General features: G+C 61.2%; 55 protein-coding genes (2 of these 55 only partly in view). 25 read left to right on the top strand and 30 right to left on the bottom strand.

From position 1 onward, the window contains the following. A protein-coding gene (locus tag FHT77_RS03065; RefSeq protein ID WP_183752385.1) for an IclR family transcriptional regulator crosses the window boundary here: on the bottom strand, positions 1-130 show its 5' portion. The gene continues 665 nt to the left of window position 1, outside the view; the window shows 130 of its 795 coding nt (coding positions 1-130); its start codon is at positions 128-130; its stop codon lies off the left edge, out of view. A gap of 112 nt (positions 131-242) precedes the next feature. Between FHT77_RS03065 and FHT77_RS03070 the strand changes: the two genes are divergently transcribed. From FHT77_RS03070 to FHT77_RS03090, 5 genes are all read left to right on the top strand, one after another. Beyond that, entirely contained in the window at positions 243-1,004 is a 762-nt protein-coding gene (locus FHT77_RS03070) for an SDR family oxidoreductase (protein ID WP_210280798.1), read from the top strand. Next, positions 1,004-1,921: a 2-dehydro-3-deoxygalactonokinase gene (locus tag FHT77_RS03075; protein WP_183752389.1), complete on the top strand. Its 918-nt coding sequence runs from the start codon at positions 1,004-1,006 to the stop codon at positions 1,919-1,921. The genes FHT77_RS03070 and FHT77_RS03075 overlap by 1 nt, the downstream gene beginning before the upstream one ends. A gap of 15 nt (positions 1,922-1,936) precedes the next feature. Then, on the top strand, positions 1,937-2,569 hold the full coding sequence (locus FHT77_RS03080; protein WP_183752391.1) for a 2-dehydro-3-deoxy-6-phosphogalactonate aldolase: 633 nt from the start codon (positions 1,937-1,939) through the stop codon (positions 2,567-2,569). A gap of 5 nt (positions 2,570-2,574) precedes the next feature. Next, positions 2,575-3,462: an SMP-30/gluconolactonase/LRE family protein gene (locus FHT77_RS03085; RefSeq protein ID WP_183752394.1), complete on the top strand. Its 888-nt coding sequence runs from the start codon at positions 2,575-2,577 to the stop codon at positions 3,460-3,462. 252 nt (positions 3,463-3,714) lie between these two features. Then, positions 3,715-4,332, top strand: a complete 618-nt coding sequence (locus tag FHT77_RS03090) for a PRC-barrel domain-containing protein (protein ID WP_183752396.1) — start codon at positions 3,715-3,717, stop codon at positions 4,330-4,332. 59 nt (positions 4,333-4,391) lie between these two features. On the opposite strand, the gene FHT77_RS03095 is transcribed toward FHT77_RS03090, so the two are convergent. Next, positions 4,392-5,693: a putative bifunctional diguanylate cyclase/phosphodiesterase gene (locus tag FHT77_RS03095; RefSeq protein ID WP_246712550.1), complete on the bottom strand. Its 1,302-nt coding sequence runs from the start codon at positions 5,691-5,693 to the stop codon at positions 4,392-4,394. A gap of 176 nt (positions 5,694-5,869) precedes the next feature. Continuing rightward, positions 5,870-7,591, bottom strand: coding sequence for a response regulator (locus tag FHT77_RS03100; RefSeq protein ID WP_183752400.1), 1,722 nt, complete (start codon positions 7,589-7,591; stop codon positions 5,870-5,872). Positions 7,592-7,768: 177 nt separating this feature from the next. Between FHT77_RS03100 and mutL the strand changes: the two genes are divergently transcribed. Together mutL and FHT77_RS03110 are read left to right on the top strand one after the other, a co-directional pair. Further along, positions 7,769-9,583: a DNA mismatch repair endonuclease MutL gene (gene mutL, locus FHT77_RS03105; RefSeq protein WP_183752402.1), complete on the top strand. Its 1,815-nt coding sequence runs from the start codon at positions 7,769-7,771 to the stop codon at positions 9,581-9,583. 69 nt (positions 9,584-9,652) lie between these two features. Next, positions 9,653-9,883, top strand: coding sequence for a DUF2093 domain-containing protein (locus FHT77_RS03110; RefSeq protein ID WP_007530431.1), 231 nt, complete (start codon positions 9,653-9,655; stop codon positions 9,881-9,883). A gap of 43 nt (positions 9,884-9,926) precedes the next feature. On the opposite strand, the gene lpxK is transcribed toward FHT77_RS03110, so the two are convergent. From lpxK to FHT77_RS03140, 6 genes are all read right to left on the bottom strand, one after another. Next, a complete protein-coding gene (lpxK, locus tag FHT77_RS03115; protein WP_183752405.1) occupies positions 9,927-10,967 on the bottom strand; it encodes a tetraacyldisaccharide 4'-kinase in 1,041 nt (346 codons plus the stop codon). Positions 10,968-11,073: 106 nt separating this feature from the next. Then, entirely contained in the window at positions 11,074-11,787 is a 714-nt protein-coding gene (locus tag FHT77_RS03120) for an HAD family hydrolase (protein ID WP_183752407.1), read from the bottom strand. A gap of 14 nt (positions 11,788-11,801) precedes the next feature. After that, positions 11,802-13,121, bottom strand: a complete 1,320-nt coding sequence (waaA, locus tag FHT77_RS03125) for a lipid IV(A) 3-deoxy-D-manno-octulosonic acid transferase (protein ID WP_183752409.1) — start codon at positions 13,119-13,121, stop codon at positions 11,802-11,804. A 141-nt stretch (positions 13,122-13,262) separates the two neighbouring features. Beyond that, on the bottom strand, positions 13,263-13,508 hold the full coding sequence (locus FHT77_RS03130) for a DUF4170 domain-containing protein (protein ID WP_113571286.1): 246 nt from the start codon (positions 13,506-13,508) through the stop codon (positions 13,263-13,265). A 61-nt stretch (positions 13,509-13,569) separates the two neighbouring features. Next, complete coding sequence (locus FHT77_RS03135; protein WP_183752411.1) at positions 13,570-14,379, bottom strand: 3'(2'),5'-bisphosphate nucleotidase CysQ; 810 nt, start codon at positions 14,377-14,379, stop codon at positions 13,570-13,572. A 17-nt stretch (positions 14,380-14,396) separates the two neighbouring features. Continuing rightward, positions 14,397-15,743: a TldD/PmbA family protein gene (locus FHT77_RS03140; protein WP_183752413.1), complete on the bottom strand. Its 1,347-nt coding sequence runs from the start codon at positions 15,741-15,743 to the stop codon at positions 14,397-14,399. A gap of 119 nt (positions 15,744-15,862) precedes the next feature. On the opposite strand from FHT77_RS03140, the gene FHT77_RS03145 reads away from it, so the two are divergent. After that, positions 15,863-17,671, top strand: coding sequence for a monovalent cation:proton antiporter-2 (CPA2) family protein (locus FHT77_RS03145; protein WP_183752415.1), 1,809 nt, complete (start codon positions 15,863-15,865; stop codon positions 17,669-17,671). Positions 17,672-18,829: 1,158 nt separating this feature from the next. After that, positions 18,830-18,979 (top strand): hypothetical protein, encoded by a 150-nt coding sequence (locus FHT77_RS03150; protein ID WP_183752417.1) that lies wholly within the window; start codon positions 18,830-18,832, stop codon positions 18,977-18,979. Positions 18,980-18,994: 15 nt separating this feature from the next. Here the strand turns inward: FHT77_RS03150 and FHT77_RS03155 are convergent, their stop codons facing one another. The 3 genes from FHT77_RS03155 to FHT77_RS03165 are packed head-to-tail and all read right to left on the bottom strand — an operon-like array spanning position 18,995 to position 22,462. Beyond that, positions 18,995-19,891, bottom strand: a complete 897-nt coding sequence (locus FHT77_RS03155; protein ID WP_183752419.1) for a patatin-like phospholipase family protein — start codon at positions 19,889-19,891, stop codon at positions 18,995-18,997. Between the two features lie 23 nt (positions 19,892-19,914). Continuing rightward, positions 19,915-20,475 (bottom strand): 16S rRNA (guanine(966)-N(2))-methyltransferase RsmD, encoded by a 561-nt coding sequence (rsmD, locus tag FHT77_RS03160; RefSeq protein ID WP_183752421.1) that lies wholly within the window; start codon positions 20,473-20,475, stop codon positions 19,915-19,917. After that, on the bottom strand, positions 20,456-22,462 hold the full coding sequence (locus FHT77_RS03165; RefSeq protein ID WP_183752423.1) for a pseudouridine synthase: 2,007 nt from the start codon (positions 22,460-22,462) through the stop codon (positions 20,456-20,458). Before FHT77_RS03165 ends, rsmD begins: the two co-directional genes overlap by 20 nt. A gap of 90 nt (positions 22,463-22,552) precedes the next feature. Between FHT77_RS03165 and FHT77_RS03170 the strand changes: the two genes are divergently transcribed. Both FHT77_RS03170 and FHT77_RS03175 read left to right on the top strand, forming a co-directional pair. Continuing rightward, positions 22,553-22,990 carry a nucleoside deaminase gene (locus FHT77_RS03170; protein WP_183753863.1) on the top strand — a complete coding sequence of 146 codons (438 nt, stop codon included), beginning with the start codon at positions 22,553-22,555 and terminating at the stop codon, positions 22,988-22,990. Next, entirely contained in the window at positions 22,987-23,178 is a 192-nt protein-coding gene (locus FHT77_RS03175) for a hypothetical protein (RefSeq protein WP_183752425.1), read from the top strand. The genes FHT77_RS03170 and FHT77_RS03175 overlap by 4 nt, the downstream gene beginning before the upstream one ends. A 4-nt stretch (positions 23,179-23,182) precedes the next feature. Here FHT77_RS03175 and FHT77_RS03180 read toward each other — a convergent pair whose 3' ends face one another. From FHT77_RS03180 to chrA, 7 genes are all read right to left on the bottom strand, one after another. Continuing rightward, a complete protein-coding gene (locus tag FHT77_RS03180) occupies positions 23,183-23,809 on the bottom strand; it encodes a hypothetical protein (protein WP_183752427.1) in 627 nt (208 codons plus the stop codon). 133 nt (positions 23,810-23,942) lie between these two features. Then, the gene (gene ileS, locus FHT77_RS03185; protein ID WP_183752429.1) at positions 23,943-26,867 is read right to left on the bottom strand and encodes an isoleucine--tRNA ligase; all 2,925 of its coding nucleotides are present in this window, start codon (positions 26,865-26,867) and stop codon (positions 23,943-23,945) included. A 282-nt stretch (positions 26,868-27,149) separates the two neighbouring features. Next, the gene (mctP, locus tag FHT77_RS03190) at positions 27,150-28,625 is read right to left on the bottom strand and encodes a monocarboxylate uptake permease MctP (RefSeq protein ID WP_183752431.1); all 1,476 of its coding nucleotides are present in this window, start codon (positions 28,623-28,625) and stop codon (positions 27,150-27,152) included. Next, positions 28,615-28,812, bottom strand: a complete 198-nt coding sequence (locus FHT77_RS03195) for a DUF3311 domain-containing protein (RefSeq protein ID WP_114711644.1) — start codon at positions 28,810-28,812, stop codon at positions 28,615-28,617. Before FHT77_RS03195 ends, mctP begins: the two co-directional genes overlap by 11 nt. A 133-nt stretch (positions 28,813-28,945) precedes the next feature. Next, positions 28,946-29,929 carry a bifunctional riboflavin kinase/FAD synthetase gene (locus FHT77_RS03200; RefSeq protein WP_183752433.1) on the bottom strand — a complete coding sequence of 328 codons (984 nt, stop codon included), beginning with the start codon at positions 29,927-29,929 and terminating at the stop codon, positions 28,946-28,948. Positions 29,930-29,956: 27 nt separating this feature from the next. After that, the gene (locus FHT77_RS03205; protein ID WP_183752434.1) at positions 29,957-30,805 is read right to left on the bottom strand and encodes a TIGR01459 family HAD-type hydrolase; all 849 of its coding nucleotides are present in this window, start codon (positions 30,803-30,805) and stop codon (positions 29,957-29,959) included. Between the two features lie 101 nt (positions 30,806-30,906). Further along, the gene (gene chrA, locus FHT77_RS03210) at positions 30,907-32,316 is read right to left on the bottom strand and encodes a chromate efflux transporter (RefSeq protein WP_183752437.1); all 1,410 of its coding nucleotides are present in this window, start codon (positions 32,314-32,316) and stop codon (positions 30,907-30,909) included. A gap of 324 nt (positions 32,317-32,640) precedes the next feature. On the opposite strand from chrA, the gene groES reads away from it, so the two are divergent. The 3 genes from groES (at position 32,641) to FHT77_RS03225 (ending at position 35,804) form a co-directional block, all read left to right on the top strand. Further along, entirely contained in the window at positions 32,641-32,937 is a 297-nt protein-coding gene (groES, locus tag FHT77_RS03215; RefSeq protein ID WP_004675403.1) for a co-chaperone GroES, read from the top strand. Between the two features lie 72 nt (positions 32,938-33,009). Next, positions 33,010-34,650 (top strand): chaperonin GroEL, encoded by a 1,641-nt coding sequence (gene groL, locus FHT77_RS03220; protein WP_183752439.1) that lies wholly within the window; start codon positions 33,010-33,012, stop codon positions 34,648-34,650. Between the two features lie 707 nt (positions 34,651-35,357). Next, the gene (locus tag FHT77_RS03225) at positions 35,358-35,804 is read left to right on the top strand and encodes a hypothetical protein (RefSeq protein ID WP_183753865.1); all 447 of its coding nucleotides are present in this window, start codon (positions 35,358-35,360) and stop codon (positions 35,802-35,804) included. A 63-nt stretch (positions 35,805-35,867) separates the two neighbouring features. On the opposite strand, the gene FHT77_RS03230 is transcribed toward FHT77_RS03225, so the two are convergent. Next, a complete protein-coding gene (locus FHT77_RS03230; RefSeq protein ID WP_183752441.1) occupies positions 35,868-36,578 on the bottom strand; it encodes a glutathione binding-like protein in 711 nt (236 codons plus the stop codon). A 219-nt stretch (positions 36,579-36,797) separates the two neighbouring features. Between FHT77_RS03230 and FHT77_RS03235 the strand changes: the two genes are divergently transcribed. After that, entirely contained in the window at positions 36,798-37,241 is a 444-nt protein-coding gene (locus tag FHT77_RS03235; RefSeq protein ID WP_183752443.1) for a DoxX family protein, read from the top strand. 79 nt (positions 37,242-37,320) lie between these two features. Here FHT77_RS03235 and hisG read toward each other — a convergent pair whose 3' ends face one another. The 3 genes from hisG to hisS are packed head-to-tail and all read right to left on the bottom strand — an operon-like array spanning position 37,321 to position 40,650. Further along, positions 37,321-38,016, bottom strand: a complete 696-nt coding sequence (gene hisG, locus FHT77_RS03240; protein WP_183752445.1) for an ATP phosphoribosyltransferase — start codon at positions 38,014-38,016, stop codon at positions 37,321-37,323. After that, positions 38,016-39,134: an ATP phosphoribosyltransferase regulatory subunit gene (locus FHT77_RS03245; RefSeq protein WP_183752447.1), complete on the bottom strand. Its 1,119-nt coding sequence runs from the start codon at positions 39,132-39,134 to the stop codon at positions 38,016-38,018. The genes hisG and FHT77_RS03245 overlap by 1 nt, the downstream gene beginning before the upstream one ends. A 1-nt stretch (position 39,135) precedes the next feature. Continuing rightward, entirely contained in the window at positions 39,136-40,650 is a 1,515-nt protein-coding gene (hisS, locus tag FHT77_RS03250; protein WP_183752450.1) for a histidine--tRNA ligase, read from the bottom strand. 138 nt (positions 40,651-40,788) lie between these two features. Here hisS and FHT77_RS03255 point away from each other — a divergent pair, with 138 nt between their 5' ends. From FHT77_RS03255 to FHT77_RS03280, 6 genes are all read left to right on the top strand, one after another. Continuing rightward, positions 40,789-41,547 carry a hypothetical protein gene (locus FHT77_RS03255; protein WP_183752452.1) on the top strand — a complete coding sequence of 253 codons (759 nt, stop codon included), beginning with the start codon at positions 40,789-40,791 and terminating at the stop codon, positions 41,545-41,547. 162 nt (positions 41,548-41,709) lie between these two features. After that, positions 41,710-42,585, top strand: coding sequence for an amino acid ABC transporter substrate-binding protein (locus FHT77_RS03260; protein ID WP_246719633.1), 876 nt, complete (start codon positions 41,710-41,712; stop codon positions 42,583-42,585). Positions 42,586-42,792: 207 nt separating this feature from the next. After that, positions 42,793-43,767: a ketopantoate reductase family protein gene (locus FHT77_RS03265; RefSeq protein ID WP_183752456.1), complete on the top strand. Its 975-nt coding sequence runs from the start codon at positions 42,793-42,795 to the stop codon at positions 43,765-43,767. Further along, positions 43,742-44,479 (top strand): class I SAM-dependent methyltransferase, encoded by a 738-nt coding sequence (locus FHT77_RS03270; protein WP_183752458.1) that lies wholly within the window; start codon positions 43,742-43,744, stop codon positions 44,477-44,479. Before FHT77_RS03265 ends, FHT77_RS03270 begins: the two co-directional genes overlap by 26 nt. Before the next feature lie 188 nt (positions 44,480-44,667). Further along, positions 44,668-45,033 carry a hypothetical protein gene (locus tag FHT77_RS03275; protein WP_246719635.1) on the top strand — a complete coding sequence of 122 codons (366 nt, stop codon included), beginning with the start codon at positions 44,668-44,670 and terminating at the stop codon, positions 45,031-45,033. A gap of 71 nt (positions 45,034-45,104) precedes the next feature. Then, positions 45,105-45,464, top strand: a complete 360-nt coding sequence (locus tag FHT77_RS03280) for a DUF305 domain-containing protein (RefSeq protein WP_183752460.1) — start codon at positions 45,105-45,107, stop codon at positions 45,462-45,464. 53 nt (positions 45,465-45,517) lie between these two features. Here FHT77_RS03280 and FHT77_RS03285 read toward each other — a convergent pair whose 3' ends face one another. Further along, positions 45,518-46,567 (bottom strand): aldo/keto reductase, encoded by a 1,050-nt coding sequence (locus tag FHT77_RS03285; RefSeq protein ID WP_183752462.1) that lies wholly within the window; start codon positions 46,565-46,567, stop codon positions 45,518-45,520. Between the two features lie 233 nt (positions 46,568-46,800). Between FHT77_RS03285 and FHT77_RS03290 the strand changes: the two genes are divergently transcribed. After that, a complete protein-coding gene (locus tag FHT77_RS03290) occupies positions 46,801-47,505 on the top strand; it encodes an HAD family hydrolase (RefSeq protein ID WP_016552882.1) in 705 nt (234 codons plus the stop codon). 7 nt (positions 47,506-47,512) lie between these two features. On the opposite strand, the gene FHT77_RS03295 is transcribed toward FHT77_RS03290, so the two are convergent. Together FHT77_RS03295 and FHT77_RS03300 are read right to left on the bottom strand one after the other, a co-directional pair. After that, positions 47,513-47,989, bottom strand: coding sequence for a hypothetical protein (locus tag FHT77_RS03295; RefSeq protein ID WP_183752464.1), 477 nt, complete (start codon positions 47,987-47,989; stop codon positions 47,513-47,515). Then, the gene (locus tag FHT77_RS03300) at positions 47,986-48,615 is read right to left on the bottom strand and encodes a DNA-3-methyladenine glycosylase I (RefSeq protein WP_183752466.1); all 630 of its coding nucleotides are present in this window, start codon (positions 48,613-48,615) and stop codon (positions 47,986-47,988) included. Before FHT77_RS03300 ends, FHT77_RS03295 begins: the two co-directional genes overlap by 4 nt. A 209-nt stretch (positions 48,616-48,824) precedes the next feature. Here FHT77_RS03300 and FHT77_RS03305 point away from each other — a divergent pair, with 209 nt between their 5' ends. After that, positions 48,825-49,568, top strand: a complete 744-nt coding sequence (locus FHT77_RS03305) for a L,D-transpeptidase (RefSeq protein ID WP_183752468.1) — start codon at positions 48,825-48,827, stop codon at positions 49,566-49,568. Between the two features lie 135 nt (positions 49,569-49,703). Further along, a complete protein-coding gene (locus FHT77_RS03310) occupies positions 49,704-50,384 on the top strand; it encodes a L,D-transpeptidase (RefSeq protein WP_183752470.1) in 681 nt (226 codons plus the stop codon). Between the two features lie 31 nt (positions 50,385-50,415). Here the strand turns inward: FHT77_RS03310 and FHT77_RS03315 are convergent, their stop codons facing one another. Genes FHT77_RS03315 through FHT77_RS03330 form a run of 4 tightly spaced genes read right to left on the bottom strand, consistent with a single transcriptional unit; the run spans position 50,416 to position 54,853 of the window. Then, complete coding sequence (locus FHT77_RS03315) at positions 50,416-50,856, bottom strand: hypothetical protein (RefSeq protein WP_183752473.1); 441 nt, start codon at positions 50,854-50,856, stop codon at positions 50,416-50,418. 36 nt (positions 50,857-50,892) lie between these two features. Continuing rightward, positions 50,893-52,206: a glycolate oxidase subunit GlcF gene (gene glcF, locus FHT77_RS03320; protein WP_183752475.1), complete on the bottom strand. Its 1,314-nt coding sequence runs from the start codon at positions 52,204-52,206 to the stop codon at positions 50,893-50,895. A 5-nt stretch (positions 52,207-52,211) separates the two neighbouring features. Further along, the gene (gene glcE, locus FHT77_RS03325; protein WP_183752482.1) at positions 52,212-53,417 is read right to left on the bottom strand and encodes a glycolate oxidase subunit GlcE; all 1,206 of its coding nucleotides are present in this window, start codon (positions 53,415-53,417) and stop codon (positions 52,212-52,214) included. Continuing rightward, positions 53,414-54,853 carry an FAD-linked oxidase C-terminal domain-containing protein gene (locus FHT77_RS03330; RefSeq protein WP_183752491.1) on the bottom strand — a complete coding sequence of 480 codons (1,440 nt, stop codon included), beginning with the start codon at positions 54,851-54,853 and terminating at the stop codon, positions 53,414-53,416. The genes glcE and FHT77_RS03330 overlap by 4 nt, the downstream gene beginning before the upstream one ends. Positions 54,854-54,987: 134 nt before the next feature. On the opposite strand from FHT77_RS03330, the gene FHT77_RS03335 reads away from it, so the two are divergent. Next, on the top strand, positions 54,988-55,444 hold the 5' portion of the coding sequence (locus tag FHT77_RS03335; protein WP_183752493.1) for a LysR family transcriptional regulator. 440 nt of this gene lie beyond the right edge of the window; the window shows 457 of its 897 coding nt (coding positions 1-457); the start codon lies at positions 54,988-54,990; its stop codon lies off the right edge, out of view.

Raw genomic sequence — 55,444 nt, forward strand, 5'->3', positions numbered from 1 at the left:
CTGAAAGCGCCAATATGTCCGTGAAGCGCATGGGACCGTCGGCATGGGTCACCACGTCGAGAAGGACCATCAGCTTGCCAAGGGTGCCGGTGTCGCGCCGCCCGAGCCCATTCTCTTTTGCCGCACTCATCGTTGCCCCAAATACCTTGACAGAGAGGCCAAGCTAGTCGGATAATTCCACATAGTCAAATTAAGTTCCAAATAACAGAACAGAATAGCGTCGGGAGGACGTAGTGACGGCTATGCTTGCGCAGTTTCCTGAATTCAGGGATCGAAGCGTGCTGATTACCGGAGGCGGGTCCGGCATCGGGGCAGCGATTGTCGAGGGGTTCGCCCGGCAAGGGGCCAAGGTTTCGTTCATTGACGTCGCCGAGGCGGAAAGCCATGACCTCGTCGAACGGCTGTCGCACGACACCCTTCACCCAGTTCGCTTCCACAAGGCGGATTTGCGTGACGTTGCTGAGATCCGCAGGACGGTCGATGAGGTCGTCGCTCACTCCGGCCCAATCAGCGTTCTCGTCAACAATGCCGCGCGCGACGACCGGCACGATTTCGAGGCCGTGACCGAGGAATACTGGGACGACAACCAGGCGACCAACCTGCGCCATGTCTTCTTCACGACCCAGGCCGTTGCGCCCTCGATGCGCGAAGCAGGCGGCGGTGCGGTCATCAACATGTCGTCGATTGCTTTTCTGCTCAACATGCCGGAATTTCCCGCCTATTCGACGGCGAAAGCCGGCGTGATCGGGCTGACAAAGAGCCTGGCCGGCAAGCTCGGGCCTGACAACATCCGCGTCAATTGCATTCTGCCGGGCATGATCGTGACGGATCGTCAGATGAAACTCTGGCTCACCGAGGAAGGCATTGCGCGGACGGTGCATCGCCAGTGCATCAAGAAGGTTCTGCACGCCGACGCGATCGTCGGACCGTGCCTGTTTCTGGCGTCAAGCTGCGCGGCAGCAATCAGCGCACAATCTCTTATTGTCGATGGAGGCATTTTCTGATGACGGATCCCGCTTATGTCGCGGTGGATTGGGGAACAAGCAGTTTTCGGCTCTGGCTGATCGCCAAGGATGGCAGCATCCTGGGCGAAAGCCGCAGCAATGAGGGCATGACGACTGCTGCAAAAACCGGGTTTGCCGAGGTTCTGGCCTCGCATCTGGCCAAGGTGAGTGCGCCGGAAAATCTTCCGGTCATCATCTGCGGCATGGCAGGTGCAAAGCAGGGATGGGTCGAGGCGGGCTATATCGACGTCCCCACATCATTGTCCTCAATTCTGACGGGCGCAGTCGCTGTGCCCGGCCAACGCCGTGATGTCCGTATCCTTCCAGGGCTTGCCCAGAGAGATCAGGCAAGGCCCGACGTCATGCGCGGAGAGGAAACGCAGCTTCTCGGCGCGCTTGGTCCGGCAAGCACCGGATCACAGGCAGTGTGCATGCCGGGCACGCATTCAAAGTGGGTCCACGTAAGGGATGGGCGGGTTACCAGCTTCTCCAGCTTCATGACCGGTGAGCTTTTCGACGCGATCTCCAAGCACACGATCCTGTCGCACGCCGTCGCCGGGGCCGATCAGTCGCCGGCAGACGAGGTCGCCTTCGAAAGAGCGATCAAGGCTGCCTATGAGCAGCCGGCAACGGCGACCAACCTCTTCTTTACGGCGCGCTCCGGCCAGCTGCTGCATGGTTTGAGCGCTGCCGCAGCACAGGCCAAGATCTCCGGAACGCTGATCGGGCTGGAAATCGCCGGCGCCATGACAAATGCGGGAGCCGGCGTCAACATCACGCTCGTCGCCGCAGGCCGGCTGCAAGGCCTTTATGAAGCGGCCTTCAAGGCACTATCTCTGTCCTATAAGACCATTGACGCTGATACGGCTGTCCGTGGCGGCCTTGCTGCCGCCGCCAAAGCCATTTGGCCGAATTAAGAAAGCACCAAAGCAATGAACCGTATCCCCTTCCCCACGATGAAGCGTCCACTGATCGCCATTCTACGCGGCATCAAACCCGAAGAAACCGAAAGCGTGGTCGGCGCGCTGATCGAAAACGGGTTGACCGCCATCGAGATCCCGCTGAACTCGCCGGAACCCTTCAAGTCGATCGAGATCGCAGCGAAGATGGCGCCGGCCGATTGCCTGATCGGCGCCGGCACCGTGCTGACGACCGAGGCCGTCGACAGCCTTCATTCCGCCGGTGGCAAGCTGCTTGTCACCCCGAACGTTGAGCCCGAAGTGATCATCCTTGCCCGAAATTATGGGATGGTCACCATGCCGGGTGTCTTCACGCCGACGGAAGCGCTGGCGGCAGCCCGTGCAGGCGCGACTGGCTTGAAATTCTTCCCCGCGAGCGTGCTCGGCCCTGCCGGCATCACGGCGATTCGCGCAATTCTGCCGCCGGAGCTGGTGATCGCGGCCGTTGGCGGCGTTTCAGACAAGAATTTCTCCGAGTACACCAAGGCTGGCATTCATGCGTTCGGCCTCGGCACCAGCCTCTACAAGCCCGGAATGACCGCGGCGGAGGTTGCCGAGCGTGCGAAGGCGACCATTTACGCCTATGACGCAGCGGTAGGAGCTTAAGGCGTATGACGGAAATTCACGAGTTCGCAGGCAAGACCCTTTGCAGCACCAACTCCGTGCTGGGTGAAGGCCCCACCTACGACCCGGACACGAACACGGTCTGGTGGTTCAATATCATTGGCAAGGAGTTGCACGAACTGAACCTCTCCACCGAGGAGAAGAAAGTGCACGCACTGCCGATGATGGCGAGCGTGCTCGCTCGCATAGATGCTGGGCGGCAGTTGCTGGCCACCGAACAGGGTCTTTTCATTCGTGATACCAAGAGCGGCAATCTCACCTTTTATGCGGCCCTCGAAAACGACAATCCGGAAAACCGCTCGAACGACGGCCGTACACATCCTTCCGGTGCATTATGGATCGGCACGATGAGCAAGCGAGCGGAAAACCGTGCAGGCGCCATCTATCACGTGGCCGGTGGTCGCGTGACCAGGATCTTCGACGGCATCAGCATTCCGAATTCAATCTGCTTTTCGCCGGACGGCACGATTGGCTACTTCACCGACACGCGCCTCAGCCGCCTGATGAGGGTGATGGTTGATCCGCAGACGGGTCTGCCGACCGGGGAGCCGATTGTGCTGGTGGATACTATGGATGAGCCGGGTGGACTCGACGGTTCGGTCGTCGACGCCGACGGATACATTTGGAATGCGCGGTGGGGTGCGGGCGCCGTTGATCGATACAGCCCGGATGGACTGCGCATCTCCCGCTACAAGGTACCCGCCGCCCAGCCCTCCTGTCCCGCTTTCATCGGGAAGAATGGGGATCGGCTTGCCGTCACGACGGCATGGGAGGGACTGGATGACGACGCGCGGTCCATGCAACCGCAGGCCGGTTCGCTGCTCGAGCTAGAGGTCACGGTGAAGGGGATTTTTGACCCCGCTTACGCGATGTAACGCGACACGCGTCGAAGTCACCAGGGCGTCCTCCGCGGGCGCCCTTTTTGTTTTCGATTCATTTGATCGCTGAGATGCCTGTAGCATTTTCGCTAAAAGTTCCGCAAAATTAGCAATTTTTGCGCGATTTTTTTCGGGAACCAATAGAAATGCCATTCATTTCAAAAGGGAGCCGGCCGGTGGCCACCGCCTGCGCAAGCTGGCGGGACACGGGCTAGAGATCACTATTTGAACTGAAAAGGTAGGTTCGAAATGACACGCAAACTCCTCACAACCGTTGCCGCTGGTGCCTTGTTTGCCACGGCTTTCGCACCGGCGGCATTCTCGCAGAGCTCGACCCAGCCGGCTGATCCGAGCGCCCCGACAACGCAGGCAGCGCCGAGCGATCCGACTGCTCCGCCGAAGGTCCCGGATGTCACAGCTCCGGCGCCGGCAGGTGACGCGGCTCAGGCGCCAGCACCGGCCGCCACGACCGACACTGCGCAAGCGGGCGGCGGGTACCTGACCGAGCAGGCCGCCGACCAGATTAGCGCCAACACCTATATCGGCCAGTCGGTCTATAACGGTCAAAACGAGAGCATCGGTAACGTCAACGACCTCATCATGAAGAAGGACGGCGGTCTGGTTGCCGCAATCATTGGCGTCGGCGGCTTCCTTGGTATCGGCGAGAAGAATGTGGCCGTTCCGATGGATAAGATCACGGTCGCTCAAAACACGCAGGACGGTAGCGTCAAGCTGACGACCTCCGAAACGGCGGAATCGCTGAAGGCGGCTCCTGAATTCAAGACGCTGCAGATGCAGTCCGCGGAGAAGGCTCCGGCCCCGGGTGCAACGGACACCACGGCCACGGGCTCGACAACGAACAAGTAAGAATACTGCGCAGTGAGTACAGCGTAACCGATGGCGTCCGACGGGGCGCCATCGGCGTTTCAGGCGCTGACGCGATCAGCCGTATCGTAATAGTTTTCGTGCAGGAAGCGGAGCGTCGCGATACTGTCGGCCGGCTTGCCGAAGTGATAGCCCTGGCCCATGCCGCAACCAAGCGAACGCAACTTGACGGCTTCCGAATAGTCCTCGATCCCTTCGGCGACCACTTCAAGGTCGAGACCCTCGCACATGGCAAGGATCGCCTTGATGATGTGCTCGGATGCACGGTCGGAATTGATGCGCGAGACGAAGGCGCGATCGATCTTGATCTTGTCGAACATGAAGTCGCGCAGGCGACCAAGGCTCGACTGGCCGGTTCCGAAATCATCCAACGAAATGCGGACGCCGGCCTGGCGCAGGTCGGCGATAATGCGGTTTGCCGTATCGGCTGAGCCCATCACGGCGGTCTCGGTGATCTCCAGTTCCAGCCGGTGCGGATCGAAACCAACCCGGCCAAGGATCGACAGGACGCTGCTGCTCGTGCCCGGATCCATCAGCTGCGCAGAGGAAAGGTTGAAGGAGAGGAAGAGTTCGCGTGGCCAGGAAAGGGCGGCTTCCGCGGCCTTGCGCAGCAATGCCTCTGATAGTGCGTCGATGAAACCGCGTTCTTCCGCGAGCGGAACGAAGACGCCTGGCGATACGAAGCCCAGATCAGGATCGTTCCAGCGCGCCAAGGCTTCAAAGCCGACGACCTGGCTGTTGGAGAGCGCAACGATCGGCTGAAAATGCACATCGATCGCGTCGGAGATGATGGCATTGCGCAGCGCCTGCTCCAACTGCGTCGCGCGCTTCATTTCCTGGACGATCTCGCGGGAATAGACGGTGATCTGGCCACGGCCGCGGCGCTTGGAGCGATAAAGCGCCGTCTCTGCGCTCTTCAGCAACTCCTCGAACTCCTCGCCGGCAAAGGGGTAAATCGCAAAGCCGAAGGATGCCGAAAGCCGAACATTGCGGTCGCCGAGATCATAGGGTGCCGACAGCACCTCGCGGATCATCTGGCCGAATTTCTCGGCGCTGGCCCGCTCGAACACCAGCGGCAGCACAAAGGCAAATTCGTCGCCGTCGTGACGCGTGACCAGCGCGCCATCGGGAATGCAGGCTTTCAGCCGATGGGCGACCTGGCAGAGAATTTCGTCGCCCGCCGATGCGCCGAAGAGATCGTTGATCGGCTTGAAGGAATCGAGGTTCGCGATGCCGATCGTGAAGGGCGCGGGATCGCTGGCGCGTTCCGCAGAAATCTGGGCAACCCGATCACGCATACGGTAGCGGTTACCGAGCCCGGTCAGCGGGTCGGTATAGGCCATGGTCTGAAGCTCATTCTGACTTACGGGCACCAGAGGCATTTCAGCCGACATCATCACTCAGACCCAGACTACACACGCTGGAAGGATGGCGGGCAAGTCTTAAGAATTCGATAGTGGAACGGCCGCATTGAAACCGTGTTCCGTCCCCACATTTAGGGAGTTGACGAGCTTTGTCGTCAGATGGCGACCTGCCGCACATCCTCGGCAAGATACTTCTGAAAGATCCCCTGAAGAATGTCGGGGCTTACCGGCTTCATGATCACGTCGTCCATCCCGGCCTTTGCACATTCGGCGCGGTCGCGCTCGAAAGCCTGGGTAAGAACACCGACGATCGGCGTTCTCGAACTGCCGCCTTCTTCTGTCTGACGGATCAGCCGCGCCGCCTCGAAACCGTTGAAGCCCGGCAGCGAGATGTCCATCAGGATGATTTTCGGCCGGTGCTCGGTCCACAGGCGAACCGCCTCGTCGCCGCTTGGGGCAATCAGGTAGCGGTAGCCGAGACCCTCGAGGATCTGCGAAAAGACGATCTGGTTGATGTCGTTGTCTTCCGCAACGAGCACGTCAAGCGCATTTACTTCCTCGACGGTAGTGAACTCCCAATCGGTGTCGATGCCTTCGGCGAGCTGGCCGCGATTGCTGCGATTGAAATGCCGGGCGATCTGGAAGGTGAGCTCGTTGGCGAGCTGGAAGCCGTCCATGACGAGCACCGGAATGCCATACTGTTCGGCGAGCTCCAGACAACGCATCCCCAGCTGGTTGTCGATCACCAGCAGGTCGAGCGAGATGCCGGACGAGCTCGCGATTTCCAAGAAGTGCTCCTGTTCGTCCTCGCCACGCACCGAGCACGCCTCGAAGCCGTATTTCGCAAGCGTGCGCAAGGCTGCGGCTTCAGCCACGACATCCGACGTCACCACCAGGATCTTGCGGCCGGAGAAGTTCTCCGGAACGATCGCTTCCATGGCCGCCGGTTCGCGCCGCTCGCCGCTGCCATTCATCGGAACATAGGCGCGTCGATAGGAATTCTTGCTCGATGTCATGACGCTCGATGCGAACCTGAACTCATCGAGATCGGCGCCGTCTCGCGGCAGGTCCTGCATGGTCGAGACGAGGAAATAGCGCCCCGGCTTGCCGATGCGGTGCTTGCGCGTAACGATGTCGCGTTCCACGCCGTCGCGCGAGACCTGCCGCTGGCGGGAAATCGACATTTCACCGGTGTCCAGAACATGGCGGTCGCTTTCTTCGAAACGCTGGGCGACCTCCTCGGAGAACAGGTCGCTGCTCTTGCGACCGAGCACCTCGTCGACCGTCGTCTGATACTTTTCGCAGAATGCGATGTTGACCGCGACGTAGTTGAGATTGCGGTCCTTGACGAAGAGCGGAAACGGCAGGTTGTCGAGAATATCCTCGGTCAGCTGCACACGCTCGAGATCGGAGCGCCACTGTTCCTCCCGCTTCTTGTCTTCGGAGATGTCCTGGATAACGCAGACGCCGTAGCCGCTTGCAAGGCGCCGCTTGCCGAACCGAATCCAGCGGTCCGTGCCGTGCCGCTCAACGGCCTCGAACCGCTCGCGCCAGTGCGAGGCGATCTTCTGGGACAACCAGTCCTCACGGCTCAGCGATCCCTGCTTGCCGCTCGACTGCGTACGGATACCGGTGTCGTAGATCGCACCCAGGAAGTCTCGCAACCGCGTTCCCGGCTTCAGCACGGCCGCCGATACCGGAAAGAAATCGAGCACCTGACGGCTCGCGAAGATCATTTGGTCGGTCTTGTCGTAGACGATGAAAGCCGCGCCGAGGCTCTCGCAAACCGCGTCAAACAGAGCCGTCTGCAGGCTGATATCAGCCGGCATTTCGTTACTCACGGATGATGCGTCCGCCTTTTCGGAGCCGGCACTCATTCTTACGCGTCCCACATCTGTCCGATTGAAACCCACTCCTCGGAAGCAAGTTGCAAAATGGCAGCTTTGTCTTAAGGCGCGCTTAACGTTAAGCAGCCCGAATTGGAGCGTGCAGAACAGCATCCGGCCAGCGCTTTCACCCTTCCCTCTGTGCCGCGAATCCAAGAGAATAGGCGCATGGCCATCAGACAGCTTTCAGAAACACTCATCAACCAAATCGCCGCCGGCGAGGTCATCGAGCGGCCGGCGAGCGCTGCCAAGGAGTTGATCGAGAACGCCCTCGACGCAGGCGCCACGCGCATCGAGGTGGCAACGTCGGGCGGCGGCAAGGGCCTGTTGCGGGTTTCGGACAATGGCTCCGGCATGGATGTTGCCGACCTTGAGCTTGCCGTGCGGCGGCATTGCACCTCCAAGATCTCCGATACGCTTGACGACATCCGTACCCTCGGTTTTCGCGGCGAGGCGCTGCCATCGATCGGCTCGGTCGCCCGGCTCAGCATTTCCAGCCGGCGGCGGGACAGTGCCGGCGGCAACGAGATTGCCATTGAAGGTGGCAAGGTCGCGTATCTGCGTCCATCGCCTGGCAATCCGGGCACGATCGTCGAGGTTCGCGATCTCTTCTTTGCGACGCCGGCCCGCCTGAAATTCCTGAAGACCGAAAAGGCCGAGGCTGCGGCGATCACTGAGGTCGTCAAGCGTATGGCAATCGCCTTTCCGGGCGTGCGCTTCGTGCTTTCCGGAACGGACCGCACGACGTTGGAATTACCGGCGACAGGTGATGACCATCTGGCGCGCATGGCACAGATCCTCGGCAAGGACTTCCGCGACAACGCCATAGAAATCGACGCCGAGCGCGAAGGCATATCGCTCACCGGCTTCACCGGTGTGCCGACCTTCAACCGCGGCAACTCGGCCCATCAATACGCCTTCGTCAACGGGCGTCCGGTGCAGGACAAGCTCATCCTGTCCGCGATCCGCGGCGCCTATGCCGAAACGATCCCCACGGGCCGGTATCCTGTTGCGGTGTTGTCGATCCGGCTTGATCCAGCACTTGTCGATGTCAACGTGCATCCCGCAAAATCAGACGTGCGCTTTCGCGACCCGCAACTGGTGCGCGGCCTGATCGTCGGCGCCGTGCGCGAAGCGCTGGCGCGCGACGGTAGCCGTGCAGCGACGACCGGTGCGGACGGGATGCTGCGCTCTTTCCGGCCCGGCTTCCAGCCGGGCGCGCAGCGGCCGCAACAGCCCTGGTCGGCGGCGACATCGCCCTCGCGCCCCTTCTATCAGCCCGCGACCAGCGCCTTCGGCGAACGTCCGCAGGCTTCCTTCGACGGCCTCGTGACGCCAACGGCACGCAGCGACACCGCGCCGACCGCGAGAACGCTGGTCGCGCCGGAGGAACCACCGCTGCGCTATCCGCTGGGTGCCGCCCGGGCGCAGATCCACGAAAACTACATCGTGGCGCAGACGGATGACGGCCTCGTCATCGTCGATCAGCACGCGGCGCATGAACGGTTGGTGTTCGAGGCGATGCGCAAGGCGCTGCACTCAAAGCGGCTTGCCTCGCAGGTTCTCCTCATCCCCGAAATCGTCGATCTGCCCGAAGAGGATTGCGATCGGCTGATGCAGTTTGCGACGGAGTTCGGCGAACTCGGATTGGCGATAGAACGCTTCGGCCCCGGAGCCATCGCCGTGCGCGAAACGCCCGCCATGCTCGGCGAGGTGGACGCCGTGGGACTTGTGCGGCAGTTGGCTGACGAGATAGCCGAATGGGATACCGCGTCCGGTCTGTCGGCGAAGCTCGAATATGTGGCCGCGACGATGGCCTGCCATGGATCCGTGCGTTCCGGACGTCGATTGCGCCCGGAGGAAATGAACGCACTATTGCGCCAGATGGAAGTCACACCCGGCTCCGGGCAGTGCAATCATGGACGTCCGACCTATATCGAGCTCAAGCTCTCGGATATCGAGCGATTGTTCGGCCGCAGTTGAAAAAGCTGGAAATGGCCGCGGCGGCGCGTTATGGCAGGGCCTGTTACAGCCTGTAAGGAAACGGAGCGCATGAACTTGTTCGAAGGAAATGGAAACCGCGAAGCGCAAATACGCTATCTCGATGCGGATTTTCAGATCCTGTCGCCGGGATCCTATGTTGTCTGCGCGATTACCGGCAAACAAATCCCGCTCGATGAGTTGCGCTACTGGAGTGTTGCGCGCCAGGAGCCATACGCCGATGCCGTGGCTTCGCTGGAGGCAGACAAGCGTGCTGGCGTTTTGCCCAACCAGAAGCGTTAACCGCAGGCGCAACACGCGACCGCGGTCGCGCCTGCCGCGCCTCTTAGGCCTTGCGGCCTTCCTTTAGGCGCCGGTCTCTACAGGTGTTGATCGCGCGGTCGATTATGAGCCCCGGTGCCAGCGCATCCGCAAAGGCCATTTCCACCTCGATCACCCGGCATTTGGCGGCAAGCTCCTCTGCTTTGCCATGATGTCCGGCGAGACGGACGAAATCCTTGGACGTCGTGACGATCTGAAGACCTTCGCGCTCTGCCGTCGAGAGGATGTCGTCGACCTCGTCATCAGTCAGATGCTCATGATCACCAAACGAGCGGCGAACCGCGACGTGCGCGCCGACAGATTCGACCGTGCGGAAGAATTTCGACGGGTCAGCAATCCCCGCAAAGGCCAGTACGTTCCGGCCGGACAGTTCGGTGCTATCGCACACTTTCAGCGAAGCGGTGAAATAGGGCTTGGCAGCGCGTGCAGCGATCCGGACAATGTTGTCGGCTGCCTCTCCGGCGCCGACCTTCAAAAGCGCGGTGGCATAGCGCAGTTGTTGACGGATGGGAGCGCGCACGGGACCGCCCGGAACGGTATGACCGTTGCCTAGGCCGCGCGTGGCATCGATGACCAACAGCGCGTAGTCGATCGCCAACCGTGCGCTCTGGAAGCCATCATCCATGATGATCAGGTCGACACCTTCCTTGACAAGGCGCTGGGCACCTTCGACGCGGCGCCGGGAAATCACCGTCAAGGCTTCGCGGGCGAGGAGCAGAGGCTCGTCACCGACGGCAAGCGCACGGTGATGGGCCGGATCGACAACCGTCGTGACATCAAGCGAGCCGCCATAGCCACGGCTGAGGAAGCCGGGCTTCAGGCCCTTTGCCTTTGCCGCACGGGCGATCGTCAGTGCCGTCGGCGTCTTGCCGGCACCCCCAACGGTGAAATTACCGACGCAGATAACCGGCACCGGGACCGAGGTGCGCTTCGCATTGGCCATGCGATAGCCAGCGATACGCCCATACAGAAAGGAAATCGGATAGAGCGTCCAGGCACGCCAATCGGCTTTCGACCACCAAAACGGCGGCGCTTCGGATACCATTCTTCCCGTCCTGCCCTTTGGACGCCGAGCATCATGCTGGCGGATCTTGTCCTTAACCGGGCGAAAAGAGAGGGCAATTTTCAAGAAAAAGCAAGCCCTTGGTCAATCAGGCAAGCTGAAGGTCGGGCAGCAGCCGCTCCAGCTCGGTGATGTCGTTCAGGCAGTAGTCGGATGCGGCGGCTAGCGATTCTCGCGATCCGGTACCGGTCAGCACGGCCACGGTGATGCCGGCCTTGGCGTTGCGGCCCATGTGCAGGTCGTGGTTGTTGTCGCCGACAACGGCGACTTCAGAGGGATCGAGGCCCGTCGCGGCACAGAAACCAAGGACCATCCCCGGCTCCGGCTTGGTGCCGAAGCCGCTGTCGTATCCGGCCACATAGTCGATGAAGGGCACAAAGCCAAAGCGCAGGGCGGTCTGTCTGATCGAGCGCTCGTTGTCGCTCGAGGCAACGCCGAGCCGAAAGCCACGGGAATGCAGGCGACTGAAGAAGGCTGCGAGATCGGTGACCGCAACGGAAAACTCGGCGGCATGAGAAAAGAGCTCATCCAACTTGATCGTCAGCTCGATCACGTCGAGCTTCGAGCCGGCCGCGATCAGTCCTTCCGAGATCTGGCGCGTGTTGCCGGCCGCGAGCAGGCTATCGGGAACAATGTGGCCCGTAACTGGATCCATACCACAGGCCAGAAGCAGCCGGTCGGCCAGTTCGACATCGCCTTCTGCGGCGATCCGTGCCAGCTCGCGATTCACCGGCAGCCAGCTCTCGTCGTAGTCCAGCAGCGTACCATCCTTGTCGAAGAGGATTCCCTTGATCGCCTTCATGTCCGCTCCCGCACTCAGCGTTGTACAGCTGCCTTCGGCAGCAGCCTCGCCTTCACCGTCAGCGGATTGATATAGGGCTCCAGGCCTTTGACCGTTGCCGTCAGCGCACCGCGCATTTCTTGCACGGCGCCGACCCCGGCCTCGATCATCTTGCGACGCGCCTCGTCGTTGGTGAGCAAATAGTGGACGCCCTTGGCGAGCATCTCGGTATCGCGCACCATGCGTGCGCTGCCACGGCGCGCCAGCTTCTGATAGGCTTCACGAAAATTCTGCACGTTGCTGCCGGACAGGACCGCGCAGCCCAGCATCGCCGGCTCCAACGGATTTTGGCCACCCTCGGCAAACAACGAGCGACCGACGAAGGCAACCTCGGTCAGGCGCAGGTACAGACCCATTTCGCCGATGGTATCTCCGAGGAACACATCGACGTCAGGAGAAAGCGCATCGCCGCGGGTCCGGCGGGCCACCTTGAGGCCAAGGCTGACGAGCTCGGCTTCGACCTCGTCAGCCCGTTCCGGATGGCGCGGGACGATGATCGTCAATTGCCCGTTTCGTTCTCTGAGAACACGATGAACGACGCCCGCCGCCTTTTCCTCCCCGTCAAAGGTGGAGATTGCCGCCCAGGTCTTGCGTTCGCCGAGCTGCTTCTTGTAACCGGCGAACACGGCAGCATCATAAGGCGGAGCGTCGGTATCCACCTTGAGGTTCCCCGACATCATGACGTGGCGCGCGCCCAGATCCCGGAAGCGCTCGGCATCGACATCCGACTGGGCAATGACCAGCGCCAGGTTCTCAAACAGAGCCTCGGCAAGCGCCGGACGCCGGCTCCATCGTGCGAAGGAGCGGTCGGACATGCGGGCGTTGACGAGGATCTGCGGAATGCGGCGGCGTCCGAGTTCCATCATCGTCGCCGGCCAGATTTCGGATTCGGCAATCAGCGCGCAGTCAGGTTGCCAGTATTCGAGGAAGCGGCTGACGGCCGGCTTCAGGTCGAGCGGCACATATTGGTGGATCGCCTCTTCACCAAGACGCTCCGCGGCAAGCTTGGCGGAGGTCATCGTCCCCGTCGTCAGAATGACGTGAATGTCGCGACGGCGAATTTCGCGGATCAGCGGGATGACGGCATTGGTTTCGCCGACGCTCGCAGCATGGAACCAGACCAGCGGTCCAGCCGGACGGTCGGCACTGGCATAGCCAGTGCGTTCCAAACGGCGCGCACGATCTTCCTTGCCCTTCGCCGCCCGATAGGCAAGGTATCCGCCGACGAACGGTGTCAGTAACGTTCCCGTTGCCTGATAGGCGCCCAGCGCAAATCGCGCCATGCGACCGCTCATCTGCCAATTCTCCGATCACAAATGATCGACATAAACCCATTCCCAATTATTGTTGCGGCCGCAATGGCCGATCAGTTTGTCCAGAATGCGTCAGGCAGCAGTCGGTCGGTTCGCGGCCTTTGGACCGCGACCGCGGGAGGGTTACTGCGCGGACTTGCTTTCCGGGTCGAGCAAGCGATGCATGTGGACGATGAAATAGCGCATATGCGCGTTATCCACAGTCGACTGCGCCTTTGCCTTCCAGGCCGTCAGGGCCGTGGCATAGTCCGGAAAAATGCCGACGATATCGAGGTCCTTCAGGTCCCTGAACTGAACATCGTCCAAGCTTTCCAGTTCGCCGCCGAATACGAGATGCAAGAGCTGCTTTTTGCCGCCGGATTCCGTCATTTTCTTCTCTTTCTGCTCTAATCTCCTCCGCCGCATCATCTGAGGGATTTTGACGGAAACGTCAACTGCCTCGTCGTTCACCAATCCCGGTCAGGAGGTCGGCGAGCCGCGGCGCGGCTGCGGCACAAAGTTCGTCGTGGCTGACTCTCGTCCGGTTATAGAGCGGTGCGCCGCCGTGGAGATCGACCAGGTGGCCGCCGGCGCGCTCGAGTATCAAGTCGGCCGCGGCGAGATCCCAATCGTGCGAATTGTGTTTGATGAAGGTGCCTTCAATCCGACCTTCTGCAACCATGGCAATGCGATAAGCCAGCGACGGTACGTACTTGACGCGCTCAATGCGATGCTTGAGGCGCTCGGGGAACGTCGCCAGGACATCTTCGGCGATGGCAAAGCGCCCGGGCGTATCGACGCTTGCTGTCGATACCGTGATCGGCCTGCCGTTCTTCAAAGCCACGCCGCCTGCGATAGCCTCGTAAAGCTCGTCCAAGGCGGGAGCGTAGAGAACGCCGGCAACGGGCCGCCCGTGGCGCACCACCGCGACACTGACGCACCATAGATCCAGGCCGGCCAAGAACGCGCGCGTGCCGTCGATCGGATCAATAATGAACAGTGTCTCCCTCGACAGGCGCTCGGCGTCGTCGTCGGTCTCTTCGGACAGCCAACCATAGTCGGGCCTAGCAACGCGGAGAAGCGATTCAAGCTTTTGGTTGGCGGCGAAGTCGGCAGCACTGACGGGTGATCGCCCCTCGTTCTTCCACCAGACTTCAGGCGATTGATTGAAATAGCCAAGTGCGACACGACCGGCTTGCCTGGCGGCATCGGCGATCAATTCCAGATCGCTCCGCCAGAGGGCTGTGTCCACGTCAGTCATGTCGGCAATCCAATCCATCAGCGCCCGGCGAGCGTCATTCCTTCGATCGCAAGCGTCGGAGCGGCGACACTGTACTTGCGGTCGATGTCATTTGCAGGTGTCACCCGCATGAACATGTCCTTCAGGTTCGAAGCGATCGTCACTTCGGAGACGGCAAAGGTCAGCTCGCCATTCTCGATCCAGAAGCCGGTCGCCCCGCGGCTATATTCGCCGGTTATCATGTTGACGCCCTGACCGATCAGCTCAGTCACATAGAAGCCATTGCCAACGCTGCGGATCAGATCTTCCGGCGAGATGTCGCCCGGCTCGAGCGCAAGATTCGTCGCCGATGGCGTCACAGAATTTCCGCCACGCACGCCGCGCCCGTTGGTCTCCATGCCGATCTCGCGGCCGGTCGAGGTCGAGAGAAACCAGTGCTTGAGGATGCCGTCCTCGATCATCAAGAGCCGCTCGCCGGAGATGCCCTCGCCATCGAAGGGTCGGGACGACGGGCCGCGGACGATCAGCGGATCATCGGAAATCGTGAGCCCCGACTTCAAGACCTGCTGGCCCATCTTGTCGCGCAGAAAGCTGGTCTTGCGCGCAACGGAAGCGCCATTGATCGCCCCGGCGATGTGCCCGACGAAGCCGCGGGCGACGCGGGGATCAAAAACGACGGTGATGTCCTTGCCGGTATCCACCTGCCGCGGGTTGACGCGCTTGACGGTTCGCTCGCCTGCCCTGCGGCCGATTTCAGAGGCATCATCCAGCTCGCCGAAATAGATTCGGCTATCGAAATCGTAGTCGCGCTCCATGCCCGTGCCTTCGCCAGCAATGACGCTGACGGAGCGGCCGAAGCGCGAGCCCATGTAGCTGCCCTCGAAACCGTGGGAGGTGACGAGCACGAGACCGCCCATCCCGGCCGAAGCACCGGCACCCGACGAATTGGTGACTCCCTTGACGGCAAGCGCCGCGGCCTCCGCCTCGAGCGCAGCCTCGCGAAGTTGGTCGGAAGACACCTCGGTTGTATCGAGAAGCTCGAGGTCCGGATAGGATTTCGCCAGCTTGCCTTCATCAGCCAGGCAGGCGAAGGGATCTTCCGGTGACACCTTGGCCATCGCCACCGCACGTTCGGCGAGAGCAGTCAGATCGAAGCCCGGATTTGCGGAGACGCTGGCAACGCGCTTGCCGATGAAGACGCGCAACGCGAAGTCGTCGCTTTCCGACGACTCTGTGCCCTCGACCTTGCCGAGGCGCACGCTGACCGATTGCGAACGAGAGCGCACGACCACCGCATCAGCAGCGTCGGCCCCAGCTTTTTTTGCTAGGTCGATCAATTGGCTTGCGCGGGAAAGAAGCGTCGAGGAGTCGATTTCTGAGGACATGATTTGGCCTTTCCTTCGCGTTCCATTTATTGTGCACTACCAAAAGCATCAAGGCCGCGCGCATCGATTCTTTTGCCCGTCGCCTGCATGCCTCCCCGCATTTGAAAGAGACCCGCCTGATGTCAGAGCCCAATACTCTTTTCACCGAGACGATCCTGCTGCTTGGTGGCGCCGTTGTTTCAGCGCCTATCTTCAAGCGACTCGGATTGGGAACGGTGCTCGGCTACCTGGCCGCCGGCGTGGTGATCGGCCCGATCTTTCATGGGTTGACGGACGGCGAAGAGATCCTGAACGTAGCCGAGCTCGGCGTCGTCTTCCTCCTGTTCATCATCGGGCTTGAGCTGAAGCCCTCGCGCCTCTGGCAGATGCGGCGCGATATTTTCGGGCTCGGAACCGCGCAGGTTGTGGCGACCGGTCTGGTGCTGACGCTCCTGACCTATCTTTCCGGAGTGCTGGATTGGCGCGGCAGCATCGTTGCGGGTTTCGGGCTTGCCCTCTCCTCCACTGCATTTGCGATGCAGATCCTCGAGGACGAAGGCGACGTGAATACTCGTTACGGGCAGCGTTCCTTCTCGATGCTGCTGTTCCAGGATCTTGCGATCGTGCCGCTGCTTGCCCTGATCAGCATTCTCGATGGCGGCAAGGGCAGCGGCACGCCGCTGCTCGACTTCGCAGTCGCCATTGGGGCGGTCGCCGCGATGATCGTCATGGGACGCTACCTGCTCACGCCGCTCTTCCAGATCATCGCCCGCACCGGGGCCCGCGAGGCGATGATCGCCGCCGCCCTCTTCGTGGTGATGGGGTCGGCGAGCCTGATGCAGCTTGCCGGACTGTCGATGGCGATGGGCGCCTTCCTTTCCGGCGTGATGCTGGCGGAATCCTCCTATCGGCACGAACTGGAAGCCGATATTGAGCCCTTCCGCGGCGTCTTGCTCGCTATCTTCTTCATCGCCGTTGGTCTTTCGATCGAGCTCGAGGTGCTCAAAGACAACGCTCTTTTCATCATCGTCGCCGTGCCGGTCATCATGGCCGCGAAGGCGCTCGTCATCTATGTCCTCTGCCGCGCAACCGGCTCGCCGCATGACGACGCTATCAGGATCGCTTTCCTGCTGCCGCAGGGTGGCGAGTTCGGCTTCGTGCTGTTTACCGCCGCCGGCATTGCCGGCCTGATGCCGACAAGCACCGCCTCGCTGCTGATCGCGATAGTCACCCTGTCGATGGCGCTCACCCCGATCGGCACGATGCTGGCCAAGCGTCTCCTCTCCGGCAAAGTGGAGGAACAGCTCGACGAAGATTTCGAAGGCGCCGGTGCCGATGTGCTGATGGTCGGCTTTTCGCGTTTCGGGCAGATCGCCGCCCAGATCCTGCTTGCGGGCGGACGCGACGTGACTGTCATCGATTTCTCGGCCGATCGCATCCGGCAGGCCTCATCCTTCGGCTTCCGGATCTACTTCGGCGACGGCACCCGCAAGGATGTACTTCGCGCGTCCGGCATCGACCGTGCCAAGATCGTCGTCGTCTGTACGCAGAAGCGCGAAGTTACCGACAAGATCGTCGAGCTGGTACAGGCGGACTATCCGCATGCCAAGCTCTTCGTGCGCTCCTACGACCGCATTCACTCGATCGCGCTGCGCAATCTCAATGTCGATTATGAACTGCGCGAAACGCTGGAATCCGGTCTGCTGTTCGGCAGGCGCACGCTCGAGGCATTGGGTATCGGAGAAGCCGAAGCCTATGAAATCGGCGAGGATATCCGCAAGCGCGACGAAGCCCGCCTGGTGCTCCAGGTCACGGAAGGCCTGCAGGCCGGCCGCGACATGCTGTTCTCTCAGCCGGTCAAACCGGAGCCGCTCATGAAGCCAAAGCGCGCCGCAAGCTTCGACGAGGACCCGCTGGCAGGCACGGCAGAGGTGACGGCCGACGCTTAGGGCGCTCAGGGTTGAATTGAAACTTTCTTATGGCTCCAACGATGAAAGAAGCCGATAGGCAAGCAAGGGATCATCGGCAGAGAGTGCAGCGGCCCATAGTCCAATGCCACTCCCATTTATTTCCCGAGGCTAAATCGCCGGAGGCGGCCCTCATCGAGGCCAGCGGAACGAATTCCCGATTTCTCTTGCTATTCAGCGGCGAAAGGCAGCTAGATCGGTTTTCACGAGGGCACTACGCAATGGCTAAGGGTCAGGTACGAAGCAACAAGGAAGCCAGGAAGCCCAAGAAGGACAAGGCGGCTGATAAAAGCGCCCCGCCCACTCTAGGCTCTCAGGTCAAGGACAGCCAAAGCGCCCTAAAGAAGAAGTGAGGTACGGGAAGCCTGGTCGCCGCCAAGCTGACAAGGGCTTTGCCCACCCTTGACCGGCTACCGCTATCTTCGGCCTCCGTCGCCTCCTCCGTAGGTCCTACTGAAACGCCACTCTCGTTTGTTTCGCGAGGTCGAGAACTTGACCGCCCGAAGGCTCATTGATGCCGCCGATCAGGCGGCATATCCCCTACGGGTTTCGTCAGTTCGCCTGGCGGCGGGCGATATTTCATCGACCTCGGATCTTAGAAGTCGCATGAGCCGCCTCCTCTGGGCTGGAAGCCCTCTGCGCAGGCGGGGTTCAATGGTTCGTTCAGCGAGCGGGCCCCCGGGCCACCGGTAGTGCATGATGAACTGATTACGGCGAGCAAGAGAAAAGCGAAAGCTGCTATTGGCTTGTACAAGTGGATCATGAGAACTCTCCAAAATTGGGGATCCTACAAAGCCTGACCGCCGAAACCTTCGATCCCAAATAAATCGGTGCTAGTTCCGGGCTCGGACCGCCATGACATGGTGAACCTGTACTCGCCTGTTGGAAAGAGGATAGGCGAGGATCCGTGTTTTTGCATATGTACGACGAACTGCCTGAGCGAATGTGGACTTGCCTGTTGCCTTGAGCTCGTCGCTCCTGTGAGCCGTAGCCCGGGCACGCGAGGATGCATCCGGCGATCAACCCGGGCAGAGCCTCGAACCTACGCACTTAGCTACCCGTTGCGATTGCCGTAGATTTGAGGGAGTATCCGGTCTCGGCCCCTGAGGCCCGCGCAGTCTCCGATGAGAGGACAATGCCATGCCTCTACGCTATCTTTTGGCCGCTGTGGCCATCACGCTCTTTACCCTTTCCGGATGCGCAACCACCGGTTCGGGCGCAGGGAACACCACCTACGCAACCCCTGCCGGGATCGGCCCGGTTCGTGGCGCCGGCATCAACGGCTATTAGTCCTAGGCAAAGCCTCTAAGGGGCGATCCGCGCTTCGATCTCCCGATCGAGCGCATATTTCAGTTCGTCCTTGATGCCGACCGACATCGACAGGACTTCGCGCGCCTTGAGGAAGTCCATCACGCCGATGCGCCCGACGGCGGGGCGCAAGAAGATGTGCGGTGCCTGCAGGCGCAGTTTCAAAGAAATGGCGGTCTGCATCATCAGCTGACCGGAGCCGAAGATGCTCTCCATGCGGTTCGGAATGTGGGTGCCATCGCCCTCCGGGGCACCGACGACGTCGATGCCGATGACGATGTCGGCGCGATCCATCAGGCATTCATAGGGGACGGGGTTGCTGATCCCCCCGTCGATCATCACCCGTCCGTGCAGCCTCACCGGCATGAAGACCGCGGGGATTGCCGAGGAAGCCGCCAGCGCCGGAAACAGCGCGCCGTGGCTCGTCAATACCTCGCACTGACCGTAATAATCGGTTGCCGTCACCGTCATCGGCACCGGCAGATCCTCGAAACGTTCCGGGAGGTCGGCGGGGAGGAAGGCTTTCAGGATACGCTCGAGATTGAACTGGCCGATGCGCACGCCATTGGCGACCGCATCGCGCACCGTCTGCGGGCGCAGGCCCCATAGGCGACTGACGACAGCGGCCTTGTTGCCGACCGTCATCATGACATGTTCGCGGATGGCTTCGCCGGTCATGCCAGCCGCCATGCCAGCGCCCATGATCGAGCCGATCGAGGAGCCGGCAATCGCCACGGGGCGAATGCCGAGCTCATCCAGGGTTTCGATGACGTGGATGTGAGACAGGCCGCGCGCGCCACCACCGCCGAAGGCAACCGCAACTGTGGGTGTCGAACGGCTGGAGGCGTCGGTCGGGGCAGGCAACTCGGTTTCGATCTTCTCTACCTGCTGCACCGCTGCCCCCAATGTCCGCCGCCCTATTCGGGCTGATAGCGGAAGAAATGAACCTTGGTATCGCCGAATATCCGGCTTTCGAGGAAAAGATAGGAAGGGTCGACCGAAACGGCAACGTCCGCGCGTTCCTCGAGAACTGCAATTGCGCCCGGTTGCAGCCAGCCGCCCTTGGCAGCGGCGGCCATCGCCTTTTCGCCTAGCCCCTTGCCGTAGGGCGGATCGGCGAACAGCACCTGGAACGGCTCGAGGTTGCCGACGCTGCCGAGATCGGTCGCATCGCGCCGCAGGATGCGCGTCCTGCCATGCAGGCCGAGTGCATCGATGTTTTCCCAGAGCAGGCCCCTGCCCTCGACGCTGTTTTCGACGAACAGCGCATGCCGACAGCCGCGGGAAACGGCTTCGAGGCCAACGGCGCCGGTGCCGGCGAAAAGATCGAGGATCCGGGTGCCATCGACGCATTCCGGATAGGCATGGCTCAGAATATTGAACAGGCTCTCACGCGTCCGGTCGGCAGTCGGCCGGATGTCGTTGGATTTAGGTACGGCGAGCGACCGTCCGCGAAACTCACCGCCGACGATCCGCACCGCGTCCTATTCCCTTGCCCTTAGGTCCACCACGCGACGGCCCGCCCGCAGGCTTGCCACCGCCACCCGGTCGATCGCCCGAAGGCTTGCCGGAAAAAGACTTGCCACCGGGTTTCGCCCCGCCGGGCTTGCCACCGAAGCTCTTACCGCGTGGCTTGTCGCCGAAGGGACGCGCCCCACTGGGCTTATCACCGAAGGAGCGGTCGCCGGCCGGACGCTCGGAACGAGCCTCGCCGGAGAAACGCTTGGCGCGGGGACGCTCGTCGCCCTCTTCGCGCGGGCGGCGCGGCTTGTCGCCGAACGGCCGGTCGCCACGCGGCGGCCGATCACCGAAGGAACGGGGACGCTCATCACCGTCCTCGCGCGGCCTGCGGTCGCCACGCGGCTTGCCGCCGAATGGACGGTCACCGGCTGGCCGGTCACCGCGCGCCGGGCGGTCGCCGAAGGAACGTGGACGGTCGCCGTCCTCGCGCGGCTTGCGCTCGCCACGAGGCTTGTCGCCGAACGGCCGATCGCCGCGCGGTGGGCGGTCACCATAAGGTCTGTCGCCGCGCGCCGGGCGGTCGCCGCCGGAACGGTCGCCACGATCGCCGAAGGACCTATCGCCACGGGACGGGCGATCACCGAAACCACGGTCGCCGCGCGGGCCGCGATCACCGCGATCACCGCGATCACCGGAACGCTTGCGGTCACCGTCGTCGCGGCTCACCTCGCTGGAGCGGATCCATTCGCCCTCTTCATCGGTGGCTCGGTTGATCTGCACGCGGTGGCGGTCATCACCGAAGCTTGCGGCCTGCGGCCTGTCGCGGTCGGGCTTTTCGCCACGGCGCTGCGCCGTCTTCGCGTTCTTCTCGGCCCTCGCAGCTGCCTTCTCGCCGAGCGGGCGAGCGCCGGGAGCCATCCAGACATTGGCATTGCGGCGACTGCCGAGCGCGGGCCGCTTCGGACGATCATCTTCATTGCGGCCACCCTCGCGACGGTCATCACGACGATCGTCGCGCTTGGTGTCGAGGCGGCTCAGCGCACGCTCGCGCTTGTCTTCCGGCTTGCGGGGGCGCTCACGGCGCTCCGGCTTTGCTTCCACCTCTTCTTCGGCGGCAACGGCGGGCGAATTGTAGATCGGCGCGTCGAAGTTGGCCTTCGCGTCCTCGATCAGACGCGGACCGAGCTGGTCGCGCAAGGTGCGACCGCGCACTTCGACCACATCCCGCTCCGGCAGATCGCCGAGCTGGAAGGGACCATACGAGATGCGGATCAGACGATTGACGTCGAGACCGAGCGCACCCAGCACGTTCTTGATTTCGCGGTTCTTGCCTTCACGCAGGCCCATGGTGAGCCAGACGTTTGAGCCCTGCGTGCGGTCCAGCGTGGCCTCGATCGAGCCGTACAGAACGCCGTCGACGGCAATGCCGTCCTTGAGCTTGTCGAGCGCGTCCTGATCGATCTCGCCGTGGGCGCGCACACGGTAACGGCGCAGCCAGCCGGTCGTCGGCAGCTCCAGCGCGCGAGCCAGGCCGCCATCGTTGGTCAAAAGCAGCAAGCCTTCGGTGTTGATATCGAGGCGGCCGATCGACATGACGCGCGGCAGGTCGTCCGGCAGATTGTCGAATACCGTGGGGCGTCCTTCCGGATCCACGTTGGTCGTTACGAGTCCGGCCGGCTTGTGGTACAGCCAGAGCCTGGTGCGCTCGATGCCGCGGATCGGAACGCCGTCCACTTCGATCTTGTCGGCCAGCGTCACGTTGACAACAGGGGTGTCGAGGAGCTTGCCGTTCAGCTTGACGCGCCCGTCCATGATCATGCGCTCGATATCGCGGCGCGATGCAACGCCGGCGCGCGCCATCACCTTCGAGATGCGCTCAGCCTTGGCGTCGCCTTCGGCAACGTCGCTCGCCTCGGCCTTGACGGCCGTCTTTGCCGATTTTGGCCCGGTATCGCGCGGAGATGGCTTGCCGCCTGGCCGTTTTGGCTTGTCTTTGAATGTCATTTGTTGTTTGCCTGCCTTTTCGGGCCTTCCTATCAGGTCGCGCCCCTGCGGTTAAGTGGAAATTGTCGGATCGTGAAGACAAATCAATTTATGGACCTGGCGCTAGACCAGGCCCGCGCTGCCGGCGAACGCGGCGAGGTGCCGATCGGAGCGGTTCTGGTGATTGACGGAACCGTGATCGCGGCATCCGGCAACCGCACGCGCGAGGTCAAAGACGTGACCGCGCATGCCGAGGTCGCCGTCATTCGCATGGCTTGCGAAGCGCTTGGTCAGGAACGGCTGACGGGCGCCGACCTCTATGTGACCCTGGAACCATGCACGATGTGCGCAGCCGCGATTTCCTTCGCGCGCATTCGCAGGCTCTACTACGGCGCGGAAGACCCCAAGGGCGGCGCCGTCGACAATGGCGTGCGCTTCTATGCGCAACCGACCTGTCATCACGCTCCGGAGGTCTATTCCGGTTTGCAGGAAACCACATCCGCCGACATCCTGCGGACATTCTTCCAGCAGAAACGGGATGTGCCATGACATTGCTCGCCGGCGAACTCGTTGTGATGGTCGCCGTCTATGCCTATACGAGGATCGCCCCGCATAGGGCATCGATCCCGATGCAAGGTCACTTTCCGGACATGCGAACTGGCGGGCGCCGGGCGGCCTGCATGGCGTGCTGGTTGACAACCGGTCAAAAGCAAAGCGGGGCTGACAGCCCCGCTTGAAATCTTACTGGAGGAGGTTCCACCACTGCTTGCCGGTACCGGCAATCGCAGCTTCCTTCTTCTTCTTCTTCGCCTTCTTCAGTTCCGGCTCGCCGAGATCGTCCAGCTTTGTCGGATCGTCGACCTGTCGATATTCGGTCGGCGGATCCGAGATGAAGCGGCGATCGGAATAGGTGCCCTTCTGGAGGGCGCGAGCTTCGCGATAGGCCTTGCTCTGGGCTTCCGTCGTCTGCCGGCCACCTTCCACCTTGTCGCTTGCGAGCGGCGAGCGGTAGTTCGGGTTGTCGCTGTTTTCGTCAGCTTCCTTGACGAGGCGTGCACGGGTCTCTTCCGGGGATTCAATCCACTGTGGATTTGAAGCGCTGGCAATGCTCTGCTGCGGCTCGACGAGGGTTTCCTTGGCGGCTGTGGACGGCAGAACGAGGCCTGGGCGGGCGCTGTACTTGACGCCCTTGTTCTTCGGTCCTTCGCCGGTCAATGAAACGGACTGACCAATGTCGTCGGTCAACTGTGCCATCGCGGTCTTGTCCGTACCGTAGCGCGGGCTCCCCATGCAGCCGGTGATCATCGCGCCGCCTGCCATAGCAACAGTCAGGCAAACGCCCACACGGAACCAACGTGTTGATAACATGAAAACCCTTCCAGCCATGCCGGTGCAATCATCGCCCTACCGGACACTCGTCCCCCTGACGCAAAAATCCGGCCATTTTCAGGCAGCTTTTACCGGATGAACCGCGTTTAGGCAATTCACCCGGCAATATTCTTCAGTTTTGCACCGCTAGTTCGCGCAATGCAGCCGCATCGCGGGCCGAGACATCGGGATACTCGGGGTCAGAGCCGACATCCGTGGTGATGCGCCAGGAGCGAGCACATTTCGTGCCCTCGGCCAGTTTCGGCTCAACGCTGACACCCGGCACTTCCGGCAGGCGGAAGGCATCGGCAGGCCCTTCCGTGCGGTCGATGACGATGCCGGAGGTGATGCAGATCTCCTCGAAGTCCTGACCTTCCAGCGCCTTCAAAAGCTCCGCGTCGGCGACGTGGACGACGGGTGCAGCCTCCAGCGAGGAACCGATCCGCTTGTCCTTGCGCTCGATTTCGAGAGCACCCGTGACAACCGTACGGACCGCGCGGATCTTCTTCCACTTCTCGGCCAGAGCGTCGTTCTTCCATTCCACCGGAATGGTCGGGAACTGCTCGAGGTGAACCGAAACGGCCGAAGTATTGCGTGACAGCCACGCCTCTTCCGTCGTGAACGGCAGCATCGGCGCCAGCCACGTCACCATGCATTCGAAGATGTTGCGGATGACATGCAAAGCCGAGCGACGGCGCAGGCTCGACGGCGCATCGCAATAGAGAGCATCCTTGCGGACGTCGAAGTAGAAGGCCGAGAGCTCGACGTTGGCGAAGTCGATGAGCGCGCGGGCGATCTTCTTGAACTCGAACGCGTCATAACCTTCGCGGACGAGCTGATCCAGTTCCGCCAGGCGGTGCAGCATCAGCCTTTCCAGCTCCGGCAGATCGCCAAGCGCGATAACCTCGCCCTTGTCGTGAGCCAGCGTACCTAGCATCCAACGCACGGTGTTGCGCAGCTTGCGATAGGCATCGACGTTCGTCTGGATGATAGTCTTGCCCAGGCGCTGGTCTTCCCAATAGTCGGTCGTCATGACCCACAGGCGCAGGATGTCGGCGCCGGCGTCCTTCATGACGTCCTGCGGAGAGACGACGTTGCCCTTCGACTTCGACATCTTCTCGCCCTTCTCATCCATGGTGAAGCCATGGGTGATGACCGCGTTATAAGGCGCGCGGCCGCGGGTGGCAGCCGATTCCAAAAGCGAGGAATGGAACCAGCCGCGATGCTGGTCCGATCCTTCCAGATAGACATCGGCCGGCCACTTCAGGTCGGGACGATCTTCCAGCGTGAAGGTGTGCGTCGAGCCCGAGTCGAACCAGACGTCGAGGATATCCATGACTTGCGCCCACTTGGCGGGATCATGCTCGTTGCCGAGGAAGCGCTCCTTGGCGCCTTCGGCGAACCAGGCGTCAGCGCCCTCGGCATCGAAGGCATCGAGGATGCGCTGGTTGACGGCATCGTCCTTCAGCACTTCGCCGTGCTCGTCGACGAAGACGCAGATCGGCACGCCCCAGGCGCGCTGGCGCGAGAGGACCCAATCCGGGCGCTGCTCGATCATGGCGCGCAGGCGGTTCTGGCCGGCACCCGGTACGAAGCGGGTGTCGTCGATCGCCTTCAGGGCGCGGGAACGCAGCGTCGTGCCGTCGGCAAGGTCCTTGTCCATGTAGACGAACCATTGCGGCGTATTGCGGAAGATCACCGGCTTCTTCGAGCGCCAGGAATGCGGGTAGGAATGCTTCAGGCGACCACGCGCGAAGAGCGTATGCCGGCCGATCAGCGCCTTGATGACACGCTCGTTGGCATCGCCTTTCTTGCCACTGTCGTCGATGACGCGAGCCGCACCGCCTTCGGCATCCGGACCAAAGCCGGGCGCATCGGCAGTGAAGAAGCCCGCATCATCGACCGGGAACGGGATCGCGGACGAGATGCCGCGGGCTTCGAGCGCCCGGGCGTTATCCATCCAGGCGTCAAAGTCTTCGCGGCCGTGGCTCGGCGCGGTATGGACAAAACCGGTGCCGGCATCGTCGGTCACATGATCGCCATCCAAGAGCGGCACCTCGAAATGGTAGCCGCCACCGAGGCCGTGCAGCGGATGCACACAGTTGATGCCCGCAAGATCGGCCGCGGAAATGTCGCGCAGGCGCTTGTACTGAAGCTTGGCCCTGGCGAAAGATTCTTCCGCCAGTTTGTCGGCGAAGATCAGCTTCTCGCCGGGCCGGGGACCGAAATCGTTCTCGGCGGCCGTGACTTCATAGAGGCCGTAGGAGACGCGCGAGGAATAAGCGATCGCGCGGTTACCGGGGATCGTCCAGGGGGTCGTCGTCCAGATAACGACTGCGGCGCCGGAAAGCTCGTCCGCACCCTTGGCGACCGGGAACTTTACCCAGATCATATCGCTGTCGACGTCGGCATACTCGACTTCGGCTTCGGCCAGCGCCGTACGCTCGACGACCGACCACATGACCGGCTTTGAGCCGCGGTAGAGCTGACCCGACTTGGCGATCTTCAGGAGTTCGCCGGCGATACGGCTCTCCGCGTGGAAGTTCATCGTCAGATAGGGGTTCTCGAAATCGCCGATGATGCCGAGGCGCTGGAACTCGCTGCCCTGGATGCCGATCCACTTTTCGGCATAGGCGCGGCACTCGCGACGGAACTCGATCATTGCCGCCGGTTCGGAAAGATCAGGCTTAGCCTTGCCCTTGGAGCGATAATTCTCCTCCTCGATCTTCCATTCGATCGGAAGGCCGTGGCAGTCCCAGCCGGGAACATAGTTGGAGTCATAGCCGCGCATCTGGAACGAGCGGGTGATGACGTCCTTGAGGATCTTGTTCAGCGCGTGGCCGATGTGGATGTTGCCGTTGGCATAGGGAGGGCCGTCGTGAAGCACGAATTTTTCGCGGCCGGCGGCGGAAGCACGCAGCTTCTTGTAGAGATCCATCTGCTGCCAGCGGGCAACGGTTTCCGGCTCCTTCTGCGGCAGGCCGGCGCGCATCGGGAAGTCGGTTTCCGGCAGATAGAGGGTCTTCGAGTAATCGATCTTTTCGGCTGTATCGGTCATGTCTAGCAATCGTCTCTAGGCGCCACGGGAGCGGGCGCAACGGGCTTGAAAAATTGGTGACGGAGGCGCTCGTCGTCCAAGCGCCAAAAACCCGGACCTTCCGGCCGCTTAGCGCGCGCGGAAGGCCGGGCCGATAATTCGTATCGTGATCGCCAGCCGGAACTTGTTCATCGCGCCGGTTCATAGGCGCTTTTACAGGGAAAAGGAAGAGGGATTTCATGGCCGCGCGGCACAGAAAAGCCGCGGACACCTCGGTCCGCGGCTTCCGTTTTGAAGCAATGGTCAGGCGCGTGCCGTCACCTTTGCCGGGGTCAGCACATTGACCACGACCGCGACGATGATGTTCAACGCCAATGCTAACAGACCGATGTAGACCGTGACAGCGGTCTCTCCCATGGCGATCGGCTGTAGCGGTTTCCAGCCGGCATTCCAAACCAGATAGGTGCCGCCGAAGAAGCCGACGAACCAGCCGGCCAGCAGCCCCGGTGCCCGGAACCAATTGGTATAAAGGCCGAAGATCAGCGCCGGAAGCGTCTGAAGGATCCAGATGCCGCCGAGAAGCTGGAGGTCAAGCGCGAACTGGGTTGGCAGGAAGAGGATCACCAGCAGCGCACCGACCTTGACCACGAGTGAGGTCACCTTCGCCACCTTGGCCTCGCCGGCATGTGTCACCTGAGGATTGACATAGGCCTTCCAGAAATTGCGGGTAAAGAGGTTGGAAGCGCCGATGCTCATCACTGCCGCCGGCACCAGCGCGCCAATGGCAATCGCCGCGAAGGCGAAGCCCGCAAACCAGCTCGGGAACAGCGTCTGGAAAAGCGCCGGCACGACATCGTTGGCACTTTCGAGCTTCAAGCCAGCCGCATGTCCCATGTAGCCGAGCAGCGCCAGAAGGCCGAGCAGCAGCGTATAGGCCGGCAGCAGCACCGCATTCTTGCGGATCGTGTTGCCGCTCTTCGAGGCAAAGATGCCAGTCAGCGTGTGCGGATACATGAAGGCCGCAAGCGCCGATCCGAGCGCCAGCGTCGCGTAGGCGACATACTGGTTTGGCAGAAGAAGTAGGCTGCCGGAACCCTTGGCCTGGAACGCCGCATCGGCGGCGGCAAAGACGTTGGCATAGCCGCCAAGCTTCGATGGGATCAGCGCCACGGCGGCGATCACCACGATGTAGATCATGATGTCCTTGACGAAGGCAATCAGCGCCGGTGCCCGCAGGCCCGCCGAATAGGTGTAGAGCGCGAGCACAATGAAGGCGATCGCAAGCGGCACCTCGCCGTGGAGACCGAGCGCCTTCAGGGCTGCCGTCATACCGACGAGCTGCAGGGCAATATAGGGCATCGTGGCAATCACGCCGGTGGCGGCGACCGCAAGCTCCAGCCCCCGCGACCCGTACTGGCCGTGGACCACGTCGGCGGCCGTCACGTAGCCAAAATCACTCGCCCGCTTCCAAAGCACGGGCATGACCATGAAGACGAACGGATAGACGACGATGGTGTAGGGCAGCGCGAAGAAGCCGTAGGCGCCGACAGTATAAACCAAAGCCGGAACGGCGATGACGGTGTAGGCGGTATAGAAGTCGCCGCCAACCAGGAACCAGGTGACCCAGGTACCGAAGCTGCGGCCGCCAAGACCCCACTCGTCGAGATGGTCAAGTGTTTTCGGCTTGCGCCAGCGGGAGGCGACGAAGCCCATGACCGTGACTAGCACGAAGAAGAAGATGAAAACGGCAAGCGCGGTGGCGTTGAGATCAGTCGTCATCGCGCATGCTCCGGTAGGCGATCCAGGTTAGAAAGGCGGTAACCGGCACCCAGGCCAGCTGATACCAATAGAAGAAGGGGAAGCCGAAGAGGACAGGGTCGTGAAAGTTGTAGAAGGGAACCCATAGGAGCCCGATATAGGGAATGATGAGCAGCCAGCAGACCGCCGTTCCAAACCTCTTATCCATTTGAAGAATGCCTTTCGATGCTGGGGGGCGCAGCGAATCCGCGTCTTATCAAATAGATGACATATCCCTGCGAGCGCACACGACAAGCATCGCCGCCCCGAAAGAGCCACAATTTTCGAAGGTCGCTTGAGCCTCAGACGAAGCAGATCTTGCGATCAAGCTCTCCGAGCGACTGCACACCTGTAAGCAGCGCCCTTGCCTCTTCCTTGTCTCGATTCATCTGCTCAACAAGGGGATCGAGGCCGTCGAACTTCAGTTCAGGGCGCAGGTAGCCGAAGAAGGATACGGAACAGATCTGCCCGTACAGGTCGCCGCTGAAATCGAAGAGGTAGGTTTCGAGCAGCGGCGCACCATTGGCGGTGACCGTCGGCCGCCGACCGTAGCTGGCGACGCCGTCGTGCAGCGTACCGTCAGCAAGACGGAAGCGAACGGCGTAAATGCCCGCCTTGAGATCGGCTTCGGCCGGCAACTGCATGTTCGCAGTCGGGAAGCCGAGCTGGCGCCCTAGCTTCTCGCCGCCGATCACTTCCGCTTCGACGGTATAGTGATAGCCGAGCATCGCCGCTGCCTCGCTGACATTGCCGTCTTTCAGCAATTCGCGCACATGGCTCGAGGAGACGACGTCAGTATTCTCGTCACGAAACGCGTCGATCAGCGTAACGCCGAAGCCGTATTTCTGGCCGGCTTCCATCAGGAAGGCCGGACCGCCTTCCCGGCCTCGGCCGAAATGAAAGTTGAAGCCGGTCACGACCTCTGAGGCGTCAAGCCAGTCCTTGAGGATCGAATGGATGAAATCGTCGGCCGAACGCTGCGAAAACTCCCTGTCGAAGGGGTATTCAATGACGGCGTTGAAGCCGATCGCTTCGAGAAGCCGAGCCTTGAGCGGCGCAGGCGTCAGGCGAAAGACCGGCTGATCGGGCCGGAAGACCGTACGCGGATGCGGCTCGAAGGTGAGGACAAGCGCCGGAATGCCGCGATGCCGCGAAATCTCTAAAGCCCGGTTCAGCACGGACTGATGCCCACGATGCACGCCGTCGAAGTTGCCGATGGCGACCACGCCGCCACGCAGCTGGGCCGGCAGTGGTTCACGGGTTTCGTTGCGGTGAAAAACGGTCATCGGCTGGCTTTTCTTGTGCTGGGGTCTTTATGCGAGACGAGGCATCCACCACTTCGGTGATACTTTTTCGCGCTCCAGAAAGGCCGTCAGGATGGCTTCGTCCGTCTCTCCGTTCAGCGTGTATTCCTTCGCGTGGATGCCGCCGCTGATATAGAGGAGGTCGAGGCCGTAATCGAGAGCACCACGAACATCGGTCGGCATTCCGTCCCCGATTGCAAGGACACGGCCCTTCGGAAACTCCCCATGGGCTTCGCGGGCAACAGCCAATACGGCGTCGTAGATCGGCTTGTGCGGCTTCCCGGCAATGCGGGTTTGTCCACCGAGCTGATTGTAGTAGGCCGCCATCGCGCCGGCGCAGGGGATGATCTTGTGGCCGCGCTCGACAACCAGGTCGGGGTTGGCGCAGATCATCGGCACGCCGCGCGCCTGAAACGCCTTCAGCATCTCGCTATAGTCTTCTGGCGTCTCGGTTTCGTCGTCGAAGAAGCCGGTGCAGACAACGGAGTCGGCATCCCCCGCATCGACGCGCTCCACGCCAAGCCCCTCGATGATCGCCAGGTCGCGCTCCGGCCCGAGCAGGAATACCTTCTTCGGCCCCTCGGCAATGAGGCCCCGCGTGACATCGCCCGACGTGACAATCCGATCGTAGGCGCCATCCTGGATGCCGATCTGCCGGAGTTGTTCCACCACCTGCGGAGCAATGCGCGGCGAATTTGTGATGAGAACAACAGTCAACCCCTCGCCGCGGGCCGCTTCCAGCGCGGCAGCCGCCTTCGGGAACGGATCGACGCCATTGTGCAAGACACCCCAGACATCGCAGAACACCGCGTCATACTGGCTGGTGATTTCCGCAAAGTTTTCGATCCGCTTGGCCATTCCGATGTCCCGATGTCGTTAAGTCACGGGTGACATCGCAAAGGCCTGCCGGGATGGCAAGGCATTTTGCGCTGCGGCTGCAAAAAACCGAAACGAGCCGACTAGAGGACGGCGGCGGCAGCCTTGGCCAACAGGCCTGCGGCGGTGGATATGCCAATCACCGTCAGGATGCCCTTCTTGAAGCGAAACAGCAGAACGGACGCCAGCAAGAAGATCACGAGCGCGGCGGCATCGAGCGTCCCCCACTGCGGCCAGGCAACGCTGATGATCGGCAGGCCGGTCTTGCCGGAAAAGAGCGCGACGCGGCCAACTTCGGCAAAGAGCACATGCAGGCCGAACCAGAGCGCAAGATTGAGAATGACGCCGACGACCGCAGCCGTAATCGCCGAAAGGGCGGCAGAGAGCTTCTCGTTGTTGCGCAGCTTCTCGATGTAGGGAGCCCCGGCGAAAATCCAGATGAAGCTCGGCACGAACGTCGCCCAGGCAGCGAGGAAGGCGCCGAGAACGCCACCGGCAAGGGGCGCCATCGCAATGGGATTGCGATAGCCAGCGAGGAAACCGACGAAACAGAGGACGAGGACAAGCGGCCCAGGCGTCGTCTCGGCAAGGGCCAGTCCATCGAGCATCTCGCCGGGCTGAAGCCACGCGTAGTGGCCGACGGCAACCTGCGCGACATAGGAAAGGACGGCGTATGCGCCTCCGAAAGTGATGACGGCCATCTTGGAGAAGAAGATGAAGACGGCGCCGAATACATTGGTTTCGCCGCTCAACGTTTCGGCGATCAGGTCCATCGGCGCGTCGAGGCCACGAATGAAGAAGAGCGGTGACTGCCAGACGAGGATCCAGAACACCAATACCACGAGCGGCCTTGCGATCGCATGCGGCGTGACTGCAGGAAGTCGTTCGCGGCGGGCGGTTTGCGGCATCGGCGTTGCCAACCCACGCTGGCGATACTTCATCCACAGCAGTCCTGCTGCTCCGGCGAGGACAATGATGAGAGGAAACGGCAGGTTCAGCATGAAAAGCGCCAGGAACGAGGCCCCGGCGACATAGTAGTGAAAGCGCTCCTTCAGAGCCCGGCGGCTCACCCGGAGCAAGGCCTCGATGACGATGGCCAGGACCGCTGCTTTCACTCCGAAGAAAAGCGCGGGAAGCCAGGCCGCTTCCTGAAAGACGGCGTAAAGGCTCGACAGGATCAGGATGAGCAGAAAGCCCGGCAGTATGAACAGCAGGCCGGCAATCAGCCCGCCACGGACACCGTGCATCAGCCAGCCGATATATGTGGCCAGTTGCTGGGCTTCGGGGCCGGGCAGCAGCATGCAGAAATTAAGCGCGTGCAGGAAGCGTTCCTCAGAGATCCAGCGCTTCTCGTCGACAATGGTCTTGTGCATGAGGGCGATCTGACCGGCCGGCCCGCCGAAGCTCAGGCAGCCGATCCACGCCCAGACGCGAACCGCCTCTCGCAGCGTTGGTGCCGCCACGATGTCTTCTGCCGCGATTGCCTTATTCACGGTTGCCGCCCCTCTTGCCCCAAGGCGCTCGATATCATTGGCACGCCTTTACGACAATCCTAGCGACAGGTGGGCGGCAGTGATCTCTTTCGAGGAAAGAAGCTTAGGGAACGGTGGTCAGCGCACGGCCTGTCGCACTTCCGACAAGGATATGCTGTTAAGCCTGCTTGAGACGACGGCGAAGAAAAATTCAGGCCGTCCTTGACTCCCCGATGGGCCACTCCTAAATGCTGCCTCGCTAGCACTCCCCAATGGCGAGTGCTAACACCCATCCGTGCGGGCCGCTCTCGGCCTGCGAGTGTCATTTGATCGAGGGATTAGACAATGGCAAGCACCAACTTCCGCCCCCTTCACGATCGCGTCGTCGTTCGCCGCGTTGAGTCCGAAGAAAAGACCAAGGGCGGCATCATCATTCCGGACACCGCCAAGGAAAAGCCGCAGGAAGGCGAAATCGTCGCCGTCGGTTCCGGCGCTCGTGACGAGTCCGGCAAGGTCGTCGCTCTCGACGTCAAGGCTGGCGATCGCGTTCTGTTCGGCAAGTGGTCCGGCACCGAAGTCAAGATCAACGGCGAAGACCTTCTGATCATGAAGGAAGCCGACATCATGGGCATCATCGGCTAATCAGCCGTTTTCCCTTTCCGATTTTAGCCACGGGCCCAAAGCCCGGACAACTCGAATTCAGGAGTTTCAATCATGGCAGCTAAAGAAATCAAGTTTGGCCGCACAGCGCGCGAAAAGATGCTCAAGGGCGTCGACATTCTCGCTGACGCAGTGAAGGTAACGCTCGGCCCGAAGGGTCGTAACGTCATCATCGACAAGTCCTTCGGCGCTCCGCGCATCACCAAGGACGGCGTTTCGGTCGCCAAGGAAATCGAACTCGAAGACAAGTTCGAAAACATGGGCGCCCAGATGGTCCGCGAAGTTGCTTCGAAGACCAACGACATCGCCGGCGACGGCACGACGACTGCAACAGTTCTGGCCCAGGCGATCGTTCGCGAAGGCGCCAAGGCAGTTGCTGCCGGCATGAACCCGATGGACCTGAAGCGCGGCATCGACCTCGCTGTCGCTGAAGTCGTCAAGGATCTCCAGGCCAAGGCCAAGAAGATCAACACGTCGGAAGAAGTCGCACAGGTCGGCACGATCTCCGCAAACGGCGAAAAGCAGGTCGGTCTCGATATTGCCGAGGCCATGCAGAAGGTCGGCAACGAAGGTGTCATCACCGTCGAAGAAGCCAAGACCGCTGAAACCGAACTCGAAGTCGTCGAAGGCATGCAGTTCGACCGCGGCTACCTCAGCCCGTACTTCGTGACCAACCCGGAAAAGATGATTGCGGACCTCGAAGACGCCTTCATCCTCCTGCACGAGAAGAAGCTCTCGAACCTCCAGGCCATGCTGCCGGTTCTCGAAGCTGTCGTTCAGACCGGCAAGCCGCTCCTCATCATCGCTGAAGACGTCGAAGGCGAAGCGCTTGCTACGCTCGTCGTCAACAAGCTGCGCGGCGGCCTGAAGATCGCTGCTGTCAAGGCTCCTGGCTTCGGCGATCGCCGCAAGGCCATGCTCGAAGACATCGCTATCCTCACGGGCGGCACCGTCATCTCCGAAGACCTCGGCATCAAGCTCGAATCCGTAACGCTCGACATGCTCGGCCGTTCGAAGAAGGTTTCGATCTCCAAGGAAAACACCACGATTGTCGACGGCGCTGGCGCCAAGTCCGACATCGAAGGCCGCGTTGCACAGATCAAGGCTCAGATCGAAGAAACCACTTCGGACTACGACCGCGAAAAGCTGCAGGAACGCCTTGCCAAGCTCGCTGGCGGCGTTGCCGTCATCCGCGTTGGCGGCTCCACGGAAGTCGAAGTCAAGGAAAAGAAGGACCGCATCGACGACGCGCTCAACGCAACGCGCGCTGCTGTTCAGGAAGGCATCGTCCCCGGCGGCGGTATCGCCCTGCTCCGTTCTTCCACGAAGATCGCTGCAAAGGGTGCAAACGACGACCAGGAAGCTGGCATCAACATCGTTCGCCGCGCCCTGCAGGCTCTGGTTCGCCAGATCGCTGAAAACGCAGGCGACGAAGCTTCGATCGTTGTCGGCAAGGTCCTCGACAAGAACGAAGACAACTACGGCTACAACGCCCAGACGTCCGAATATGGCGACATGATCGCCATGGGCATCGTCGACCCGGTCAAGGTTGTTCGTACGGCTCTGCAGAACGCAGCTTCGGTTGCTTCGCTGCTGATCACCACCGAAGCCATGATCGCCGAGCTGCCGAAGAAGGATGCTCCTGGCGGCATGCCTGGCGGCATGGGCGGCATGGGCGGCATGGACATGATGTGATAGGCGCAAGCCTATCGTTGAAGCGTCCATAAAGCTTCACCGATCTATCTCCGGTTTCCCCGGAACAGGAAGGGCGGTCTTCGGACCGCCCTTTTCGTTTCGGCGTGCGATTCGCCGAACAGCAATTGTGTTCGTTTTTCCAATCCTCAGATGAAACGTTTAAGCAGCGATGTGAGCATGCCTCGCGTCAATCGAGGCTTTCGCAAGGCTTGCGCGCTTGCATTTTTTCTACCGCGGACTGCTTTCCGCGCTGACGCAATTTCGTGCATGTTTTTCACACAAATGGCAGGTGAAACCGCTTACACCCCAGAAAATTGTCCATCTTTGGTGCTTTCTGTGCCCCTCGAATAGCTTTCCTGCCGTTTTTCCACTCACAGTGGAGACCGGCACTATGCAAAAAGCAGATTGCCGTTTGCATAAAAGCGCCTATAAATCCGCGCTGCATTCGGCGCGCGTTCATCCGCCGACGGTCGCGATCCAATTCGCTGCCGACCACGGGAACGCGAGGGCGAGCTCGGGAAAAACCCCTCCCGAAAATACATCAGAAGTTGTGCGTTTTCCCGCGAAATTGGAAGCGGCTCCGGTAGAAGTGCCGACATCCAGACCCCATTTCGCAGGTGGCCGAGCATGATGCGCGGCGCAGCATGAACCTGCCCATTCTTGCCGGACGTGCAGCGGGGGAAGCTGTACCTAAGCTGGGGAAAAATTTGTTCAAAATTGCTAAAACCACCACCGCGGCACCGCTCATGCCGGGTTCACTCGACATCAGCAATCACGATCCTGACCTGCTGGCGCAGTTTTCCATTTCCGAGACCTGGGTCGGAGATTTTTCCACGGGCATCATCCACCTGAAGGAATGGAGCGCGATGCTGCACGGGCTGCCTGCGCGGGAATGCGGCCTTGTCAGCCTTATGCGCTGCTACGACCCGAAGGATCACGATCACATCCTGGACCTCTTCGAGCAGGCCGCGACTCTCTCTTCATCGTTCTGCTTCTCGACCACGATCATGATGCCGAATGGCTTCCGCCAGCCCTTGTTCTGTATGGGCGAGTCGAACGGTCATGATGACGCCTCCCATGGCAGCTTGCTCGGCGTTTTTGTCTTTCCGCGATTCAAAACCAACACCGGCAGCGAGTTCGCGCGGCGCCAGTAATACCATCCGCGCACAAAAAAGCCGGCCCCTGAAAGGCCGGCTTTGTCGTTGCCATGTTTCGGCTTATGCCGGACGCGCCGGGATGTTGAATCCCTTCTCCGATGCCGGCCTGGCGATACAGCGTTCAAGCCAGTCCATCACGGCCGGGAAGCTCTTGTAGTCCAGCACTTCGCGTCCGCCATAGAAAATGTCGGCGCCGCGGAGCCACGGGAAAGTGGCGATATCGGCGATGGTATAGAGATCGCCCATGATCCACTGGCGGCCCTGCAGGCGCGCTTCCAGCACGCTCAGCAAGCGCTTGGATTCGTCGCGATAGCGCTCCATCGGGTAGGAGTTGTTGGCGACCTTGTCGGCCGCAAACTTGTAGAAGTGCCCGAATTGCCCGAACATCGGTCCGATACCAGCCATCTGGAAGAAGACCCACTGGATCGTCTCGTAGCGCCCTGCTGCGTCTGATGGAATGAGCTTGCCTGTCTTCTCGGCGAGATAGAGCAGGATCGCGCCGGACTCGAAAATGCCGATCGGCTTTCCGTCCGGACCATTGGGATCGATGATCGCCGGAATGCGGCCGTTCGGATTGAGCGACACGAATTCGGGAGATTTCTGGTCATTGGTGTTGAACGAGATCAGGTGCGGCTCGTAGGACAAGCCGAGTTCCTCAAGTGCGATCGAAATCTTCACGCCGTTCGGCGTCGGCAAGGAATAGAGCTGGATAACGTCGGGGTTCGCTGTCGGCCAGCGCGTCGTGATCGGAAAAGCGGAAAGATCAGCCATTGGGGTCTCCATCTTGGGTGGCCGACCATAGAAGAGGGTTATTGCCAATGGCAAGCCGCCATCGCCACCGATCCGTCGTTCAATAATAGAGAACAAAGTGTCCGCTTCCGTCTATCTTTTCACGACGGCAAAAAAAGGCGACAAAACGGCATCCGAGGTTGAAACCGTGCCGGGGGCACAGAGACCTCAAACGTCATTCACAAACGGAGACTTTGTCCCATGTCGAATACCAATAACGCCATCATTCTTGTTGCTCGTATTCTCCTCTCCTTCATGTTCATCTATGCCGGCTTCGGCAAGCTGACCGATCCGGCTGGCACGGCCGGCATGATCGCCGGTGCTGGTCTTCCGGCCTCCAGCGCGCTTGCCTATCTCGCAGGTGCCTTTGAATTCGTGACCGGTCTTGCCGTCCTCGTCGGCTACCAGACCAAGATCATCGGCTGGCTGCTTGCCGCGTTCTGTGCATTCACCGCCATTGTCTTCCACCTGCCGACCGTCAACGTTCCGGACTTCCCGGCCGCTGCCCTCGGCTGGATCAATGCCTTGAACCAGATCATGGTCATGAAGAACTTCACCCTGGCTGGCGCTTACATCTTCCTCGCGATCGTCGGCCCCGGCCTCTATTCGCTCGACGCACGCCGCGGCGTCTACGCAGTCGCGTAAGCAATCAGGCTCCTCCCAAGCATAAAAAACCCGCCGTCAGCTGACGGCGGGTTTTTTTGCGTTTCGGCCTGACGATCGCTCAGAGCGCCGAACGAACGGCGTCGATCAGCCGCTGAACAGTCGCATCGCCAGCGTGGCTTTCCTTGCGCGCCCGGACGAAGCAGGCTTCCGAGCGAAGGATGACGCCGTCGGACAGGACCTTCAGATTGTTCGCGCGAAGGGTCGAGCCGGTCGAGGTGATGTCGACGATGATATCGGCTGATCCCGAGGCAGGCGCCCCTTCGGTTGCCCCCAGGCTCTCGACAATCCGGTAGAGCTGGATGCCGTGCTGGCTGGAGAAGAACTGCTGCGTCAGCCGCCAATATTTCGTGGCGATCGCCAGACGGCGGCCGTGACGGGCGCGAAAATCGGATGCAACGTCGCCGAGATCGGCCATGGTGTCGACATCGAGCCAGATTTCGGGAACGGCAACCACGACATCGGCATGGCCGAAGCCGAGCCGCGCGCAGACCTCGACGCGTTTGTCAGCCTCCGCCAAACCTTCGCGAACGAGGTCTTCGCCGGTGACGCCGAAATCGACGGTGCCGTTGCCAAGCTCGCGAGAAATCTCCGAAGCCGAGAGGAAGGCGACTTCGACGTCGTCCCAGCCTTCGACGCGCCCGCGATAGGAGCGATCGTTGCCGACAGCGGTGATCCTGATGCCGGCGCGTTCGAAGATCGCCGAGGCATCGTCCTTCATCCGGCCTTTGGAAGGCAATGCGATGGTAATCGTCATCAGGCAGCCCTCTCCGCTTCGATGCGATCCAGCCAGAGCGAGAAGCCAACGGCGGGAATGCGTTCCTTGGCGCCCAAGAAGGTCATCAACCGGTCAAAACGACCGCCACCGGCGAGAACCGCGGACGTGCCCTGCACGCCGATCTCGAAAACCAGGCCGGTGTAGTAGTCCAGCGGACGCCCAAAGGCTGCGCGGTAGTCGATCAGCGCCAGATCGACGCCGGCATTGGCCAAGGCGGCAACGCGACCGTCGAACCGTGCCAGCGCGTTGCCAAGCTTGAGGCCCGCGGCATCGGCAAAGCCGGCTAGCGCCGCCGAGGCATTGATCAGCGGCACGTTCAGCGACAGGAATTCCTCCAGTACGCGGAAGGCCGCATCATCAAGGCGCGTTTCGGAGAGGATCAGCTTCTCCTTCAAGCGGCGCGCGATCTCCAGCGGCGAGCGGCTCGCATTCGTCGAGTAGCCTGTCGCCTGCATCGTCGCATCGATGTGCGCAACAAGCGCTGCTTCATCGTCGGCGGCAATCAGATGCGCGATCTCGTCACTGAGCCCGGTCACGAACTGAGGGCTGACGAGGCTCGCCAGCAGAGCTTCGAGCTGACTCATGTTGCCGAAGGCATGGATCAGCCGTTTCTGCCACCCGAGCGGCAGACCAAGCGCCTGTACGACTGCCTCAAAGACGGCCTGGTCGCCCAGCGTAACCGAAAAATACTTGCCGGGAACGACGCGCTCCAAGACGCCGATCGCGTCACCGATCGCCCGTGCATCAGCAGCGGCTATGTTGATGTCACCAAGATCCTCGATCCCGGCCTGATAGAATTCGCTCCCGCCTTCGCGCCGTTGGCGGAAAACTTCACCGAGATAGGAATAGCGCTTCGGCGTGCCGGTGGCGCTCTCGATATGGCGCAGACAGACAGGGATCGTGAACTCCGGCCGCAGGCAAAGACTGGCGCCCGTCTCGTTTTCGGTCATGAAGATACGCCGGCGAAGATCCTCCCCGGCAATATCAAGAAACGGTTCGGCCGGCTGGATGACGGGCGTATCCACCCGCTCCGTCTTTCGCGCCGCAAACTCTGAGAGGAGCTCGCCGGAAAAGTCCGGTAGATTGATCAGGGCCATCTCAGCCCGCCCTATTCCGGTCTTCGGCCTGCGCCGCCAGAATTGCCTTCACCTTGGCGACGAGGTCGCCTTCCGCAACCGTTTCCTGGGCAACACGGGCCTCACGCCAGCTGGCATTGTCCTCGATCTCGCCCGACAGGCGCTTGCCCTCGATCAGGTCCTTGATCTGCACGACGCCCTGCGCCCGCTCGTCACCTCCCTGGATGATGGCGACAGGGCAGCCGCGGCGGTCGGCATATTTCAACTGGTTGCCGAACTTCTTCCAGTTGCCCTGGAACATTTCGGCGCGGATGCCGGCGGAGCGCAAGTCCTGCGTCATGCGCTGGTAGCGGCCCATCGCGTCGACATCGCCGTCCATGACCGTGACCAGAACCGGCTCGATGACCTCGGCCTGGCCGAGCTTGCCGAGGTTCTTCAACGCCGTCATCAGACGGGAAACACCGATGGAGAAGCCGGTAGCCGGCACCGGCTGGCCCATGAAGCGGGAGACGAGGCCGTCGTAGCGACCACCACCGCCGACGGAACCGAAGACGACCTTCTCGCCCTTCTCGTTGGTGACATCGAACAGAAGCTCGGCTTCGTAGACGGGGCCGGTGTAATATTCGAGGCCGCGCACGACCGACGGATCGATCTTGACGCGGTCGGACTGGTAGCCCGCGCTTCTGACCAATGCGCCAATGAAATTCAGCTCTTCAACGCCTTCAGCACCCTTGGATGTGCCGGCAACGAGTTCCGCCAACTGGGCTGCGCTTTCGGCATAATCCTTGATGCCGACAAAGAAGAGGACCTTGTCGATCTGGCTCTGGTCGAGGCCTGCGCCCTTGGTGAAATCGCCGGACTCATCCTTGCGGCCGGGGCCGAGCAGGAGTGCCACGCCCTCAGGACCGAACTTGTCGAGCTTGTCGATGGCGCGCAGCACGTTGAGGCGCTGGCCGACCTTGTCATCGCCTCCGAGACCGATCGCTTCGAGAACGCCGTCGAGAACCTTGCGGTTGTTGACGCGGATGACGTAATCGCCGCGCTTGATGCCGAGGGCTTCCAGCGTATCGGCCATCATCATGCACATTTCCGCATCGGCCTGGACGCCGGGAGCACCGACGGTATCGGCGTCGAACTGCATGAACTGGCGGAAGCGACCTGGGCCTGGCTTCTCGTTGCGGAAAACGTAGCCGGCGCGATAGGTGCGGTATGGCAGCTGGATCTCGTTGAAATTCTCGGCGACATGACGGGCGAGCGGAGCCGTCAGGTCGTAGCGCAAGCTCATCCACTGCTCGTCGTCGTCCTGCAGCGAGAACACGCCTTCGTTCGGCCGGTCGGCATCAGGCAGGAACTTGCCGAGCGCATCGGTGTATTCGAAGAGCGGGGTTTCGACAGGATCGAAACCATAATGCTCGTAGACTTCCCGGATCTTCGCGGTCATTTCGTTGACGGCGCGAATATCGGCTGCCGAGCGATCGACGAAGCCGCGGGGAAGTCTGGCCTTGAGCTTTTGTGGTTTCTTCTGCTTGTCGTTCATTTCCAAGGTATTCCGCTCGCTGTGACAGTGGCGGTTTCCTAGCGGAAAGGGCCGGATGCGGCAAGGGCGAAGGCCCTTGATCCGGACCGCAGAATCGATTGAACGAGTAGGAATGGATCGAATGGCAGGAGCTCTATCATGATCGCGGAGGCGCTTCTCTATGCCGCGACCGTTCCGGTGACGCTGAAGGCGCATCGCCGGTTCATCCGATACTCCGTCAATCTCTGGTCCCGCGCCGGCCGCTGCAGCCGGCAATGGGCAGAGCACGAGGAGAGGAGCAAGGACGCCGTAAGGAGCGCCATGGCCGGCCTGCGGCAGAGGAGAACGGCGGTCATCCTGGGATCCGGCTTGCTGCGCGACGTACCGATCGAGGAGCTGGCCGGGACGTTTGATACTGTCGTGCTCGTCGATCTCGTGCATCTCGCCTCGACACGCTTGTGGCTGCGGCGGAAAGGCTACAAGAACGTTCGGCTGATAGAGCGCGACCTTTCGGGCTATGACGACCTCGCGGCGGGCAGGCAGCCGGAACCCCTCGCCTTCCTGAGAACCGTTCCGTATCTCGACTTCGTGGTCTCGGCCAATCTCCTCTCGCAGATCGGTCGAGGCGTGAAACGACGCTTCGAGGCGGAGCAGGAAGGCGCGCTGCCCGCCGATACGGTCGCACAGCTGATCCAGGCGCACCGGTCGGCATTGGAAGCGGCGCCTTGCAAGACTTGCCTGATCACCGATGTCTCCCATGCCGTCATCGACCGCACCGGGAAGGTCCATGAAGAGGCCGACTTGCTGCATGGTGTGTCGCTGCGATCGGTTCAAGCCGATTGGACATGGCCGGTGGCGCCGCTCGGCGAGGAAAGCGCCGACTATCAGATCGTGCACAAGGTTGTTGCGGCATATTGAGCGTCGGCTCGTCCGTGCTCGGGTCTCGCTCGGGGCGAGTCGCCAGTTCGAGCACCGCCGAGGCGGCCCTCAGTTGACAAATGGCGGGCAGCCCATAGTCTGCGTGTACGCCTTTGAGATCGCAACCGCTCGAAGATGGGGATCATGCCTATGGCGAAGTGCATGAGACGGTTTCTGTTAGCGCATCTTGCTCTTTGCCTCACAGCTTTCGCGGCAGCCGCTGCGACGCTCGATACGATCAATGAGCGCAGCAGCGTGCGCATCGGCTACATTGCCGACGAAGCGCCCTTTTCCTCCAGCAAACCGGGCGCCAATCCGACGGGATATGCCATCGACCTCTGTGGCAAAATCGCCGACGAAATCGAACACCAGGTTCCGCAGCTGAAGCGCGAATACATCGAGACGACTCTCGCCGGCGGCTTCGACGCGGTGAAGAATGGAGAGGTCGATCTGCTTTGCGGTGCGATCACCGTCAATTTGAAGCGGCGGGAAATCGTCGACTTCTCGCAGCCCATCTTCCTGACCGGGGCGACTGCGCTGCTCCGCAAGGATTCGCCCAACTATCTGCAAACGCTTTTTCTCGAGAAGCCTGCTGTTCGCGCCGTTAGCGAGCATGTCGCATCGACGCGCGTCATCGGCGTGCGTGCCAACACGACGACGGGAGTGACACTGCGCGAAGCGCTGGCAACTCAGGTATCGAAGACCAAGCTTGCCGATTTCCAGACGCATGAGGACGGGCTCGCCGCACTCGAGGATCGCAAGATCGATGCCTATATCGCGGATCAGGCGCTGCTCGCCAGCCTGGCTTCGCGGGCGCGCGATCCGTCCTCGCTCGAGATCGGCGATCGCCTGTTTACGCACGAACCCTATGCGATAGGGCTGCGTCGCGACGACGCCGACTTCCGCTTGCTGGCCGATCGTGCCTTGACGGCTTTCTACCTGTCGGACGATTTTCTGCCGCTGCTAGAAAGCTATTTCGGAGCGGAGGCGGCACCGATGCTGCACACGCAAATCATCATGGAGCATGTGCCCGATTGATATCAAATGCGGACCGAAGCGTACGGGCCGTCTATTTGGGTCGATGGGCGCTGGGCGGACGCTGCGAAGAGCGACTTCGAAAGGGAAGACCATTTTGAGCCAGCAGCGTCCCTGCGACGCTGTCATGCGAACCACTTGATTGTGGTCTAAGGTAGCAATGGCTATATTGATTTTGCAGCCACAGGTTTGTCGTCGGAGGGGGCGGCCATGCGGATCGCGATCATGGGGTCGGGCGCCATCGGCGGCTATCTTGGTGCACGGCTCGCTGTCGCGGGCCATGATGTCACTTTTATTGCCCGGGGGCGCCACCTCGAGGCAATGCGAAGCAACGGACTGCAGCTTGAAAGTCCGCTCGGCAATCTCAGCCTGCCAGATGTGAAGGCGACTGCGACGCCCGGCGAGGTCGGCCATGTCGACATCGTTTTCTTCGCCGTCAAGCTCTATGACAGCGACACGGCGGCTGCGGCAATCGTGCCGATGGTCGGGCCGGAAACGAGAGTGGTGACGTTGCAAAACGGCATCGACAGCGTCGAGACCCTGGGTCGGCTGGTTCCGCCGTCACAGGTTGTCGGCGGCGCTGCCTACATTTCGGGATACATAAAACAGCCCGGCCTGATCGTGCATCTCGGTGGTGCAGGGCAGTTCTATATCGGCGGGCATCGTGACCCGGTGATCAGTGCGTTGCTCGCGGCATCCATCCAGGCCGGAGACATTGGGCTGCAGACGGTCGAAGATATCGATCAGACGCTCTGGACCAAGTTCGTGACGCTCTGCGCGTTCTCGGGTGCGACCAGCTTAATTCGATCCGGAATTGGATCGATCCTGACAGATCCTGAGTCTCGCACATTCCTTGCCCAGTTGCGGGATGAGGGCATGGCGGTGGCGAGGGCAGCCGGTCACCCGATGCAGGACGAATATGAAGCGTACGCTGAATCAATCTGGCAGAACCTGCCGCCCAATACGCGCTCATCGATGGCCAATGATCTCTTGAACGGAAAACCACTGGAACTTGCCTGGCTTTCAGGGCGAATGCACGCGCTTGGGAACGGCCTTGGCATAGCGACGCCATCACACACGGCGGTTTATCGCGCGCTGCATCTCTACGCGAAGGGTACACTCAACTCCACGGCTGACGGCTTTTCTGGGAGGGAAACGAATGGAGACCTTGCGAAATCAGGCTGAAAGCACTGCTTCGGCGGCCACCGACGATGCACAAGCCATGTTCAATAAACATCTGGCAACTTACCGGAAGATCGTCGGCGAAAACCTCATGTTTCACCGCGAGGTCTATGGCTTGCTGCGCACCCTGTTGTCCCAGGAGATGCCGAAGCCGTTCAAGTTTCTCGATATCGCTTGCGGGGATGCAGTTGCCTCGGCGGGTGCGTTGAAGGGGAGTGCCATCGGCCACTATTACGGGATCGACCTCTCTCCTCAGTCGTTGGATCTCGCGAGGGAATCGCTGAAGGACTTGCCGTGCCCTATCGACCTGCGGTGCGGCGATTTTGCCGAGGAAATGGCCGACTGGTCCGACACCGTGGACTTCGTATGGATTGGCATGTCGCTGCATCATCTCCAGCCGGACGGAAAGGTCCGATTGATGAAAGATGTGCGCGATACATTGAGCCGTGACGGCCTATTTTTGATCTGGGAACCCACCCTTCTCGATGAGGAAAACCGGGAAGAACATTTTGATCGGTTCTCGGCCTATCGTAATGTGTGGGCTGCATTAACGGACGAAGAATTTGCGGCGATGGACGCGCATATGAGGCTCGCCGACTTCCCGGAAAAGGCCGACACATGGAAGGCGATGGGCCGTGAAGCCGGGTTTTCCGAAGCTGAACAAATATTCCTGATGCCCAATCGCTTCGGGAGAGTCTATCAATATAGGAACTAGTGTCAGCTCGCCTTGGTTGTTGGGTCGCCCTGCCGGAAGGAGTGGCCTTCAAGGCCGCGCATCCTTCCGGTGTCTTTCGGACCGCCATCTGATGTTCGCCTCGGGCCGATGTGGCCCACACGACCAGTGTCTGCCAAATCCGCAAAATGCAGCTTGGCTTCTTTGCGTCGTGTTCCTATTTTGACGGCATGCGCTTTTTTGCAATCATCGCGATGGCACTTGCCTGGATGGCCTACGGCACCATGTCCGCCTGGGCTGGCTGTCCGACATGCCTGTCGATGCATACCGTCGCAGCGACCTCCAGTGTCGAACACCATCATGTGGCCGGAATGGACATGGGCGAGAACGCGAAATCCGCGCCTGCGCAACAGGATCCGTGTTCAGCCAGCGGCATGGTGCACATGCCCTTCTGCTCAGCCTGTCTGGTCGTGCCGCCGCCGATGGTGTTCGCGGCAGCCGGAAAGCACGTATTTTCCTACCCTGCTCCTGGACCGGCCGATGCGATGCGGGATGCACGCCCTCAGCCCCTGGCGCCGCCTCCCCGGCTTGTCTGACCGGTTTTCATGAAACGCCGCGGCTTCGGCCGCGCATTGAACCCCAGTATCAGACAGAGGAAGGTAATCCCATGTCTCTGAAAACTCTCGCTCTTGCTGCAACGCTTGCCCTCTCTGCCACGCCCCTCTTCGCGGAAGATGCGCCGATGGACATGAGCAAGCCGATGGGCGATCACAGTGCATCGAGCCACGCGTTCGCGGAGGCGAACGCGAAGATGCACAAGGACATGATGCTCAAATATAGCGGCGATACCGACGTCGACTTCGTCCGGGGCATGATCCCGCACCATCAGGGCGCGATCGACATGGCGAAGATCGAATTGCAATACGGCAAGGATCCGGAAATCCGCAAGCTGGCGGAAGCCGTGATCAAGGCCCAGGAGGCCGAGATCGCCGACATGCAGGCCTGGCTGAAGGCGCACGGCAAGTAATAGCCAAGGACGCCGGAGCAGCAAGCCCCGGCGTCCGTTTCACGAAACGTCAATCAGGCCTTCGGCTGGAATGGCTCCGGCCGACGGCCGGCACCCTGTCGCGAAAGCATCCAACCCGGATATTCAGGCGCAAGCTCGCTGACCTCATCGAGTTTCTTCAAATCGTCCGCATCGAGTTTCAGGTTGACCGCCGCCAGGTTCTGGTCGAGTTGCTCGACCCGCTTGGCGCCGATGATGACGGTTGTCACGAACGGCTTCGCGAGAATGTAGGCAAGCGCGACAGTAGCGACGCTCGTGCCGTGCTTTTCGGCGATCTCGCGCATCACGGCAACGCAGGCCCAGGCGCGATCCTTGTCGACTGGCGGGAAGTCGAAAGCAGCGCGGCGACCTTCGCCGTTGCCAGGCGCTCCCGGCCCATACTTGCCGGAGAGTAGGCCGCCCGCCAGTGGCGACCAGACCATCAGGCCGAGCTTCTCCTCCTGCATCATCGGCACGATGTCGCGTTCCAGATCGCGGCCGGCGATGGAATAGTAGGCCTGCACCGTCTCGAACCGAGCGAAGCCGCGACGCTCGGAGATGCCAAGCGCCTTGGCAATGCGCCACGCCTGCCAGTTGGAAACGCCGACATAGCGCACCAAACCACGAGAAACGAGATCGTCGAAGGCGCGCAGCGTCTCGTCGATCGGCGTGACTGTGTCGGTGGCGTGGATCTGATAAAGGTCGATATGATCGGTCTGAAGACGCTTCAGGCTGGCCTCGACCGAATCCATGATGTGCCCGCGCGAAGCGCCACGATCATTCGGCTTGTCGCCCATGGTGCCATAGACCTTCGTGGCAATCACGACGTCCTTGCGGGGAACGCCGAGGTTTTTCAGTGCCTGGCCGAGCAGTTTTTCGGACTCACCGAAGGAGTAGACATCTGCCGTATCGATGAAGTTGACCCCTGATGCCAGCGACTTTTCGACGATTTGATCGGCAGCCTTCTGGTCGACGTCAGCGATGGAACCCCAGAGATTGTTTTCGCCGGCGGCACCGAATGTCATCGTGCCGAGGCAGATTTCCGAGACGAACAGTCCCGTATTTCCAAGTTGATTGTAACGCATGGTCGGAGATTTCCTTGTGACGGCCGCGAGCGCGACCTAAAGACGGTTGAATGATTTTTTGGTTATTGGCCTGGTCGAGACAGGAACAGCCAAAATGCGGCTGTGCGAGAGGCCCTATCGATGTAAGGCGAACCGACGGTATTTCAACGTGTCCGTTACCATCCGACCATTCGCATCCCCTTGTTTCGCGCCCGGCCTCCAATAAATTCTACTTGATGACTCGGAGATGACGGATGACGACCCGCGCGCTGACAACCATCGGCTTCGATGCCGACGACACGCTCTGGCAGAACGAGCAATATTATCGGCTGACCGAGGCGCATTTCACCGAACTGCTGGCTGATTTTGCAGACGGCCCGAGGGTGTCGGAGCGACTGCTCGAGGCCGAGAAGCGCAATCTCCGCCACTACGGCTTCGGCATCAAGGGATTTACCTTGTCGATGATCGAGACGGCGATCGAAGTCACCGAAGGCAAGGTCCCTGCCAGCGTCATTGCCAGCATTCTCGACACCGGCCGAGACCTGCTTTCCCACCCGGTCGAGACCCTGCCGCACGTTCAGGAGACGCTGGCGGCACTCTCGGAGAACTACCTGCTGGTGATGATCACCAAGGGCGACCTGTTCGATCAGGAGCGCAAGTTGGCGCAATCCGGGCTCGGTGATTTCTTTCACGCGGTCGAGATTGTTTCCGACAAGACTGCTGTAACCTACCGCCGGATCTTCTCCAAGGTCGGGGGTGGCCCGGAACGGGCGATGATGGTCGGCAATTCGCTGAAATCAGACATCGTCCCAGCGATCGCCGCCGGCAGCTACGGCGTCTTCGTGCCGCACGAGCTCACCTGGGTGGTCGAGCATGTCGAGGAGCCGAAAGATGCGCCGCGCTTCCGCAAGATCGAACATCTGGGGGAACTGCGCGGCCTGATCGAAGGCCTCGGCTAACCTGCTGTCACCTTGGAGGAAAGAGCGGCGACGGCGATTGCTTGTCGGCGGGAGCAGCCGGTGGCGGTGCTGCCGCCTGAGGCTCGACGAGAATGCTGTAGGGCGCGCCTAGCCCCCGGCGTGGCGAGACCTTGGAGTAGTAGGGCCGCAGCAGCCAGGTGGTGCTGTCCTTCACCGTGATATTATAGCTTTCGCCATCCTCGTCCGTCCCGAAGATCGCCTCATCATCGGGTGTCGCGAGATTAAAGATCGAGAGGAAAGCAAATTTGCTCTTGGTCGAGAAGCTGATCTTCACATGCTGGCCAGCCTTGACGGGAAGCGTGTAGACGCGTCCGTTGCCGAATTTCGTCCAGCCCTTGAGTTCCATAGTGGCGGCCGGAAACTGCAGTTTCTCCAGTCGTTCGCCAGGCTGCAGCTCAGGTGACTGCGCGAACGCAGCGGACGCCAGCAGGCACAAGCCGACGGTTGCCGCGAGCCCCTTCATGGGCGCACCAGCGCATCGCGCATCGCTTCCACCTCGGCGCGACAGTAGCAACCTTCGACGTGATCGTTGACGAGACCCATTGCCTGCATGAAGGCATAAACTGTGGTCGGACCGACAAACGTCCAGCCGCGCTTCTTCAGATTCTTGGAAATGACGACCGATGTCGGCGTTGTCGGGTTGGCCATGACAGTGGCGCGATCGACCACCTTCGGGCGATCGCTATGGCCGGGCTCGAAGCTCCAGAAATAGCGGGCGAGCGACCCGAACTCCTGCCGCAACTCGATAGCTCGGCCAGCATTGTTGATCGTCGAAACGATCTTGCCGCGATGACGCACAATGCCGGGATCGGCAAGGCAGCGCGCGATATCGGCGTCGTCGAAGAGCGCGACCTTCTCGAAGTCGAAGCCGGCAAAGGCAGCGCGAAAGTTCTCGCGCTTACGCAAGATGGTGAGCCAGGAAAGACCCGACTGGAACCCTTCCAGGCAGATCTTTTCGAAGAGGCGGATATCATCGGTGACGGGTCGTCCCCACTCCTCGTCGTGATACTTGAGGTAGTCCGGGAGGTTAGCGTGCCAGTGACAGCGGCTCTTGCCGTCTTCACCGATGATGATGCCCGTATCGCTCATGTCTCGCTTCGCTCTCCTGCTGCGAATCCGGCTTTACCATTTGCAAACTCTGTTTCCAAACCGAACGATAACCCTGACGAAAAGTTTATCTCTCGCTTCGGATTCGAATGAGTTCAAATTTACCATTCGCTGGCGGGAACGGTGGCAGCGTGAAGCAAGGCGGCCGCTGCCGTCCGCACATTTTCGGCCATTTGTAGAGAGTCCGTCCGATGATGAAATCCCTTTTGCTCGCCGCAGCGATGCTCGGCGTCTTTTCCACGGCTGCGCTCGGCGACGACCGCTACACGACGCGCCCGCCGGTCGTGTTGAGCCCAGATCTCGCAGCCCCGTGGACCATGCAACTCGGCGGCGGCAAGGTTCGCCCCGTCGTTTACCGGCAACCGGCCTTCGCGCCGCGTGGTCTATTCACGTCCGGCGTCTTCGGTGGCACTCCTGCTACCAGGGCACAGCCGGTATCCGCCACTAATCCCGGCGTTCCCGTCATCCGTCGTCAGCTTGAGCCGCAGTATCTGCCGCAGATTGTCAGCTACGACACCAAGGAGCGGCCCGGCACGATCGTTATCGATACCAACAACCGCTTCCTCTATCTGGTGATGGACGGCGGCAAGGCTCGGCGTTATGGCGTCGGCGTCGGCAAGCCGGGCTTCGAATGGGCTGGCGTGCACAAGATCACCCGCAAGTCCGAGTGGCCGGACTGGACGCCGCCGTCGGAAATGATCGGTCGCGAAGCCGCCAAGGGCCATTATCTCCCGGCGCGCATGGACGGTGGGCCTGCGAACCCACTTGGCGCACGCGCCATGTACCTCGGCTCTACCCTTTATCGCATCCACGGCACCAACGCCCCCTGGACGATCGGCAATGCCGTTTCTTCCGGCTGCATCCGACTGCGCAACGAAGACGTGGTTGACCTTTACGAGCGCGTAAAGGTTGGAACTCGCGTCATCGTCATGTAAAGGCTCATCAATACCGGCACGGAGCCAAGCATAGTTGCAATTAAACATCGCAGCTGCCTCATTCCGCCCCCGACATCTTGAACTGGATCGAAGTTCGGTTAGCTTCGGTCCGGTTTTGCTTTGAGGGAATCAAATATGCTGAAATTCGCGACGGCTCTCGCAGCCGCCGGCCTTCTGGTCTCTTCCGTATCCACATCTGTGTCGGCACAGCCGATCGCGCCCGCTCATGACGCTGCGCCTGTCGTTCGGGTCGCCGTGCAGCCGAAATCGGTCAAGCCGCAGTTCAAGCGCCAACGCGTCCACCTCGTCACCAACGAGGCACCCGGCACCATCATCATCGATACCAACAACAAGTTCCTTTATCTCGTCGAGACCAAGGACCGCGCGACGCGCTACGGCATCGGCGTCGGTCGCGAAGGCTTCGGCTGGTCGGGCGTCGTCAAGATCGGCCGCAAGGCAGAGTGGCCGGGCTGGACGCCACCGCCTGAAATGCGGGTTCGCGAAGCTGCGAAAGGCCACATCCTCCCCGCCTACCAGGAAGGTGGCGAAGACAATCCGCTCGGCGCCCGCGCGATGTATCTCTACAAGGGTGGCAATGACACGAGTTTCCGCATCCACGGCACGAACCAGCCGTGGTCGATCGGCCTCAACATGTCGTCTGGCTGCATTCGCATGATGAACAAGGATGTGATGGATCTCTACGATCGCGCTCCTGTCGGCACGAAGGTCATCGTTGTCGGCCCAGGCAACAAGCAGGGCGAAATCAGCTTCGACGATCGCGGCATCGACATCCTGCGGACGCTATTCGGCGGCTAATGCAAAATATTTGGCGGCCGGCGACGGCCGCCTACTTCGATCCGCAACTGACCTTGCCGGTCACGCTAAGCGGCTTCGCGCCGCCCTCAAGAGCAAGCTCATAGGCGCCCGAGAATGTCGTCATCGATTTGCCGCGCTGGCCAGCGGTCACGATCAGGCTGACGCCCTGCCCCTTAGGGTCGTCTCCATCCTCATAGAATACTTCCAGCCGCAATTCGCCATCGTGTGACCAGTGGTGCGTCAGGTTCTCCGACGTCACGGCAATCTTCTGTAGCGCCTGGGGCGCATCCCCGCTCTTCACCACAAGAGCGCCGCGAAAATGATTGAGCTTGTGGCCGCCTTCCGCCTCGAAACCGCTTTCCACCGTGAAGCGCACATTCTTGTCATCCGCCGAGCAGAAGAAACGAGTGGCTGCGTGGGCGGCATTGGTCGCACCGCAAAGAAGCGTGAACGCGAGGATGGTGCGGTACATAGCGGGCTCCTGAGATTGCCGGACGATCCAGCGCCGCTAAGCTAAGGGCAAATCCTTTAATTTTTCCGGTATATCTCCGCCGTGGGCCCAGTCCAGCAGTTGGACCGTGTGAACGATCGGAATTGCTGTCCCGGTCGCGATCTGCATCATGCAGCCGATGTTGCCGGTTGCGATCACATGCGGCTTCGTCGCCTCGATATTCCTGACCTTGCGGGTCTTGAGCGCTTCGGAAATATCGGACTGCATGATGTTGTAGGTACCGGCAGATCCGCAACAGAGGTGGCCTTCCGCGGGATCGCGGACGTTGAAGCCGGCCGCCTTCAGCAGCTGCTTCGGCGCCATCGTGATCCTCTGGCCGTGCTGCATCGAGCAGGCGGAGTGATAGGCGACGATGACGCCTTTCGGCATCTGGGCCGGCAGGTCAAGCGACGCAAGATACTCGGTGACATCCTTCGCCAGCGACGAGATGCGCGCCGCCTTTTCGGCGTAGGCGGGATCGAGCCGCAGCATGTGACCGTAATCCTTGATCGTCGTGCCGCAGCCGGAAGCGGTGATGATGATCGCGTCGAGCCCACCCTTTTCGAGTTCACCCGTCCACACATCGACGTTGGCGCGTGCGCTTGCCAGCGCCTGCTCTTCGCGTCCCATGTGATGGACGAGCGAGCCGCAGCAACTTTCCCCCTCGGGTACGACCACCTCGACACCCAGTCGCGTCAGCAGCTTGATGGTCGCCTCGTTGATGCCTGGATCGAGGACTGGCTGCGCGCAGCCGGTTAGGATCGCGACGCGTCCGCGCTTTTCACCGGCCGCCGCGTGGCTTGCCGGTGCTGCATAGATCGAGGCGGGAGGGATATGTCGCGGCGCCAGCGCCAGCATTGCGGCAAATGGCTTCAATGCGGGCGAGTGCTGAAGGAACCCGGCAAACGGTCGGCCCACCGACGACAGCTTGATCGCAAGGCGAAACCGATCAGGATATGGCAGGACAGCGGCAAGGATGGCGCGCACGAGCCGGTTCATGAAAGGACGCTTGTAGGTCTTCTCGATGTGTGCCCGTGCATGGTCGACGAGGTGCATGTAGTCGACCCCGGAGGGACAGGTCGTCACGCAGGCGAGACACGAGAGACAGCGGTCGATATGGGTGACCACCTCGGCATCCGCCGGGCGCCCGTTTTCCAGCATGTCCTTGATCAGGTAGATGCGCCCGCGCGGGCTGTCGAGTTCGTTGCCGAGCGTCACATAGGTCGGACAGGTCGCGGTGCAGAAGCCGCAATGCACGCATTTGCGCAGGATCTGCTCGGATTCGGCGACATGAGGGTCGGCAAGCTGGGCGGGCGTAAAATTGGTCTGCATTGCCTTCAGGCTCCTGCCATCTTCCCGGGATTGAAGATGCCGGCGGGATCGAATTTCAGTTTCAGTCGCTGCGAGAGCAAGGCCACCGCCTCCTGCTGCGGCTGAAAGGCGGCCGTCAATGCCCGCATTGGTTCGGGCGCCCGCATCAGCGTGGCGTGGCCACCGCCCAGCGCCTTGATGAAACGGCGCAGGAGATCCGCATCGGCATCCGCCTCCATCCGCATCCAGATCAGCCCGCCCTGCCAGTCGTAGAATGCATCGACGCCAGCTTCGAGGCGAAGGGCCGCGACCAGCTGATGGCCGATGGTTGGCGCGACAGAAACCCGCCAAACGGGCCGCATCGTGCCGTCAGCATAAGGGGCGGCATCCCGGATGTCTTTCCAAAGGCGTACGCTCTCGTTTTGCTCCAGCCGCGTGACCGATCCGAACGCGTGCATGGCCGCAACGAGCTTGGCTGCGCGGGCGTCAACGGAGCCAGGCAGGCCTTCAATGCGCAGACAGGTCGCCTCGCCTCCCGAAAGCGTGCTGTCGAGAAATTTCCAGGATACGGTCATCGGCAGATGCGCGGCGCCGGAGACTTCGACTGGCGAGGCCATCGCCGCCGCCATGGCGTTGGCGGCTTCGGCATCGTTGAGGCCGGAAACGACAATCGTCGCTTCAGTTCGCGGTCGCGGCGGCACGCGGAAGGTCACTTCCGTCAGCAACCCCAGCGTTCCATGCGAGCCAGCCATCAGCTTGACGAGATCCAGTCCGGTCACGTTCTTCATCACGCGGCCGCCCGCCTTGATCAGTTCGCCCTTGCCATTGATGAAGCTCACGCCAAGCAGGCTGTCGCGTGCGGCCCCGGCGACAAAACGGCGCGGCCCCGAAACATTGGCGGCAAAAACGCCGCCGATGGTCGGCTCGCCCGATGTGCCCATGACCGGCCGATGATCCATCGGCTCGAAGGCCATCATCTGGCCGTTCTCAGCGAGTGCGGCTTCGATCTCGGACATTGGCGTTCCGGATCGTGCAGTCAAAACCATCTCGCCGGGATTATAAGCCGTGATGCCGCTCAGGTTGGACGAACGCAACCGACTTTCCGCCGCGACTGCATTTCCGAAACCGGAACGGGTGTTGCCGCCGCAGATCGCCAGCGGCTTGCCTGCCTGTGCATGGCTGCGGACGATTGCCGCAGCCTCGTCATCCGTCATAGGCAATAGATCGATCATGCGGCCGGGCGTCCCTCGAGCGGGAAGACCTTGGACGGGTTCAGGAGCCAGGCCGGATCGAAAGCGGCGCGTGCCGCCATCTGCTGCGCCAGGTCCGCCTCGGAATATTGATGCCGCATTAGGTCTCGCTTTTCGATGCCGACGCCATGTTCGCCCGTCAGGCAGCCGCCGGCATCGACACACAGCTTCAGGATTTCCATGCCCGCGGCTTCCGCACGTGCGGCGTCGTCCGGATCGTTAGCATTGAAGAGGATCAGGGGGTGCATGTTGCCATCACCGGCATGGAACACGTTGGCGACGCGAAGCCCGTGGCGATCGATGATTTCAGAGGTTTTCTTCAGCACGTAGGAAAGCTGGCTGAGCGGCACGGTGCCGTCCATGCAGATATAATCGGCGATGCGCCCGGTGGCGCCAAAGGCCGACTTCCGGCCCTTCCAGATCAGCGCCGCCTCGGTTGCCGACTGGCATTCGCGGACGGTCTTCACGCCATGCCTGTGGGCGATTTCGACGATGCTCTTCAGCATGTCGTCCATTTCTGCTTCCGATCCCTCGACCTCCACGATCAACAGCGCGCCGACATCCAGGGGATAGCCGGCCTTGGCAAAGGCTTCACAGATTTCGATCGCCGGCTTGTCCATGAATTCGATGGCAACCGGAATGATGCCTGATGCAATGATGTCAGCGACGCAGGACCCTGCCTCTTCGGAGGTATCGAAGCCGAACAGGACCGGCCGCGCGCCCTCGGGCTTGGCAATCAGGCGGACCGTCGCTTCGGTGACGATCCCGAGCTGGCCTTCGTGTCCGCAGACGAGGCCGAGCAGATCGTAGCCTGCCGCATCTAACGCCTTGCCACCGAGATCGATGACAGTGCCGTCGGTCATCACCATCTTGACGCCGAGCAGGTTATTGGTCGTAACCCCGTATTTCAGACAGTGCGCGCCGCCCGAATTCATGCCGATATTGCCGCCGATCGTGCAGGCCAGCTGCGAGCTGGGATCGGGCGCATAGAAGAAACCATCCGCCGAGACGGATTCCGAGATATTTAGGTTGGTCACGCCGGCTTCGACAACCGCCACGCGATTGGGAAGATCGATCTCGAGGATGCGGTTCATCTTTGAGACGCAGACGACGACCGCATCCTCCTGCGGGATCGCTCCTCCGGAGAGTGACGTTCCGGCGCCGCGCGGCACCACAGGGACGCCGTAGCGATGACAGTATTTCATCACGGCGGCCACTTCCGCTGTTGTCCGCGGCAAGGCAACCGCAAGCGGCATGCGGCGGTAGGAAACGAAGGCATCGGTCTCGAACGGCATCAGTTCGCGCGCCTCATGAACCAAGCATTCCGGCGGCAGCAGGTCGATGAGATCGGCAACAATCTGCCGGCGGCGAGCAAGCACGTCGGCACGCGGGGCGAGAAACGAAATGGTGTCGGACATGGCTGTCTCCCTTCGCCGGCGGCAGCGAAAACCCGGCGCATCCTCCGCGCTGCCGGCTCGATCGGGCTTAACACTTTCCCGATTATGGCGCAAATGCTAAGCACTTATTCCAAAAGGACAAACAATCTAAGCGTATGACCAATCTGGGTGACCTTGAAATTTTCGCAAAAGTCGTTTCGACCGGGAGCATGTCGCTGGCCGGCAGGGCGCTCGGTTTCTCACCGGCCGTAGTCTCCAAACGCATCAAACGGCTGGAAGATCGGCTGGGCACGCGGCTTTTGCAGCGCACGACGCGGCAAATCTCGCTGACGGAAGCCGGCCAGGGCTTTTACGATCGCGTCCTCGGCATTCTCGCCGGGATCGAGGAGGCGGAATACTACATCTCCGGGCGCTCGGCGCAGATGCAGGGAACGCTGAAGGTGACGGCGCCGACCTCCTTCGGGCGCACGCATGTCGCCCCGCACCTGAAGTCCTTCATGGACATGCATCCCGGGCTTGCGATCAATCTGGTGCTCAGCGACGAGTTCACCGACATCGTCGGTGAAGGCTTTGACCTTGCTATCCGGATTGCGGAACTGACGGATTCGAGCC

Source organism: Rhizobium sp. BK181 (genome assembly GCF_014193305.1).
GTDB lineage: Bacteria > Pseudomonadota > Alphaproteobacteria > Rhizobiales > Rhizobiaceae > Rhizobium.

What these genes read in the sequence shown, in the direction of transcription:
- FHT77_RS03070 (WP_210280798.1), top strand. Translation starts at nt 243, where the DNA reads ATGCTTGCGCAGTTTCCTGAATTCAGGGATCGAAGCGTGCTGATTACC.
- FHT77_RS03075 (WP_183752389.1), top strand. Translation starts at nt 1,004, where the DNA reads ATGACGGATCCCGCTTATGTCGCGGTGGATTGGGGAACAAGCAGTTTT.
- FHT77_RS03080 (WP_183752391.1), top strand. Translation starts at nt 1,937, where the DNA reads ATGAACCGTATCCCCTTCCCCACGATGAAGCGTCCACTGATCGCCATT.
- FHT77_RS03085 (WP_183752394.1), top strand. Translation starts at nt 2,575, where the DNA reads ATGACGGAAATTCACGAGTTCGCAGGCAAGACCCTTTGCAGCACCAAC.
- FHT77_RS03090 (WP_183752396.1), top strand. Translation starts at nt 3,715, where the DNA reads ATGACACGCAAACTCCTCACAACCGTTGCCGCTGGTGCCTTGTTTGCC.
- FHT77_RS03095 (WP_246712550.1), bottom strand. Translation starts at nt 5,693, where the DNA reads ATGGCCTATACCGACCCGCTGACCGGGCTCGGTAACCGCTACCGTATG.
- FHT77_RS03100 (WP_183752400.1), bottom strand. Translation starts at nt 7,591, where the DNA reads ATGAGTGCCGGCTCCGAAAAGGCGGACGCATCATCCGTGAGTAACGAA.
- mutL (WP_183752402.1), top strand. Translation starts at nt 7,769, where the DNA reads ATGGCCATCAGACAGCTTTCAGAAACACTCATCAACCAAATCGCCGCC.
- FHT77_RS03110 (WP_007530431.1), top strand. Translation starts at nt 9,653, where the DNA reads ATGAACTTGTTCGAAGGAAATGGAAACCGCGAAGCGCAAATACGCTAT.
- lpxK (WP_183752405.1), bottom strand. Translation starts at nt 10,967, where the DNA reads ATGGTATCCGAAGCGCCGCCGTTTTGGTGGTCGAAAGCCGATTGGCGT.
- FHT77_RS03120 (WP_183752407.1), bottom strand. Translation starts at nt 11,787, where the DNA reads ATGAAGGCGATCAAGGGAATCCTCTTCGACAAGGATGGTACGCTGCTG.
- waaA (WP_183752409.1), bottom strand. Translation starts at nt 13,121, where the DNA reads ATGAGCGGTCGCATGGCGCGATTTGCGCTGGGCGCCTATCAGGCAACG.
- FHT77_RS03130 (WP_113571286.1), bottom strand. Translation starts at nt 13,508, where the DNA reads ATGACGGAATCCGGCGGCAAAAAGCAGCTCTTGCATCTCGTATTCGGC.
- FHT77_RS03135 (WP_183752411.1), bottom strand. Translation starts at nt 14,379, where the DNA reads ATGACTGACGTGGACACAGCCCTCTGGCGGAGCGATCTGGAATTGATC.
- FHT77_RS03140 (WP_183752413.1), bottom strand. Translation starts at nt 15,743, where the DNA reads ATGTCCTCAGAAATCGACTCCTCGACGCTTCTTTCCCGCGCAAGCCAA.
- FHT77_RS03145 (WP_183752415.1), top strand. Translation starts at nt 15,863, where the DNA reads ATGTCAGAGCCCAATACTCTTTTCACCGAGACGATCCTGCTGCTTGGT.
- FHT77_RS03150 (WP_183752417.1), top strand. Translation starts at nt 18,830, where the DNA reads ATGCCTCTACGCTATCTTTTGGCCGCTGTGGCCATCACGCTCTTTACC.
- FHT77_RS03165 (WP_183752423.1), bottom strand. Translation starts at nt 22,462, where the DNA reads ATGACATTCAAAGACAAGCCAAAACGGCCAGGCGGCAAGCCATCTCCG.
- FHT77_RS03170 (WP_183753863.1), top strand. Translation starts at nt 22,553, where the DNA reads ATGGACCTGGCGCTAGACCAGGCCCGCGCTGCCGGCGAACGCGGCGAG.
- FHT77_RS03175 (WP_183752425.1), top strand. Translation starts at nt 22,987, where the DNA reads ATGACATTGCTCGCCGGCGAACTCGTTGTGATGGTCGCCGTCTATGCC.
- FHT77_RS03180 (WP_183752427.1), bottom strand. Translation starts at nt 23,809, where the DNA reads ATGTTATCAACACGTTGGTTCCGTGTGGGCGTTTGCCTGACTGTTGCT.
- ileS (WP_183752429.1), bottom strand. Translation starts at nt 26,867, where the DNA reads ATGACCGATACAGCCGAAAAGATCGATTACTCGAAGACCCTCTATCTG.
- mctP (WP_183752431.1), bottom strand. Translation starts at nt 28,625, where the DNA reads ATGACGACTGATCTCAACGCCACCGCGCTTGCCGTTTTCATCTTCTTC.
- FHT77_RS03195 (WP_114711644.1), bottom strand. Translation starts at nt 28,812, where the DNA reads ATGGATAAGAGGTTTGGAACGGCGGTCTGCTGGCTGCTCATCATTCCC.
- FHT77_RS03200 (WP_183752433.1), bottom strand. Translation starts at nt 29,929, where the DNA reads ATGACCGTTTTTCACCGCAACGAAACCCGTGAACCACTGCCGGCCCAG.
- FHT77_RS03205 (WP_183752434.1), bottom strand. Translation starts at nt 30,805, where the DNA reads ATGGCCAAGCGGATCGAAAACTTTGCGGAAATCACCAGCCAGTATGAC.
- groES (WP_004675403.1), top strand. Translation starts at nt 32,641, where the DNA reads ATGGCAAGCACCAACTTCCGCCCCCTTCACGATCGCGTCGTCGTTCGC.
- groL (WP_183752439.1), top strand. Translation starts at nt 33,010, where the DNA reads ATGGCAGCTAAAGAAATCAAGTTTGGCCGCACAGCGCGCGAAAAGATG.
- FHT77_RS03230 (WP_183752441.1), bottom strand. Translation starts at nt 36,578, where the DNA reads ATGGCTGATCTTTCCGCTTTTCCGATCACGACGCGCTGGCCGACAGCG.
- FHT77_RS03235 (WP_183752443.1), top strand. Translation starts at nt 36,798, where the DNA reads ATGTCGAATACCAATAACGCCATCATTCTTGTTGCTCGTATTCTCCTC.
- hisG (WP_183752445.1), bottom strand. Translation starts at nt 38,016, where the DNA reads ATGACGATTACCATCGCATTGCCTTCCAAAGGCCGGATGAAGGACGAT.
- FHT77_RS03245 (WP_183752447.1), bottom strand. Translation starts at nt 39,134, where the DNA reads ATGGCCCTGATCAATCTACCGGACTTTTCCGGCGAGCTCCTCTCAGAG.
- hisS (WP_183752450.1), bottom strand. Translation starts at nt 40,650, where the DNA reads ATGAACGACAAGCAGAAGAAACCACAAAAGCTCAAGGCCAGACTTCCC.
- FHT77_RS03255 (WP_183752452.1), top strand. Translation starts at nt 40,789, where the DNA reads ATGATCGCGGAGGCGCTTCTCTATGCCGCGACCGTTCCGGTGACGCTG.
- FHT77_RS03260 (WP_246719633.1), top strand. Translation starts at nt 41,710, where the DNA reads ATGAGACGGTTTCTGTTAGCGCATCTTGCTCTTTGCCTCACAGCTTTC.
- FHT77_RS03265 (WP_183752456.1), top strand. Translation starts at nt 42,793, where the DNA reads ATGCGGATCGCGATCATGGGGTCGGGCGCCATCGGCGGCTATCTTGGT.
- FHT77_RS03270 (WP_183752458.1), top strand. Translation starts at nt 43,742, where the DNA reads ATGGAGACCTTGCGAAATCAGGCTGAAAGCACTGCTTCGGCGGCCACC.
- FHT77_RS03275 (WP_246719635.1), top strand. Translation starts at nt 44,668, where the DNA reads ATGCGCTTTTTTGCAATCATCGCGATGGCACTTGCCTGGATGGCCTAC.
- FHT77_RS03280 (WP_183752460.1), top strand. Translation starts at nt 45,105, where the DNA reads ATGTCTCTGAAAACTCTCGCTCTTGCTGCAACGCTTGCCCTCTCTGCC.
- FHT77_RS03285 (WP_183752462.1), bottom strand. Translation starts at nt 46,567, where the DNA reads ATGCGTTACAATCAACTTGGAAATACGGGACTGTTCGTCTCGGAAATC.
- FHT77_RS03290 (WP_016552882.1), top strand. Translation starts at nt 46,801, where the DNA reads ATGACGACCCGCGCGCTGACAACCATCGGCTTCGATGCCGACGACACG.
- FHT77_RS03295 (WP_183752464.1), bottom strand. Translation starts at nt 47,989, where the DNA reads ATGAAGGGGCTCGCGGCAACCGTCGGCTTGTGCCTGCTGGCGTCCGCT.
- FHT77_RS03300 (WP_183752466.1), bottom strand. Translation starts at nt 48,615, where the DNA reads ATGAGCGATACGGGCATCATCATCGGTGAAGACGGCAAGAGCCGCTGT.
- FHT77_RS03305 (WP_183752468.1), top strand. Translation starts at nt 48,825, where the DNA reads ATGATGAAATCCCTTTTGCTCGCCGCAGCGATGCTCGGCGTCTTTTCC.
- FHT77_RS03310 (WP_183752470.1), top strand. Translation starts at nt 49,704, where the DNA reads ATGCTGAAATTCGCGACGGCTCTCGCAGCCGCCGGCCTTCTGGTCTCT.
- FHT77_RS03315 (WP_183752473.1), bottom strand. Translation starts at nt 50,856, where the DNA reads ATGTACCGCACCATCCTCGCGTTCACGCTTCTTTGCGGTGCGACCAAT.
- glcF (WP_183752475.1), bottom strand. Translation starts at nt 52,206, where the DNA reads ATGCAGACCAATTTTACGCCCGCCCAGCTTGCCGACCCTCATGTCGCC.
- glcE (WP_183752482.1), bottom strand. Translation starts at nt 53,417, where the DNA reads ATGATCGATCTATTGCCTATGACGGATGACGAGGCTGCGGCAATCGTC.
- FHT77_RS03330 (WP_183752491.1), bottom strand. Translation starts at nt 54,853, where the DNA reads ATGTCCGACACCATTTCGTTTCTCGCCCCGCGTGCCGACGTGCTTGCT.